This window comes from Lactobacillus selangorensis, from assembly GCF_001437205.1.
GTDB lineage: Bacteria > Bacillota > Bacilli > Lactobacillales > Lactobacillaceae > Paralactobacillus > Paralactobacillus selangorensis.
The window spans coordinates 114,002-168,235 of sequence record NZ_JQAZ01000004.1 but is presented as its reverse complement, the minus strand read 5'-3'; the positions used below and the strand labels follow the sequence as shown (position 1 = coordinate 168,235).

Here is a 54,234-nt window from a genome sequence, read left to right as displayed (position 1 = left end):
TGAAAGCCATGCTGAAGGAACTGTTCCTTTGCATACTTTACGTGCCGATGTTGACTATTCTTGGGAAGAAGCCAAGACTACTTATGGTCAATTAGGCGTCAAGACTTGGATCTATCGTGGTGAAGTTTTGCCAGGTGCAAAGCGTCGTCCTGATGACGAAGGTTCAAGCGGCAACCGTAACAATGGCCGTAACCGTCGTTACAACAACCGGAACAATCGTTCCAATAATAACCGTTCCAACAACAATCGGAAGGGAGGAAACTAATCAATGTTAGTACCTAAACGTGTAAAGCATCGCCGCGAATTCCGTGGTAAAATGCGTGGTGCAGCTAAAGGCGGCAAAACTGTTGCTTTTGGTGAATACGGTCTTGAAGCATTGGAATCACATTGGATTTCCAACCGTCAGATCGAAGCTGCTCGTGTCGCAATGACACGTTATATGAAGCGTGGTGGGAAAGTATGGATTCGTATTTTCCCGCAAAAGTCCTACACTGCTAAAGGTGTTGGGGTACGTATGGGTTCTGGGAAAGGTGCACCAGCTGGCTGGGTAGCCGTTGTCAAGCGTGAAAAGATCATGTTTGAAATTGCTGGTGTTTCTGAAGAAACTGCTCGTGAAGCTTTACGGCTTGCATCGAACAAGCTCCCGATCCGTACCAAGTTTGTTAAACGCAGCGATCAGGAAGTAGGTGGCGATACTCATGAAGGCTAAAGAAATTAGTAACTTAACCACTGATGAAATGGTTGAAAAAGAAAAGCAATATAAAGACGAATTGTTTAACCTGCGCTTCCAACAAGCCACTGGTCAGCTTGAAAATACTGCCCGTTTAAAGCAAGTTCGGAAGAATATCGCACGGATCAAGACTGTCTTACGTCAGCAAGAATTAGATAAATAATTAACGGAAAGGAGTTCTTATCTTGAGTGAAACAAGCGTAAATCGTAACCATCGTAAAATCTACCAAGGTCGTGTCACATCAGACAAGATGGACAAGACGATTACCGTAGAAGTTTCGACCACGAAACAACATCCCGTTTATGGGAAGCGGATCAAGTATTCGAAGAAATACTACGCACATGATGAAAACAACGAAGCTAAGACTGGCGACGTTGTCCGCATCATGGAAACTCGTCCTCTTTCAGCTAAAAAGCGGTTCCGTTTATTAGATATCGTTGAAAAGGCAGTTCGCGTCTAAACGATAATTTTCCAATTTGAAGGGAGGACCTCGAAGTGATTCAACAAGAAAGTCGGTTAAAAGTCGCTGACAACTCCGGTGCCCGTGAACTTTTAGTCATCAAGGTTTTAGGTGGCTCTAAGCGTAAGTACGGTAACGTCGGTGATGTGGTAGTTGCTACTGTTAAACAGGCAACACCAGGTGGCGTTGTCAAAAAGAGTGACGTTGTCAAAGCTGTTATTGTACGGACCAAGCAGGGCGCTCGTCGTGCGGACGGTTCTTACATCAAGTTTGATGAAAATGCTGCTGTTATTATCAACGCAGATAAAAGCCCGCGTGGAACACGTATCTTTGGACCCGTTGCCCGTGAATTACGTGGCGGCGATTTCATGAAGATCGTTTCCTTAGCGCCAGAAGTTCTTTAATTTAAGTCCTACAATAAGGAGGTGCGTCATTCGATGTTTGTCAAAACAGGCGATAAAGTCAAAGTCATTAGCGGCAAAGATAAGGGCAAAGAAGGCACAGTTTTAAAAGTGCTGCCTAAAGCAAACCGCGTTGTCGTTGAAGGTGTTCATAAAATCAAGAAGCACCAAAAGCCAAGTACAACGAATCCTCAAGGTGGGATCGTCGATACTGAAGGACCAATTGACGTTTCAAACGTTATGTTGATCGACCCATCTAACAACGAAGCCACACGTGTTGGCTACGAAGTTAAAGATGGTAAAAAAGTTCGTATTTCAAAGAAAACAGGTAAAGCAATCGATTAAGCAATCGTTTGGAAAGGAGGAAATCTGAAGTAATGGTCGTAAACAGTTTAAAAGAACAATATACGAAGGACATTACCCCTGCCATGATGAAGAAGTTCGATTATTCATCTGTCATGCAAGTGCCCAAGGTCGATAAGATCGTTTTAAACATGGGTGTCGGCGATGCTGTCACCAATTCTAAGAACTTAGACGAAGCTGTTGATGAATTAACTTTGATCTCTGGCCAAAAGCCATTGGTTACGAAAGCTAAGAAGTCAATCGCTGGTTTCCGCTTACGTGAAGGAATGCCAATCGGGGCAAAAGTTACTTTACGCGGTGAAAGAATGTATGATTTCTTAGATAAGTTAATCAATATCGCGTTACCACGTGTTCGTGATTTCCGTGGGGTCAGCACAAAGTCATTTGATGGCCGTGGAAACTACACATTGGGTATCCGTGAACAGTTGATTTTCCCTGAAATCGATTATGATCAGGTTAACCGTGTCCGTGGCTTGGATGTTGTCATTGTTACAACTGCCAACACAGATGAGGAATCACGTGAATTATTATCAGAATTTGGGATGCCATTCGCTAAATAAGCGAATCTCCCCAGTTCAGAATTGAGAAAGCTAGCTGCGTAATGCGTAGCTAAAGGAGGTTAAATCAACAATGGCCATGACTGATCCAATTGCAGATTATCTGACACGTATTCGTAACGCGAACATGGTGCGCCATGATTCTGTCGAAATTCCTGCTTCAAAAATCAAGAAAGAAATGTCTAAGATTTTAAAGCGTGAAGGTTTCGTACGCGACGTTGAATACATTGATGATAACAAACAAGGCATGATCCGTTTATTCTTAAAGTATGGTAAGGATAAGGAACGTGTCATCACCGGCTTGAAGCGTATTTCAAAGCCAGGTTTACGTGTGTATGTTAAATCAGACGATGTTCCTAAGGTATTAAACGGCTTAGGAATCGCTATCATTTCGACTAGCGAAGGCGTTATGACAGACAAAGAAGCACGCGCTAAAGATATCGGCGGCGAAGTGCTCGCTTACGTTTGGTAATTATTTCAATCAATAAGGAGGTGTCGTTAAAGTGAGTCGTATCGGTAATAAAGTTATTACACTTCCAGCTGGTGTCACAGTGTCCCAAAAGGGCAATGATGTCACTGTCAAGGGCCCGAAAGGCGAATTGACACGCGCAATCGATCCAATTATCGAAATGCACGTTGATGGAAACGAAGTTAGTTTTACGCGTCCTAGCGACGACTACAAAGCTATTCACGGGACAACACGTGCCAATGTGAACAACATGGTGATCGGTGTTACCGAAGGATACAAGAAAGATTTGAAGTTAGTCGGTGTTGGTTACCGTGCCCAAATGAAGGGTAAGAACCTTGTCTTGAGTGTTGGTTATTCTCATCCAGTTGAAATGACTGCACCAGAAGGCATCGAAGTAGCCGTACCATCTAACACCGAAATCACGGTTAGCGGAATTAGCAAACAACGTGTTGGCCAATTCGCAGCTGAAATCCGTGCCGTTCGGTCGCCAGAACCTTACAAAGGCAAGGGTATCCGTTATGTCAACGAATACGTTCGTCGTAAGGAAGGTAAGACTGGTAAGTAGTAACGCAGCTTAAAGCTGATGATTAAAATTTAGAGGTGAACATTGTGATTTCAAAACCAGACAAGAATAAAACACGTCAGAAGCGTCATGCACGTGTTCGTGGAAAAATCTCTGGGACTGCTGAGCGCCCACGCTTGAACGTATTTCGTTCTAATAAAAACATCTACGCGCAATTAATTGATGACGTAGCGGGTGTCACGCTCGCAAGTGCCTCATCCATTGATAAAGACTTAAACGCTAGTGGTACAAAGACAGAAGAAGCAGCCGAAGTTGGCAAGTTGTTAGCGCAACGTGCAACAGAAAAGGGCTACAAGGACGTTGTCTTTGACCGTGGCGGCTATCTCTATCATGGTCGCGTTCAAGCTTTAGCTGAAGCTGCTCGTGAAAACGGACTGGAATTCTAGAGAAAAGGAGGAACACCCATTTATGGCTTATGTTGATCCAAGTCATTTAGACTTAGAAGATCGTGTTGTTACGATTAACCGTGTTACTAAAGTTGTTAAAGGTGGCCGTCGTCTTCGTTTCGCTGCAATCGTTATTGTTGGCGATAAGAATGGTCATGTTGGCTTTGGTACAGGTAAAGCACAAGAAGTACCAGAAGCAATTCGCAAGGCTGTTGAAGCTGCCAAGAAGGAATTGATCACTGTACCGATGGTTGGGACAACCTTGCCTCATGAAGTGATTGGCCATTACGGCGCTGGTAAAGTAATGTTAAAGCCAGCCGTTGAAGGTTCTGGTATTTCTGCTGGTGGCGCCGTTCGTGCCGTCATGGAATTAGCCGGTGTCGGTGATGTGACAAGTAAGTCACTCGGCCGTAACACACCTATTAACGTGATTCGTGCGACGATGGATGGTCTGAAACAATTGAAGACCGCCGATCAGATTGCACAGTTACGTGGTGTTTCTGTACAAAGCTTAACAGACTAGGAGGATTGCAAAGATGGCTAAGCAATTAAAAATTACTTTAAAGCGTAGTGTTGCACATCGCATTCCCGAACAACGTAAAGTTGTTAAAGCTCTTGGTCTTGGCCGGATTAACAGTTCGGTTGTTAAGCCCAATAATGCGGCAACACGTGGTGCAGTTGTAAAGATTGCCCACTTAGTTAGTGTCGAAGAAGTTAACGATTAATCCGAATCTATCAATAAGGAGGTGCCTACTTAATGAAATTGCATGAATTACAACCAAGTGCCGGTTCCCGTCATGCGCGCAAGCGTTTAGGTCGTGGGACTTCATCTGGCCAAGGTAAGACTGCAGGCCGTGGGACAAAAGGTCAATTATCACGTCAGGGTGGTAAGACTCGTTTAGGTTTCGAAGGTGGCCAAATGCCATTATTCCGTCGGATGCCAAAACGTGGTTTTAAAAACATCAACCGCAAAGAATATGCTGTTGTCAATTTAGGTGACTTGAACCGTTTCGATGACGGTACATCAGTTACACCAGCCTTGCTTGTTGAATCAGGTTTGGTCAAAAAAGAATTGAACGGTATCAAACTCTTGGCTAACGGCAAACTTGAAAAGAAGTTAACAATCCAAGTTAACAAATATTCAAATGCTGCTAAAGAAGCTGTCGAAGCTGCTGGCGGTTCAATTGAGGTGATCTAATGCTGCGGACCCTCAAAAACGCATTTAAAGTCAAAGACATTCGCAATAAAATTCTCTTTACTTTATTCGTTTTGATCATCTATCGTCTAGGCGCGCAAATTACTGTTCCTGGTGTCAATGCTGCGTCATTGACGAAACTGGGTTCGACTGGGTTGATTTCATTACTGGATACTGTCAGTGGTGGGGGATTGGCAAACTATTCCATCTTCTCGATGGGAGTTTCGCCATTCATTACCGCACAGATCGTGATTCAGTTGTTACAAATGGATATCGTCCCTAAATTTGTCGAATGGAGTAAGCAAGGTGAAGTGGGTCGGCGCAAGTTGAATCAAGTCACGCGATACTTGACGATTGTTCTGGCTTTCGTCCAGTCAATTGGGATTACCGCTGGCTTTAATGCTTTAAGCGGAATGGGATTGGTTAAAACCCCTAACGTTTGGACCTTCGTCAGCATCGGTATCCTCTTAACGGGTGGTACGATGTTGCTGACATGGCTCGGCGAACAGATCACTGATAAAGGGATCGGTAACGGGGTTTCCATGATCATCTTCGCTGGTATTATCGCCAAGCTCCCATCTGGGCTCTATTCGCTTTATCAGGAACAGGTTCAGGATGCAAATCCTGGCGATCAATGGCAGGGATGGTTATTTCTGATCGGCCTGGTCATTATTATTTTGATCGTCGTTCAGTTTGTAACCTATGTACAACAAGCCCAGCGGAAGATCCCGATTCAATATACACGTCGAGAAACCGATGCTGGGGATAGCAGTTATTTACCGTTGCGTGTCAACGTGGCCGGTGTGATTCCTGTTATCTTCGCAAGTTCATTTATCGTGACGCCACAGACGATTCTGATGGCCTTTCAAAATTCACATGCTGATGATACGTGGTTCAAAGTATTGAGCAACATCTTCAGTATGCAGACCTTGACTGGGGATATCGTTTATACCGCCTTGATCATTTTGTTCACGTTCTTCTATGCCTTTGTTCAGGTCAACCCTGAAAAAGTCGCAGATAACTTAACAAAACAGGGCAGTTATATTCCTGGTGTTTGGCCTGGGAAGGAAACTGAAAAGTATCTTTCTGGTGTCTTGATGCGGTTATCAGTTGTTGGGTCGCTCTTCTTAGGTTTCATTGCCTTAGTACCATTACTGGCATCGAACTTAGGCGGATTGCCTCAATCAATCGGTCTTGGTGGGACGAGTCTTCTGATCGTCGTCGGGGTTGCGCTTGAAACCGACCGTCAATTAGAGGGATTGTTGATGAAGCGTCATTATGTCGGCTTCATTCGTTCCGAGCGGCCGAAGGATTTAGATGAAAACTAGCGAACTCGGAAAAGTGTGACTCGTTTCATAAAGAATCACATCAAAGTTATTCGCTAAAATGAGGAGGATGAAAACGTGAATCTCATTTTAATGGGACTTCCGGGAGCTGGTAAGGGGACACAAGCTGAAAAGATTGTCGATGCTTATCAGATTCCTCACATTTCCACTGGAGATATGTTTCGTGCCGCGATGGCTGACAAAACTGAATTAGGTTTAAAAGCCAAGTCTTTCATTGATAATGGAAACTTGGTGCCTGATGATGTGACGGATGGCATTGTGAAAGAACGGCTCGCACAGCCGGATACCAAGGTTGGCTATCTGTTGGATGGCTTCCCACGGACGATCGAGCAGGCCAAGGCGCTCGAGGTCATGACCACTGAATTGGATAAACCAGTTGATGCTGTGATCAATATCGATGTCGACCCTGATTCATTGGTCGAACGCTTGTCCGGACGGTATATCTGCAAAAACTGTGGTGCCACTTATCATAAGATTTATAACCCGACAACGGTTGAAGGAACATGCGATCGTTGTGGTGGTCATGAATTCTTCCAACGGGAAGATGATAAGCCTGAAACGGTCAAAAATCGGTTGAAGGTCAACATCGAAATGAACACGCCATTGCTTGACTTTTATACCAAGCGTGGTCTGTTGCATACGGTGAATGGCAATCAAGAGATTGATGACGTATTCAAGGACATTCAAAACATTTTAGCAACAATTCAACAATAGAGCCTGATCTCCTACAAGCGACTTGTAGTCAGATATGTTGTGGGAGAGGATCTTAGGCACCTTGGCAAAGTCGAGTACTTGTGATATAATGTCGCAGTATGACGAAAGGTGAGGTGCGTACAGCTCTCACCATTTTTATATGGAACTTATTCAAACCCACAACATAAGGAGGTTCTTTTGCGTGGCAAAAGAAGATGTAATTGAGGTTGAAGGCACTGTCGTGGATACATTACCCAACGCAATGTTTAAAGTAAAATTACAAAACGATGCAACGATTCTGGCACATGTTTCAGGGAAGATCCGGATGCATTACATCCGTATTCTCCCTGGTGACCGTGTCACTGTCGAATTGTCACCCTATGATCTGACCAAAGGCCGCATTACTTATCGGTTTAAGTAATCTGGCTTTGGCGATCTCGTTTCAAGGAGGCTTATCAATATGAAAGTACGTCCATCTGTTAAAAAGATGTGTGAACACTGCAAAGTCGTAAAGCGCAAAGGTCGCGTTATGATTATTTGCTCAGCAAACCCGAAGCATAAACAACGCCAAGGTTAAGATAAAATCATTTAATATGGAGGTGTAACTCAATGGCTCGTATCGCAGGTGTCGATTTACCCCGTGATAAGCGAATCGTAATCGGTTTGACTTATATCTACGGAATTGGTGATACACGTGCTAAGGAAATCTGCAAGAATGCAGGTGTTTCCGAAGATATTCGTGTAAAAGATTTAACACCAGAACAAGAAGAAGCATTACGTATGCAAGTTGACAATTACAAAGTCGAAGGTGACCTTCGTCGTGACGTCAACATGGACATCAAACGTCTGCAAGAAATCGGTTCATACCGTGGCATGCGTCATCGTCGTGGTCTGCCCGTTCGTGGACAAAACACAAAGAACAATGCCCGTACTCGTAAGGGCAAGAAGACCTCAATCGCAGGCAAGAAAAAATAGTTAAGGGAGGTTAGCAATTTATGGCAACTCGTAAGAAAACAACGCGTAAACGCCGTACCAAAAAGAATATTGAATCTGGCGTTGCACATATTCATTCTACCTTTAACAACACCTTGATCATGATCACAGACCCACAAGGGAATGCGATTGCTTGGTCCTCAGCTGGTGCTTTAGGTTTCAAAGGTAGTCGGAAGTCAACACCATTTGCTGCACAAATGGCTGCTGAAGCTGCTGCAAAGGAATCAATGGAACATGGCATGAAGACTGTCGAGGTTGCAGTTAAAGGACCAGGTTCTGGCCGTGAAGCCGCAATCCGTTCATTACAAGCAACAGGTCTTGAAGTCACAGCTATTCGTGATGTGACACCAGTTCCTCATAATGGGTCTCGTCCCCCGAAGCGCCGTCGTGTTTAATTTGGGTTCCGCTTCATTTTGAGTCAAACTGAAACGTGTTCACGTATTGACACTTCTCGTTTTGAAAGGGGTAAAGGATAAGAATGATTGAATTTGAAAAACCAAACATTACGAAAGTTGACGAAAATACCAACTATGGTAAATTTGTTGTCGAACCGCTTGAGCGTGGCTATGGGACTACTTTAGGGAACTCACTTCGTCGAATTCTCTTATCTTCCTTACCAGGGGCTGCTGTGACGGATGTTCAGATTGATGGCGTTTTGCATGAGTTCTCCACTATTGATGGAGTCGTGGAAGATGTTACGCAAATCATCCTCAACATTAAGAAGCTTGCGATCAAGATGGAAGGCGAAGAAGATCGGACGATCGAACTCGATGTGACAGGTCCAGCCAAAGTAACGGCTGCTGACATTCATACCGATGCCGATGTCGAAATTCTGAATCCAGATCTTTATCTGTGCACTGTTTCTGATGGCGGCAGTATTCATGCACGCATGACCGTTAAAAAGGGTCGCGGGTATGATTCCTGGAAAGAAAACAAGTCCGAAGATATGCCAATTGGCGTCTTACCGATCGACTCGATCTATACCCCGATCAGTCGTGTCAACTATCAAGTTGAGAGTACTCGTGTGGGACGTCGTAGCGATTACGATAAATTAACATTGGATGTTTGGACAAATGGTTCGATTTCTCCTCGTGAAGCCATCAGTTTGGCTGCGAAGATCTTAACGGAACATTTGGCGATCTTTGTCAACCTGACCGATGAAGCTAAGAATGCTGAGATTATGGTTGAAAAAGAGGAAACGCATAAAGAAAAGATGCTTGAGATGACGATCGAAGAACTCGATCTCTCGGTTCGTTCTTATAACTGCTTGAAGCGTGCGGGTATCAATACGGTTCAGGAATTAACAGATAAGACGGAAGCCGATATGATGAAGGTTCGGAACCTCGGGCGTAAGTCACTTGAAGAAGTTAAGCAGAAGCTGGCTGATTTAGGTTTATCTTTACGCAAAGAAGATTAAATAGAAGACACAAAGGAGGGATTTCCTGATGAGTTACCGGAAATTAGGCCGTGACAGTGCCCACCGTAAGGCTATGTTACGCAACTTAACAACTGATCTGATCATCAACGAACGCATCGTGACAACTGAAACACGTGCTAAAGAAGTACGCAAAGCAGTTGAAAAGATGATCACTTTAGGTAAACGCGGCGATTTACATGCTCGTCGTCAAGCTGCATCTTTTGTAATTGATGAAATTGCCGATGTCAAAGAAGACGGCGACAACGTTGTGGTTCAATCCGCATTACAGAAGTTGTTCAGTGACATTGCACCTCGTTACGCAGATCGCAAAGGTGGCTACACACGCATCTTAAAGACAGCTCCTCGTCGTGGCGATGCTGCACCAATGTCAATTATTGAATTTGTTTAAGATCACTTTGAAACTCTGAAAGGCGCGTAATGGCGCTTTTCTTTCAATCATTTGATGATTCAATCGGGCGTTACGATGATGGAAGGACCTTGTTTGTCTTTCTCAGTCTAGCTCGGGGATCCATCTTCGGATGGGTGCCATCATCATTTGTTATACATATCACGCTAGGTCGCAAAAAAGAGTCAGGACAAATTGTTCTGACTCTTTTTTGATTCCATTTTTAATGACATTCGTGTCATTAAAACGTGCAAGTGATGATTGTTCTGTGGTAAAATGTAACAGAATTCTGTTTTCAGGAAATGGGGGTGTATCGGCATGACAAAAGCGATTGAAGTACAGAATCTATCGTTTCGTTATTCAGAAGAGGCCAAACGGAACGCCATTCAAGATATGAGCTTCACAATTGAAAATGATGAATGGGTAGCCATTATCGGTCACAATGGGAGTGGTAAGAGTACACTGGCAAAGTCAATCGACGGGCTGCTGCCGCTTGAAAAAGGGACCATTATTGTTAATGGAATCGAATTAAGCGAAGCAAATTTGTGGCAGGTGCGGGATCAGATTGGAATGGTCTTTCAGAATCCGGATAACCAGTTTGTCGGGGCCACTGTTGAAGATGATGTTGCCTTTGGGCTTGAAAATCGCGGTGTGCCCCGTGCTGAAATGGTACAGCGGGTGCAGGATGCCTTGCAGCGCGTCAATATGACTGCATTTGCCACACGCGAGCCGGCCCATCTTTCTGGGGGGCAGAAACAGCGTGTCGCCTTGGCGGGCATCATCGCTGTTCGTCCGCAGATTCTGATTCTGGATGAAGCAACGAGTATGCTGGATCCGAAGGGACGGCAGGATGTTTTAGCGACCATTCGACAATTAAAGGCAGAGACACATATGACCGTGCTGTCCATTACCCATGACATTGATGAGGCGGCTAGTGCTGACCGGATCCTCGTCATCGATGACGGTCAATTGAAACAGCAGGGCACGCCGGCTGAAATTTTTCGCTATGGCAGTCGTTTGATTAAAATGGGGCTGGACGTCCCGTATACGGCTAAAGTGGCGGAAGACTTAAGCACAGCGGGTGTGGCACTCCCCAGCCAGTTTTTAGATGAAAGTGAGTTGGCGCAGACATTATGGACATTACATTCACAAATGTAGATTACACTTATCAGGCCAACACACCGTTTCAAGGCGTCGGCCTGAGGGATATCAATCTGACGATTCATGGCGGCTCGTATACGGCGATTATCGGGCATACTGGCAGCGGCAAATCAACGTTACTGCAGCATTTGAATGCTTTGCTGAAACCGACGGCCGGAACCGTCCAGATTGGGGATCGGACGATTACACCTGCCACGAATAATAAAAATTTAAAACCAATTCGACAGAAAGTCGGGATGGTGTTCCAATTTCCAGAAAGCCAATTGTTTGAAGAAACGGTGCTGAAGGATATTGCCTTTGGACCGCAAAATTTCGGGATGAGTGCCGACAAAGCCCATCAGCGAGCTGAAGAAATGGCAGAGTTGGTCGGGTTGCCTAAAGAAACGTGGGAACAGTCGCCGTTTGACCTCTCTGGGGGCCAGATGCGGCGGGTTGCCATTGCTGGTGTGCTGGCGATGCAGCCAGAATATCTGGTCCTGGATGAACCGTCGGCAGGACTTGATCCATTGGGGCGGCAGGAAATGATGGACTTATTTAATAAATTGCACCGTGAAAATGGATTGACCATTGTGCTCGTGACGCATCAAATGGATGATGTCGCTAATTATGCCGATCAGGTTGTCGTTATGGAACATGGTCAGGTGATTCGAACCGGCACACCACGCGAAATCTTTGCAAATGAGCAGTGGCTGGTCGACAAGCAGCTGGGGGTACCGAAAACAACGCATTTTGCCGAAGTGCTCAAACAGCAGGGCTTCCAGTTCGAGCCGTTGCCATTGACAGAGGATGAATTGGTGACGGCTTTGCTGCCACAGCTGCTTCGTCAGGGAGGTGCGGCCAATGAATAAGCTTCTGATTGGGCGTTATATTCCTGGCAATTCATTTGTGCACCGGCTCGATCCTCGTACGAAACTGCTGGCCAGCTTTTATTACATCGGAATTATCTTCTTAGCGGATAATTGGCAGACGTATCTGGTCCTGTTGCTGTTCACCTTGGCGGCGATTGCCATGTCCAAAATCAAGCTCGGGTTCTTCTGGAAAGGGGTGCGGCCGTTAATCTGGCTGATTCTCTTTACAGTCCTCCTGCAGGTCTTCTTTACACAAGGCGGCCATGTTTATTGGCACTGGGGGATTTTTACGCTAAGCCAGTACGGTTTGATTAACGGGACGTATATCTTCGTTCGGTTTGTGCTGATTATTTTCATGTCGACGCTGCTAACGTTAACGACCCCGCCATTGGCTTTGGCGGATGCGGTCGAATATATTTTGTATCCATTGAAATATGTGCATTTTCCCGTTTATGAAGTTGCCTTGATGCTATCGATTGCCTTGCGGTTTGTACCGACATTGATGGATGAAACGGAGAAAATCATGAACGCTCAACGAGCACGTGGGGTCGATTTCGGCGAAGGAAGTCTGATGCAGCGGATTAAGTCGTTAGTGCCATTGCTGATTCCGTTGTTTGTCAGCAGTTTCAACCGAGCCGATGATCTGGCAACGGCGATGGAGGCACGTGGCTATCGAGGCGGCGAAGGCCGCAGCAAATTCCGAATCTTGAAATGGCATGCCGCTGACCGCTGGGTCGGACTGAGTTTTATTGTTTTGACGATTATTTTGATTGTTTTAAGATAAAACGCTGCGGAGCGCCGCAACGTTTTCTTTTTTGAAAATGAGGAGGTTCTTTTTTGACACGTTACAAAGTAACTATGGCCTATGACGGGACCTTATTCCATGGCTTTCAATCGCAGCCTAAGCAGCGCACCGTTCAGGGTGTCATTGAAAAGGCACTCTACAAGATGAGCAAAGGACAGCACATCACTGTGTATGGGTCTGGTCGGACGGATGCCGGGGTGCATGCGTACGGACAGGTGATTCATTTTGACTATCCGCAGGAGTTGCCGGCGCGCAATATGCTTTTGGCGTTAACTTCATTGTTGCCGTTAGACACTGAATTACTAGATTGCCAGATTGTTGATGAAAATTTTCATGCCCGTTATAGTGTGCGGGGCAAACGCTACATGTACCGTGTCGATCGAGGACGGTTCACCGATCCTTTTACACGTCATTACACTGGTCATTTTCCCTATCCAGTCGATATTGAAAAAATGAAAATTGCTTTAAAGGATGTTGAAGGTACCCATGACTTTACCAGTTTTGCGGCTTCAGGCGGCGTGATTAAGAATAAGGTGCGGACAATCTATCAGGCCACAGTACGAGAAGAACCCGCCACGAATGAATTGATTTTTGAATTCTATGGCAATGGGTTCCTGTATAATATGGTCCGGATTCTGGTGGCAACACTGCTTGAAATTGGACGGGGCAAACGGCCGGTGCATGACTTCTTGCGATTGTACGAAGTTAAGGACCGCCAGCAGGCTCGGATGACGGCTCCGGCTAGCGGCCTGTACTTGAAAGAAGTTTACTACGATGACGAACTGCATTTAAAAAACGATTGACTTATGTAGCGATTCTCGTTAAACTAGTAGTTGGTATTGTTTACCCCACGATAGGCCCCGGAAAATCTATTGAGTGTGTAAACAAACACAGAAATTGGAGGAAATCACCTTGCGTACAACTTATATGGTAAAACCAGCTGACATCGAACGCAAATGGTACATCTTGGATGCAACGGACGTCTCTTTAGGCCGTTTGTCTTCTGCAGCTGCAACCATCTTGCGCGGTAAAAATAAACCTACCTTTACACCTAATGTGGATACCGGTGATAATGTCATCATTATCAACGCTTCCAAAGTTAAACTGACAGGGCACAAAGCAACTCGTAAGCTCTATCGTCACCATTCCGGTCATCCGGGTGGTTTAAAGACGATCACGGCCGGCGAATTATTAGCCGAAAACCCAGTTCGTTTGATTGAAAATTCCGTTAAGGGTATGCTTCCAACCAAGAATACATTGGGTCACCAACAATTCTTGAAGTTGCATGTTTATGCAGGCGCAGAACATGATAACGCTGCTCAAAAGCCGGAATTACTCGACATTAACAGCTTAATCTAAGGAGGATTCTACATTGGCACAAGTAACTTATAGCGCTACAGGCCGTCGTAAGAACTCCACTGCCCGCGTACGTTTGGTACCAGGCACTGGTAAAATCACCATGAACGGCAAGGATGTTTCAGATTACATCCCATTCGATAACTTGATTCTTGATATGCGGCAGCCATTTGCCGTTACAGAAACTGAAGGCAGCTACGACGTTTTGGTTAACGTTCGTGGCGGCGGTTTCTCCGGCCAAGCCGGTGCAACCCGTCATGGCATTGCACGTGCATTGCTGACAGTTGACCCTGATTTCCGTGGTCCTTTGAAGCGTGCTGGTCTCTTAACACGTGACCCACGTATGAAGGAACGTAAGAAATATGGTCTCAAGAAGGCTCGTAAAGCAAGCCAGTTCTCAAAGCGTTAATATTTATATCAACGTTACAACACCACTCTCGGAACGGAGTGGTGTTTTTTTGTGCCCAAATCGGTCTTAGGTGCCTGTACACATTTTCAGCGAAGGGCGTAAAATAAAGAAGAACAAATTGAAGTTTGAAAAGTGGGGGCTTTTCAAGTTTAAAGGGGTATTGAAGATGAAGAGTTGGTGGGTTACAAATTTAATCTGGGTCGGTGCGTTGATTGCCGGTGTAATTTACGTTGAAGTTCGTAAAGTCGATGGTGCTGGGATTGTTCAGACAGCGGCGACTCGACAGAGTGCATTGATTGGGTTAGTGATCACCTTTGCAATGGTTGTGATCATGCAGCTGATCTGGTGGCTGTTTGCACGTAAATAGCTTTAAAAAAAGTTTAAATCGAGACGCCACAATCATTGCATTTTCATGGGCGTGCTATGATAAAAAGGCAGGATAATGAGATATGGAAGGGATGTTACATGTGCTCGCAGCTGAAGTGAGTTCCAACGCCAAAATTGCGATTGCGATCGGACTGATCGTGTTTATCGTCTTATTTTTTAAATTGATTGTCGGTTTCATTAAATTTTGTTTCCGCCATCCGTTCATCTTTATCATCTTATTGATCTGCGGTGGCTTAGGTTTTGGGTTTAATTTTCTGCTGGGCGGGATTATTGTAATTGCCGCACTAGTGGGTGGAGTTGTCTTTTGGCTCCTGAATGAGTTTAATCAATAACGTCTATTAAAAAAACGAGGAATGCTCCTAACAAGCGTTCCTCGTTTTATTTTGGAAAAATTAGTTGATCTTTCGTTTCGGATTGAGCAGGTTCATCGGGTCAAATAAATCTTTGATTTGATGCTGAATCATATCGACGTCGCCGCCGAGTTCGGCATTGTTCCATTGATTTTTCAACATGCCGACTGCATGTTCACCCGAAATGGTGCCGCCCATTTCAAGGGTCTTATGGAACATCAGCTGTAAGGCTTCAACGATTTTATCGGGGACCTTCTTCTGATCGGATGGCCAGATCAGAGTCGGATGTACGTTCCCGTCACCAGCATGGCCGGCGGTGTAGATCGTCAAGTCCATTTTTTCGCCTAAATCATGGATATAATCCATCATGGGAGCTAATTTCGACAATGGCACAGCCATGTCTTCCATGATGTGGTTATGCCCAGCAAAGACGGCTGGCAGCATGTCCTGACGCATTTTGGTCAGTTGTGCCTGCTTGTCTGCGTCGGTGGCAATGTTGACGTCAGCAGCGTTGTACTTCTTGAGGATGTCCTGCAGTTTAGCGACGGCTTCCGGCGTTTGATTTTCGACTTTGAAGATCAGCATTGAACCGCTATTATCAGCATAATGGGTCCCTTCATAGTCATCGAGTGCTTTGATAGTCGTCGCATCCATGGCTTCAAGCATGCTGACATCGATTCCGGAAGTGCGAATTTCGGTGACGGCCTGAGCCAAACGTGTCATTGTGTCGAAGAAAGCAGACCCCATTAACGGTTTGCCCAATGGAATTGGTAGTAATTTGACGACGATTTCGGTGATGATGCCCAAGGTTCCTTCAGAACCGACGAATAACTGGGTTAAATCATAACCGTAAGCTTGTTTCAGAGTCCGGCCGCCGACTTTAATTTCACGGCCGTCCGTCAGAACAACTTTTAAGCCAAGTACGTTGTCTTTGGTGGCACCGTATTTAACGGTGCTCATTCCGCCGGCATTCGTCGCGACGTTACCGCCGATTCCGGAGATTTTCTTAGAGCCTGGGTCCGGTGCATAAAACATCCCTTGCTTGCGGGCCTCCGTATCGAGGTCGCCGTTGATGACGCCGGGTTGAACGACAGCTAACGAATCGGCTTTATCGATTTCGATGATTTTATTCGTCTTCTTGGTCGAAAGAATGAAGGCGCCAGTGATTCCGTCGGCGCCGATGACAGTGCTGGTGAATTGATCCTGCGGAATGACCGGAATGTGGAATTTGCGCGCAGTGGCCATGACGCCTTTAACGTCTTCGGAGGTCTGTGCTTCGATGTAGGCTAAGGCCAAACCGCTATCATCATCGCTGAGATTCGGACTGAAGGATTGTTTCTTTAAAATATCGTAATTGGTAAATACTTCACCATCCGGCACGTGGGCTTCGAGAAAATCGAAGACATCTTGGTCGGAGAAAGCTTTAAAAGTTGTCATGCATGGACACTTCTTTCTTGATAATAAAATTCAATCAGTAACAGGAGTAGCGCTAAAATAAAGGTAACGCCGATCGCCAGATGAAAGCCGGTCACAAACGAAGCCGGCAGGCTGGCAACCATGATCATGATAGTGTTGAAAAAGGAACCAGAGATCTGGCGCAACGAGTTGTTCAAAGCTGTCGCATGGTTCAGATTCTGGGGTGAAACAGATTTGAAAGCTTCGGTTGTGGCTGGGGTGACCAGCAGGCTAATCCCAAACATTCGAACAGCATAGCACAGAGTGATCCATAAGCTTCCTGTGCGATCGCTAAAGAAGAAAAAGGGAAAGCAGGACAGTAAGACAATCCCAATGCCGCTGATTACTAGCCAGCGAATCCCGTAACGATCATAGAGACGGCCCACAAAGGGCGCACAAATCGCCGTTAACGCCGCACCGGGCAACATCATCAACCCCGCATTGAGGGCTGAGATATGCAGCACATTTTCCGTAAATAACGGCAATAGTGTTTCGGTCCCCATCATAATTCCAAAGACAAGCATGATGAAGAGGGTCATCGCTCTGAAACTGTGATTCCCCAGCAACCGCAAGTTGAGGAACGGCATCTGCAAGTGGAATTGGCGCTTGACAAACAACCACGTGATCAAGGCTCCTGTTACGAATAGAATAACACCAATCAGCGGCGATGTGCTAATAAATGAAAAACTGGCTAACAGGAGGCCCAAGCCGACGAGCGATTCGAACAATGAAATGAGGTCGATGTGAACCGATTGCGGCGTCGAGTAGTTGGGCATAATGAACCAGGCCGCAATTAAAATGAGGATGGTAATCGGCAGCGTTAAGCTGAATAAAGCATGCCAGTCTAAATAATTGATAATGATACCAGACAAGGTGGGTCCGATCGCCGGTGCCGCAGAAATAGTCAGGCCGACGTAACCCATGATGGAACCACGCTGTTCTAATGGATAGATCGACATTAGCAGGATCTGGGTCAAAGTGACGATGATGCCGCCAGCGGCCGCCTGAATCAGCCGGGCAGCTAAAATGACCCAAAAGGATGTTGAAAGGGCGCCCAGCAAGGAGCCGCAAGTAAAGATAAAGGTTAGTCCCATAAATAACGGCCGGTTATTGAATTTCTCGTATAACAAGGCTGAAACAGGCGTCATAATTCCTAAAACAAGAACGTAGCCAGTGGTCAGCCATTGGGCCAAGTTGAGACCGACATGCATTGCGGACACCATTTGCGGCAAGGCCGTCACCATTAAGGTCTGATTGAGGGTGGCGGTAAACGACATACTTAATAAAATAAGCAATAGAAAGGTTCGTTTTTGTTTTGTGATGATAATTCCTCCCTAAAAAGTGGTAAAATAAAAATGATTAAAATAGTTAACTAGGAAACTATAATTCAATATAGTTTCCATGTCAACCATATTTTTGAAAGGAATTTTTTAATGGATAAATACCAATACTTCAAGTCAGACCTCGAACCGCATCTATTTGATTTGATGCAGCATAATGATGAGCCGGATACAGCCGAACGAGATTGGATTATGGCCCGGCTGCAGGACCCCCGTCTGATTGCATTGATGCCGCATTTATCATTGCTCAATATTCATATTCTCGAACTGATTGTTAAAAAAGAGCCGCTGAACGGGGTCGAACTAGCACATTTGTTGCACGTTACCAAAAGTGCAATCTCGAAATCGACGAAACGGCTTTTAAAGGATGGCCTGATCGAAAAGGAACATTTGGATGGCAATCAAAAGGCGCTTTTTTACACAGCTACTGCAGATGGACAAGCCATCATCAAAGTGCATATCGAAATGGAACGTGCCCTTGATCGGCAGGTACAGACGTTTTTGCAGGACTATACGCCAGAACAATTAACGGAGGTAACCCGTTTTTTAAATGGCTTGAATCAGCTTCATTTGCACCTCTGATTTGTTATTTTACAGAAAAAAGTGTCTTTTTTAATTTTAAAAAGATAGTGTGAACCATTAAGATTGGTCTGCCGTATAAAATGTGGCTGATAAAGCAAAATAAGGACAATTATAAAATTGGTCTATTTGAAACCATAAACATGACGCTTATCCTTTAAATAAGCGGTTTTTAATGGCTTTAAAAATCCTTAAGAAAGTCGTTGTCTTTCCGCCATAAAGGGTGTATAACTGTTTTTGAGCGATTGAAAATATCGCTGTTTTCTTTTTATAGCTTTTTTAAAGCTACATTTCTATAAGGAGGAAATTGGGATGTTATTTGTAAATCGTACCCAGGACTTTCATGTCATGGGGATTTGCTATGACCATGCTGGCCATCAAATCGCTGAGAAGCGTGTGTGTCATAACATGTCGAAGCGTGAAGCCAAGAAAGACATGCAGCAGCACCTTTTAAAGACTTACTCGAATTCAATCAATCTAGATAGCCCAATCAAGGTGAAAGTTAAACCGGTCGATTCGGCCAACGTTTAACGATAGTAATCTCAGTGATGCAGCTGAGATTTTTTTATTTCGCTTTTTTCTTTACAAAGACGCAGTGAGCGGACTATGATGAAATTGCGAGAGGGGTGACCAATTTGGCAACGAAATCAAAGAAAGAACCAATCGAACCGCCTGTTGATGTCGGCGATCATGTGACCGTCCGGAAGAGCGGCAATGTTCCATTGGGATTCAAGGGGACCATTCAGAAAATCTATACGCATTCGGCCCTTGTTTCAATCGATGAATATGCCCCTGAAAATAAAGAGGTTGCAGAAGACTTAAAGGGGAAGACAATCGTCAACTTCCGTCATTTAAGAAAACGGGGTGCCAAGAAGGCCAAAGCGAAAAAAGCGGCGGCCCCAAAATCTGATGCACCGCAAACCGCTGAAAAAGCAGCACCTGAATCAGAAACAGAAACAAACAAAAAGGAAACGAAATAAAAATTTCGTTTCCTTTTTTACTTATAAGCCGATATTGGATAATGTGTAAACGGCATCTTGGAACTGGTCCTCACGCTTCAGACGCTTTTCATCAGGAGCATCGATTTTCTTCATATCGATTCGGATGATGGCAATCCGCCGCAAGCTGACCAGTGTTTTGTCATTCATACTAATCTGGACAAATTCAGGGTCGACTTTTTCACAGGCATCCTGCCAAGCCGTTCCATCGGTGCGTTCCGACACAACGTTGCGTTTGATCAATGATTTGCCGTCGCTGGTATTAAAACAAACATCATAATATTGAACCATCTGATCACCTCATTTAGTTTTCACCTGTATGATACACCTATTTCCCTGGATGGAGGATAAATTGCCACAGGTACAAGAGATTGGCCAATAAGTACAGCATCAAACCACTCAGAAAGACGGTCGGCCATTGGGCGCTGAGCCAGCTGAACAGCGCCCAGAGCATCAAACTGAAGAACAGGTAGAAGAGCCGTTTGCCGGAGAGGTCGATTCCGGATGCTCGGTAGGCCCGCATGTTCCAATATAGATTGAAATAGAAGAGCGCCAAGGTAAGGGTGACCATGAAACTGGTGAAAAACGGCGCGAGTTGCTGCTGATCGAATTCAAGCAGCAGCACCGGCAGGAGAGCAATCGCAACGGCAATGAAATAATGACTGTGAATCCAGACAAGGGCGCCCGTTTTGCGCTGGTGGTCGATGCCGAGCTTTTGCATACACAGATACGTGGCAAACAGGAGAACGATGATTAGATAATAGAGGATGTTGAAGGGGGTAATGTGCAATTCTTGAATCGATGTCGAAACGGTGATGATTGCTTCCCCAAACAACAGCAGTATAAATTCGCTGTAGCGTTCGGTGAAAAGGTCAAAATGCGGCGGCACGGTTTTGATGCGGTTGCTGAACAGTAAAGGGCCGAATGCGGCGCTTAGAATCGAAACAGCATAGATACCAAAGCGAAGCCGATACGGCCACGTTGACGGCAAAAACAGGGTGGCATAGCCAATGACAGCCGCAATCCCTAAAACGCCGGCTAAAGCGCTGCACAGCCGTTTTACGGCGGACTGGTTTTGCTCGTGCCGCTGCAGAAGGTATTGGACGGCGGTACTGCAGAACAAAGTTGATGTTGAAAGGGAAAAAGCCGTTTGGGTGGCAGAAAAATCCGGCGTGATTGCCTGTGCTAAATAAATGACGATAAACAGATTGAACAGCAAAAACAGCGTATCGACCAGACCGTGATGGTAAAAACGGTTGGCATAGACTGTTTGATAAGTCCAAATCGTCCAGAAGACCAGCATCATCATTAAAAATTCGGCTAAATGCAGGCCGGAAATGATGCCATTGTCGACCAAATGGAGGGTCGCCGTGATGCGGCTGATGGCATAGGCATAAATCAGGTCATAGAATAGTTCAAAGGGCGCCACAGATTTCGTGGACATAAAATCAGCTCGTTTCTTATTGTTTTAAAATATTTTGCTTATGAAAACGGTATTTTCTGAAAATGCTTTTCAAAAGTGCTACACTTTTAAGTATACATAGAAATTCAATCTTGGAGGAAGTACTTTGCGAAAAACAATCGTTTATATTTTGTTGTCGACCTTCTTATTCAGCTCGATGGAAATCGCCCTTAAAATGGCGGGTGCATCGTTCAATGCCATCCAGCTGAATTTTTTACGCTTTGGTTTAGGGGCACTCATTTTATGGCCGTTAGCCCACATGAGCCTGAAGAAAAATCATTTGAAAGTTTCTAAAAAGGCATGGGGACTGTTCGGGTTAACTGGATTTGTCTGTGTCATCGTCAGTATGACGTTGTTCCAATTAGCCGTTGAAACAGCCAAAGCATCGACTGTCGCAGTTGTTTTCAGCTGCAACCCTGTTTTCGCATTGATCTTTTCCTACTTATTATTGCATGAAAAGCTTTCCCGAAGCAATTTGATTGCGGTGCTCATTTCCGTTATCGGGTTGTTAGTCATTATCGATCCGCTGCATTTGAGCAACCCAATCGGATTATCGTTAGCCGTCGGTTCTGCCATTACTTTTGGGTTGTACAGTATCATTACACGTTACGGCTCCTTGAAATACGGCTTCAGCGGGGTCACGATGACCTTCTTTACTTTCTTAACAGGCACTGCCGAATTAGCCGTTTTGATGGCTATGACGCACTTACCGATGATTGCCAGTGCACTCGGTAACGTGGCCGCATTGCATGACTTTGTTCAGATTCCGTTCTTTGCAGGAATTGCACCCAGCAATTTGGCTTTGCTGGCTTATATCGGAATCGGAGTCACCGGCGGCGGCTTTGCCTTCTACTTCTTGGCAATGGAAAATTCCGATGTTTCGACAGCTTCACTGGTTTTCTTTATCAAACCAGCATTAGCACCTGTTTTAGCAATGCTGATTTTGAGCGAACAGATCACATTGCCAGTTATTATCGGAATCGTCATTATTCTGTTAGGTTCCTTAGCAACCTTGCTGGGCGATCGGGTTGCCAGTGTGGCCTCCGACTTGTTCAAGCGGAATAAGCAGGAAGAAGCGGCTAAAGAGGCTCGCATTCAGGAAGTGACTGAAAAACCAGTTTCTGGTCTGCAAAAACATTTCAATGATGATGAAGAAGAACTCTAATCAAAAGAGCGTGAGGAACGCTCTTTTTTTATGGGGTCAATCTGGAAAAAAACACCTAAATTAGGTATGATAGAAATGAAAACGAGGGGAACGTAGAATGGCCTATTTAGTCATTGTCCGTCATGGACAGAGTCAAGCAAATAAAGAGAATACTTACACCGGCTGGTCGGATGTGCCGCTCACACAGCAGGGCGTTCAGGAAGCCCAAGCGGCAGGACAGAAAATTGCACAGCTGGGATTGACCTTTGATGCCGTTTATACGTCGGTCTTACAACGTGCCATCCGGACGGCCAATCTGATTATGGCTGAAATGGATCAGCTCGATGTGCCCTTATATAAGAGCTGGCGTTTGAATGAACGCCATTACGGGGCCTTGCGGGGGCTCAATAAAGATCAGACACGCCAAGTCTTCGGGGCTGGGCAAGTCGCTTTATGGCGGCGCAGCTATACGACTGAACCGCCGCTGCTGATGGAACGGTATATGGAACGGCGCTATGCGGCTTATGGGTCAGAGATCATCCCACGTGGCGAGAGTCTTAAAATGGCTTCACAGCGATTAGTGCCTTACTGGCAGGATGAAATGGTGCCCCGTCTGCGGGACGGCAAGAATCTGCTGGTCGTTGCACATGGGAGTACTTTGCGGGCCTTAGTGAAATATCTCGAAAATATTTCTGACCAGGATATTGATGGCGTCGAAATCGAAAATGGGCAGCCGATCGTCTATAAAATGGATCAGCAGCTCAATATCGTTACTAAACAGCTTTTGTAGGAGGAGTTCGCAATGTTAAAAATTGTACTGCATTTGGATAAATCTGAAAAATGGCTCACATTGAGCACCAATGTGAAGAATGTCGAATCCTCTCCAGTTGAGACGGATGTTTATGTCGTAGTGAACGGACTGGCAGTCCGAACCTTCTTGCAAGCCGATGTACGGCGTTTCATCCAGCAGCATCCGCAAGTACATTTCGAAGCCTGCAAAAATGCTTTGGATGCCCATCATGTTTCTGTTGCGGATTTGATTCCGGAAATTAAAGTGGTGCCGAATGGCGTCATCGAAATCGCTCAGCTTGAAGCAAAAGGCTTCGGCTATATCAAACCGTAAAAATAAGAATACAAAAAAGCCCGGCCATTTCTGGTCGGGCTTTTTGACGGCCGTTAATCATCGGTATCGTCAATATCATCGTTTTCAACATGATGATGTTTCAGCGGTGATTCACGGAGCAGGCGCAGACGCCGAATCGGCACTTTGCCTAAAATCAATGGAACGTGTTCTTCGATAACATCACTGTATTCCAAGCCGAACCAAGTGGCCGGTGTGACAGTAATCTTCTGTAAGAAGAGCCGTGCTTGGATAATCATCTTTTCCAAACCGTTAATCTGCGTTTCAGGCGATAATTCTTCCTGAATGATGACGAATGAAAAGTCGCCGACTTCACGGTCTGGCAAAGTCGTGTATTGCTGCGGCTGGGTCGGCAGTTTGCCGGTCTTCATCATATCGTTGATGATCTGGCGCAGGAAGATATTGACTTTCTGTTCCATCCGGAAGCCAAGATACAATTGCACGTTGACGATATAATCTGTGCCATACGTTTCAGTCGTGTAACCCGCCGTATATGGTTCATCGGTCACATTAACAGTGACGAACCAGTACACACGTGCTCGTTTCGGACGCTTATCCAAGATCGAATACATAATATCCTTATTGACTTTGCTGCCGTCCTGCACATGGGTCATGTAGACTAAGTTGGTTGTGAATAATGGGTAGTCATCGTCGTCCCGCAAATCGCTGAGCTGATTCTTATAGGCAAGAATCGAGACGTTATCGGCCCGGTAGGAATTGTTATTTTTGATATATTCCCCATACTGCCAAATAACCATAATGGCTAAGATGATCAGGGCAATCATGACGGTGACATAGCCGCCGTGCAGGAACTTCGCCAAACTGGAAATAAAGAAGATTGTTTCGATACTGCCGAAGAAGATGAGCATCAGTCCTGCCCAGAAACGCGACACCTTTTGGCTGATTAGGTACTGCGACAGTAAAATCGTGGTCATTAACATTGTGACCGTAATCGCCAATCCGTAGGCCCCTTCCATGTGGGCCGATGTCCGGAATCCGAAGACAATGGCGATACAAACCGCCCAGAGAATCCAGTTGACAGTTGGGATGTACAGCTGGCCTTTGAAGTTGGTCGGGTAGATGATGCGCAGACGTGGTAAGATTTTCAGCTTGATGGCTTCGGAAACCAAAGTGTAAGAACCGGTAATTAAAGCCTGCGAAGCAATAATCGCTGCCAGAGTGGCCAACAGAATTCCACCTAAACGAAGCCATTGCGGCATCATTTCGAAGAAGGGGTTGAAATCAGCCACATGCTGATAAGCTGGATTGCCTTGGTTCTGGTCAATCCAAACAGCTTGGCCGAAGTAATTGAGGACCAAGCAGATGTTGACGAACGGCCAGCTGCCATAAATGTTGCCCCGGCCAACGTGACCTTCATCAGAATAAAGGGCTTCGGCACCAGTTGTCGCCAGGAAGATGCTGCCTAGGATTAAAATCCCAACTTTATTCGAGGGGCTGAAGAGCACTTCGATCGCATAATAGGGATTGAGGGCCCGCAGAACGGACCAATCGCCTGACATCCGCCAGATTCCTAAAACACCTAAGAAGGCAAACCAGAGCAGCATGATTGGACCAAACGCACGGCCGATCAGCTGGGTGCCAAATCTTTGAATCATAAACAGCACCGTTAAGATGATGACGGTGGTTAAAATAACTTGACCCTGCGATGAAATCAGCACGTGATGCATGATTGGAATATCCTTTAATCCTTCAATCGCAGTTGTTACCGTCACGGCTGGGGTCAGCATCCCATCGGCCAGCAGTGTGGCACCGCCGACCATCGCTGGGATGATCAGCCACCGTGCTTGATGTCGGACCAGCGTGTAAAGGGCGAAAATGCCGCCTTCACCGTTGTTATCGGCCCGCATGGCGATCAAAACATATTTGACCGTCGTAATGATGAACAATGTCCAAAAGACCAGAGACACACTCCCAATGATAAAGTCATTGGAAAGGTGGCCCATGCCGCCGTTTCCTGCGATGATGGATTTCATTACGTACAGGGGCGAAGTACCAATATCGCCATAGACGACTCCCAATGTCACTAACATCCCGCCGAGTGACATGCGGCTTTTGGCTTTGCGGCGCTTTTCGAACGCCTTTTGCCTATCATCCAAAGTATTTTCACCTCATTTTTTTAAATATCGTGATTCAAAAAAGACTCCCCAAAAATGGAGTGCATTCACCACCTAATCATGCTACAAGTGGCTCAAAAACACAAGCCTGACCCCTGAAACTTAACGGGATTCTAACCATTTTGGAGAGGCTACATAAAAACGACACAAAGTTTGGCTTTGTGTCGCTTTTATGTTTGAAGCTGATTATAATGATTGAAACCGAATTGTCAAACCGGTTCGGAACGGCTTGGGAGGCTCATGCTGAGCACCATTCCGATGTGCGGGACAATTAAGCTAAAGCACCCATCGGATCCCAAGGTGCCAATAAGGTCGGATGATCGTATTCGTCTTTTTCAACTTGTTTAAGATTATCTGGCAAGTAATCCATGTTGATGACCATTTGATAGACGAATTGGTCGAGCCAAGCGTCGCTCATGACGAAGTAGCCTTTTTCACCGACTTTGTCGCCCCATGAATTTTCAACCTTCCATTTGGTTGGTTTGCCTTCCACGAGATCGACACCAGTGATGACCATGGCATGAGTCATCATGCTTTCGCCATAGTCAAGCCGGTCGCCTTTGTCCATATTAAGGTCGGTGCCAAAGAGGGCACTCTTATCATAAACGTCAGTGGCCATGATTCCGGCTTTGCGGTCGGAAGACTGACCGACATCGCTGCCGAACCAAACGGTTTCGCCGGCTTGCAGCTGCTTGATGGCTAATTGCTTCAGGGTGTCAATGTCAACGTTCAGGTGACGGACTTCACGGCCGCCGACCACGTTGCCTAACATCTTGACGGTGTAAAGGTGATTGTACGGCTTGTCTTTGGTTGGGGAGTTGATCAAGGAAACATATTTCTTGAGATCCCAGTTGACATATTTATGGTAGAAACTCATCGGTGTCATATTCTGATCGATGTGATACTTCTTATCGGTGTCACGGTATTCGAAGTCGAACTTAACGGGCGGTTCGCCTAAGGAATAAACCAGTACACGGTAGATGTCGTTCAGCATGCCGTCACGTGTGCTTTGGATGTCAGCGTCGCTCTTCTGATCAGCAACCATTTGCCGTAAGGTGAGGGCGTCTTTACGCAATAACAAATTCAAAGTACTATTCAGGTCGGCAGAGTTTTCACTGCTCTTGGTTTCCGGCATGACACTCTTCGGCACGATTCCGTATTTTTCAATCAGCGCACACAGCATATCCCATTGGCCGCCATCTTGCTGCGGGGTAGCCATTAAAAAGGCTACTTCGCGTGAATCGATGGCTTGGTCAGCGGTGGCAAGGACATTTTCGAAGAAGTAGTTCGACTTTTCGAATTTATCCCAGAAGTTGGTGTAGTTTTGCGAAAGTTCAAAGTCTTTGATTTTGAAGTTGGCTTGGATATCGTGGCGCATGGTGTTCAATGCGGCGAACATCCAGCAGCGACCGGATTGCTTCTGGTTGGCAACGGCGCCGGTGTCTAATTCTAATGAGAAGACCGGGTCGTTTTCAATTTTAGCATCCATGTTTTCGGCAGTGGCATTGATTCCGTTGTTCATGACAGAACGACGGATGACATCTGCTTGTGGCACAGCTTCGTAATCTTTTTGGAACTGTGCAATATTATCGGCGGAAATAGCACGACTCATATTTCAACACTCCTTTATCATTTCAGTTCGATTCTAAAACAGCTTATTTTGTTGGAATAACGGTTTGAAAAAGGCTTAGTGCAACGGGTCCCAAGGAACGAGTTCCTTCGGCTTTTCGTTTAAGACAGCCTTATCCTTGTCGTCCAGGATGGACTTGCGCACAACGACTTCATAAACGTAATCATTGAACCAGGAATCGCTCATGGTGAAGTAGCCTTTTTCACCGTTTGTATCGCCCCAAGAGTTTTCAACCTTCCAGCGGCGTGGCTTGCCGTTCACTCGGTCGACACCCGTTAAGGTCATTGCATGCGACATTTCGGCTTGCAAAGTATCAAAACGGTCTTTCTTGTTCATGGAAAGGTCGGTACTGAAGAGCTCGCTTTCGGCGTACAAGTCGCTTTCCAGCCAGCCTTTCTTACGATCTTCGCCTTCAAGGACATCATTCCCGAACCAAACGGTTTCGCCGTTTTGAAGGGTCGTTAAGGCAAGCTGCTTCAGCTTGTCGAATTCGACGTTCAAAATGGTCATCGGATGGCCGCCTTGAACGGTGTTTTCGGATGGAATGGTGTACATATGGTCGTATGGCTTGTCGGTTTGCGGTGTCGAAGCAACGACGATGTAATCATCCAAGTTCCAGCCGATGTATTTATCGTAGAAACTCTGCGGCGTCAAATTCTGATCGAGATGATACTTCTTGTCGTCATCACGGTATTCGAAGTCGAACGTCTTCGGCGGTTCGCCAAAGGTTGTCACACAAATCCGATAAACTTCGCTCAGCATTTGGGTACGTGTCTTGTCAATATCGGCATCGCTGGCTTTATCAGCAACCATTTGCCGTAATTGTTTTGCATCCTTGCGTAATAACAAGTTAATGACGCTGGAGAATTCGGCAGTGTGATCGCTGGCTTGGGTTTCAGGCATGACGCTTTGCGGCACGACACCGTACTTTTCAATCAAAGCAGCTGCTTGGTCCCATTGGCCGCCATCATCGTCGGGTTGGGCCAGATAAAAGGCTACTTCGCGGTCGGTAATCGGTTTATCAGCACTTTGCAGAATGTTGGCAAAGAAGAGGTTGGCCTTTTCGAGACGGTCCCAGAAGGATAAGTAGTTTTGTGAAAGTTGAAAATCTTTAATATGGTAAGCTTTGGCCATGTCATGACGCATGGTGTTCAAAGTAGAGAATAACCAGCAGCGGCCGCTCTTTAACTGATTGGAAACAGTTCCTGTTTCGACTTCGTCAGAGAAGACCGGATCCAAAGTCGTTGCAGCGGACGGACGTTCACTGGCAGCTTTGATGCCGTTGTCCATAACGGCTCGTTTGATCGTTTGCGCTTGCGGCATTTGGTTCAGATTAGTTTGGTAACGCTTGATATCATCTGAAGAAATTGGTTGACTCATATGATCACTCCTTTGGAAGGGCGTTTTAATGGTAAGTTGCTTGCTCCCTTTATGAGATAATTTTAACGCTAATCTCATAAAAGGACAATCAATTAAATACGAATCAGGCTTATTTGGGCGCACTTTTCTAAAAATAGACGATTTTGCTTGCTTATTTTGAACCGTTTACATACACTGAAGATGAAATAGAATGGACAAGGAGTGATTTATGATGCTAAAGGGCTTTACATTTGATTTGGACGGTGTCATCACAGACACTGCTAATTATCATTTCGCAGCATGGAAAAAAATGGCACATGATGAATTGGGGATTGATTTGCCGGACAGCATGAACGACAAGCTGAAGGGAATCAGTCGGATGGATTCACTTGATATCATCTTGAAGTTTGGTCATAAAGAAAATGACTATACACAGGCGCAAAAAGAACAATTTGCGACCGATAAAAACAATCTGTATCTGGATTCTTTGAAGAACATGTCCGCTAAAGATATTCTGCCAGGGGTCAAGCCATTCTTAGATTCGATTAAGCAGGCCGGTTATCCGATGTCATTGGCTTCTGCATCCAAGAATGCCCCTACAATCTTGAATAAATTAGGACTGACTGATTACTTCGATGCGATCGTTGATCCAGCCACATTGAAGCACGGCAAGCCGAATCCTGAAATTTATCAAAAGGCGGCTGAAGCTATTCATGAACCTGATTACGATTGTGTCGGGCTGGAAGATGCCGCCGCTGGGATTCAAGCCATCAATGCTGCTGATCAATTCTCAGTCGGGATTGGCGACAAAGATGTTTTGAGCAAAGCCGATTTGATTTTCCCAAGCACCGCTGACCTTTCGTTGACAAAGATTGAAGAGGCCTACAAACAAGCACGTCCTTAATCATTAAATCAGAAAATAAAAAATCCGCCGGCCATAATGGGCGACGGATTTTTTAGATTTGTTTTAACGATGGGCATCCAAGACTTTGGGGCCGTCTTGGGTACCGACAACGACTTTATTGACGAGATCGAGGAACAAACCTTGTTCGACGATGCCGACCTGCCGAATCAACCAATCCTGCAGGAGATGCGGATGCTGGATTTGTTTCATATGCAGGTCGATGACGTAATTTTTCGAATGGGTCGTGACACGAGTGCCGTCTTCGTTCAAACGGAAACGCGGATGCAGTCCCTCATCGGCAAGCCGTTGGAACACTTTGGTGCTGCCGTAAGGAATGACTTCGGTCGGCAGCGGAAAACGGCCTAATTGATCGACGATTTTGCTTTCGTCAACGATCCAGATGTTCTGATTGGAGGCAGTTGCCACGATTTTTTCCATTGTGTGGGCTGCACCACCGCCCTTGATGCCCTGAAAGTTCTTATCGATTTCATCGGCGCCATCAATGGTTACATCGATATAAGGGACTTCATCGACTGACTTCATGTGGATGCCCAATTTTTCTGCTTGGTCACGAGTCCGGCGTGAAGTGGCTACTCCGGTAATGTGCAGGCTTTCATTTTTCACACGTTCTGCGACTGCTTCGACCATATAACGAACAGTTGAGCCGGTCCCTAATCCGAGAATCATGTCATCATGGACAAATTCAGCAGCTTTACGGCCCGCCATTTTTTTCAATTCATTCTGATCCATCTGGTTCGTCTCCTTTGAAAACAGGTTTTGTTTTTATTATACCGTGTTTTGCACTGAAAACGATGTCTATTTTGAATTTTCCTGAACAGCAGTGATCGTATTTTGAGGTGCCAGAATGTCGTCCTGGTCGGTGTGCTGTTTAAAATAAGCTTGCGCATAGGTGCATAACGGAATGATGGTCTGTTTTTGCTGACGGGCATAAGCGATGACTTGTTCGATCAGCTGGGCAGCAATTCCCTGACCCCGATGATCGGGCCGGACAAACGTGTGGTCGATAATCAGGCTTTGGTGATCATTGGTTTCCTGAAAGGTAACTTCGTCGATTAGCTGTCCATCAGCATCATTCTGATAAAAACGACCGGGTTCGAATTCAAATGTCATAATCGGTTCCTCCATTCCAAAATAGATGGGAAAAGGCTTACAAAAACCATGGTAACTCCCCGTCTTTCATGATATGATTATTACTAATGGTAGCATATGTATCATAATCAGAACAAGAAAGAGGTCGGGTTCATGCATCAACGTGGATTTGAAATTGTGACGAAGGATCAGAATGCTCAGTTAGCCTTGCCGCAACGCCAAACAGCCCATGCTGCTGGCTATGATTTTGAGGCTGCTGAGGATTTTTTATTGCCTTCGATTTGGAAATTAGATTTTGTCCGCATTTTCCACTTATTGCGGAAGGAGCAGACCTTAACCGATGAAGATTATATGGCGGCGACGAAAACACTGAAGCCGTTGCTAGTGCCGACTGGCATCAAAGCCTATATGCCAGATAATGAGTTTTTGATGTTAGCCAATCGGTCCAGCAATCCGTTGAAAAAAGGGCTTGTTTTACCGAACGGGGTCGGCATTGTCGATGCGGATTACTATAATAACCCAGCGAACGAAGGCGAGATTTTCTTTCAGCTCGTCAATATGGGTGTCCGTGATGTTACGATTAAAAAAGGCGAACGAATCGGACAAGGTATTTTCATGCCGTATCTGACGGTTGACGATGAGACAACTGTGACGACGGAACGGACCGGCGGTTTTGGTTCATCAGGCCGTTAAAAGGGCGAACGTACTTTCGGAGAAAAGTGTTCTTTTCCTTTCTAATACGCTATAATAGATAGGCACTTTTTGAAAAGGAGGCCCACACATGGCCAAAGTAAAAACACAGTATGTTTGTCAGAATTGCGGCTACATCTCGCCTAAATATTTGGGCCGCTGCCCGAACTGCGGCGCTTGGAATCAAATGATTGAAGAACGAGTGCAGGACCGCACTGAAGCCAATAATTCATTCAGTCTTAAAACAAAACCGGTCAAACCGGAACAATTAACCGAAGTCGATATTACCAAAGAACCACGTGTCAAAACGAAGCTCAACGAATTGAACCGTGTTTTGGGCGGCGGCGTTGTTCCAGGCTCGCTGATTTTAATCGGTGGGGATCCAGGAATCGGAAAATCAACCTTACTGCTGCAAGTATCAGGCCAGCTCGAAAATGAGCACGACAAGGTACTGTATGTATCTGGGGAAGAGAGTGCTTCACAGATTAAAATGCGGGCCGAACGACTCCATGTGACTGGCAAAAATCTATATTTATATCCAGAGACGGATATGGCCAATATCCGCCATGCCATTGATCAATTGAAGCCGGCGTATGTCATTATCGATTCAATTCAGACGATGGATGAACCAGATATTCATTCCGCCGTCGGGAGTGTTGCTCAAGTCCGTGAAGTGACGGCCGAACTGATGCGGATTGCCAAGACCCAGCAGGTCACGATTTTTGTCGTCGGACATGTGACCAAAGATGGTGCGATTGCCGGGCCGAAAGTGCTGGAACATATGGTCGATACCGTTTTGTACTTTGAAGGCGATATGCATCATACGTACCGGATGCTGCGGTCGGCCAAAAACCGGTTTGGATCGACCAATGAAATCGGCATTTTTGAAATGCGGGAAAGCGGTTTGGAAGAAGTTGCCAATCCATCTGAAATCTTTTTGGAAGAACGGCTAAGGGGGGCCACTGGTTCGGCTGTCGTGGTGTCAATGGAAGGAACCCGGCCGATTCTGGTCGAAATCCAATCCTTGATTACACCGACGTTGTTCGGAAACGCCAAACGGACATCGACCGGACTCGATCACAATCGTGTGTCGGTCATCATGGCAGTGTTGGAAAAACGCGCCAATTTGATGTTGCAGAATCAGGATGCCTATTTGAAGGCCACTGGCGGGGTCCGGCTTGATGAACCAGCGATTGATTTAGCGATGGCTGTTTCGATTGCATCCAGTTATCAGGACCAGGAAATTCTGCCGACTGATTGTTTTGTTGGTGAAATCGGCCTGACCGGTGAAGTGCGACGAGTTAATCGCATCGAACAACGAGTCAATGAAGCTGCTAAATTAGGATTCAAGCGCATTTTTGTGCCGAAGAACAATTTACAGGGCTGGAATCCGCCGACCGAGATTCAAGTTATCGGGGTTACAACCTTGTCTGAAACACTGCATAAATTATTTAAAGGTTAAACGTGTTTCTACTATAGAAGAAAGGAGGTGACAATATGAAACTACGGAAACGAATTATTAGTCTGCTGTTTGTCCTGTTTGGTCTGGGCTTGGCTTTAGCTGTCTTACCTTCGCTATGGCATCTGCTGGGATGGACGGAGCTCCGCTATCTCAATAATGACATCACCGATGGACTGTTAGGTGCAATTATTTTTTACTTCTTATCATTAGTCGCAGCCCAGCCGATCAGCAACAGCATGACCCGTGTCGAAAAATTTCTCAGCCGTCAAACGCCGAGCTATCTGCTGTTTGGAACGATTTTCACCATTTTGGGGCTGGTCCTAGCCAACGTCATTTCGATTCCGCTGTACCGACTAGGGATTCCTGTCTTGAATACTTTTTTGCCGATCATTTTAATGATTGCATTTGGGTACTTGGGCTTTCGAATCGGGACGATGCGGCCAGAAGAATGGCGCAAGACGCTGCAGTTGCGAAAACGCAATAATGACAATGCCGATGAAGTGCTGACTCGCAAAGCCGGCGATAATTTCCGCAAGTACAAGATTTTGGATACGAGTGTCATCATCGACGGTCGGATTTACGATATTGCCAAAACGGGTTTTATCGAAGGTATTCTGCTGGTCCCCAACTTTGTTTTGCACGAATTGCAGCTGATTTCTGATTCAGCTGATAGTTTGAAACGGACTCGTGGCCGGCGCGGCTTGGACATCCTGAATAAGATGCAGAAGGATGACGATATTCATGTCGAAATGTATGAAGGCGACTTCGAAGATTTGACCGAGGTTGACAGCAAATTGATCAAGTTAGCGAAATTGATCGACGGAATTGTGATGACCAATGATTTCAACTTGAGCAAGGTCTGCGAATTTCAAAATGTGCAGACTTACAATATCAATTCATTAGCAAATGCGATGAAACCGGCCGTTCTGCCGGGTGAAACGATGAAGGTCACGGTTGTGAAATCGGGGACCGAACGTCAGCAGGGGGTGGCTTATCTCGATGATGGGACAATGGTCGTCGTTGAAGATGGTCAGTTCTATCTCAATCAGCTACTCGATGTCACCGTTACAAGTGCGTTGCAGACAGCCGCTGGACGGATGATTTTTGCACGTCCGACTCATCAGCAGCGGAAATTAAAAGAAAAAAACAATAATAAGGATCATAAAGAGGATTCACCAAAAGATAAGAAAGCTAAATAAAACGAATCGGGACCGGTTGTTTCTAAATGACAGGTCCTTTTTTTGCGCGTCAGAATAGGCTTTTGACGTTTCTCCGAACGTGTGTCCGCAGTTAGGATTGACTTTTACCCTGCTTTTTCGCTACAATAATAACTGTTTGTTTCAGAGATATACATAAGAGAAGATAGGGAGCTACGGTATGCGGGTAAAATCATATGCAAAACAGTTTAGTAAGTTAACAACGATGGACAATGTCATGAAGACACAGGACGACCTGGGCCGTCAGTTAGGCAAAGTCTTCGTCAATGGTTTGAAAATGCACACGATCGCCGAAGTTTGCAAGAATAGCGATCTGAGCCGGTCTTTGACGGACAAGTCAGGTGTCTACTTGATTTATGACGCTGAAGGCAAATTGATGACCATCGGTGAATCTGGCGCTGAACCAAGCAAGACTTGGGATCTTAAGAAGCGTCTGCGTCAGTACACTCATTCTTCAGATAAGGGGCGCAAAGATCTTGGCGTCACACCTGAAGAAGTTAAGGAAAACTTCCAGTTCCGTGTCCGTCTCTTCGATGATCCCGAAATGATTGCACAGTGGGCAAATCGGTTGAAGTTAGCGATGGATCCGCAATTTATTTAAAATAATGCACTGTTAAAAGAGGTAAAAGTGACGCTTTTACCTCTTTTTTGTGCTCAAAATGAGGGTGTCAAATTAAAATGACGACTAAAAAGAACATTTTGTGGCCCTTTTGTGACGAATTAAAATACACTCAAAACCCCATTAAATCGCACAGTACGTGGCTTTTTTACGGAAAAGATTACATGGGCTTCCTAAAATGTATTGGTTCGATAACCATTCTGTGACATAACTGCAACATTGTGGGGTTATAGTACTTACATACTCATTTGAAGGAACAACAAACAAACACAACAGACAAAAAGAATTGGAGTGTATCTTACTTGAAAAAATCTATTAAATCGACATTATTATTCGCAACAACTGCATTCGCTGGTCTCTTGACATTTAACGCAACGACAAGTGCAACTCACGCTGCTACAAACAATGGCAATGGCACAGTTACAGTTCAATCCGGTGACACATACATGTCCATCGCTAAGGAATATAACATGACCACTGCTGCACTTGAAACCTTAAACGGACGCACAGTCGGCGGATATGATCTGATTTATCCAGGCGAAACCGTTAAGATTAGCGGTGCCACCACAAGCACAAGCTCAAACTCTAGTGCTGCAACCACAAATGTTCAAGCTGCTACAACAACCAACACATCGAGTGCTGCTTCAAGCGCTGCTAGTCAATCTTCAACCAGTGCTGCAGCAACTTCGACTGCAACTTCAGCATCCACAACCAGCACCACTTCGTCATCCAGCTTATCCAGCTCTGATGAAGCTGCTAAGGCATGGATTGCTAACAAAGAATCTGGCGGCTCATACACAGCTACAAACGGTCAGTACATCGGTAAGTACCAATTAAGTGCTTCACTCTTAAATGGTGATTACTCTGCATCTAACCAGGAAAGTGTCGCTAATTCATACGTCACATCCCGTTATGGTTCATGGACAGCTGCCCAAGCATTCTGGGAAGCAAATGGCTGGTACTAAGATTTGCACAACTTTGAATAAGCTGAAAGGAACGTTCGCAAGAACGTTCCTTTTTTTGTGCTGTTCTAAGCCGAATTTTAGTGGTATGAAGCAATCGTTACTTATAGACTGATGGCAAATTCAATTTTGCAAGACCTTTATGTTGGGCGTTTTGCTTGACATTTTAGATTTGTTCTAATGTAGGAATAAGTCTAATAAAGTGTTATGATAAAAATAATGATAACCGGAGTAGAGGAGGAACACCAACATGAGTCATAAATTCAAATTTACATCTGTATTAGTAATCGGCGCGTTGGCGTTGGTGCTACAGTTTGTGTTTCATTTAAACTGGCTGGCCCAACTGCTGATCACGATTATGGGCGGTTTATTGGCCCTGACGATGCTGATTGAAATGATCAAGACCCTGCGTTCGGGTAAATATGGGGTTGATTTGTTAGCCATTATTGCGATCGTTTCAACACTGGCAATCGGCCAATATTGGGCTGCTTTGATGATCCTGGTCATGTTGACCGGCGGCGATTCGCTGGAAGATTACGCTGCCGGAGTCGCCGATCGGGATTTACGGTCGTTGCTGAATAATTCACCGCAGGACGCCCATTTATTGCAAAAAGATGGGGCCATTCGGGATATTGAAGTCGATGATGTTCAAGTCGGGGATCAATTGATTGTCAAGCCAGGTGAATTAGCACCAGTCGATGGCAAACTGCTTCAAGGAACAACAGCCATGAATGAATCTTCGCTGACTGGAGAATCGCTGCCAGTCGACAAACAGCCTGGCGATGAAATTATGTCCGGTTCGGTGAACGGGGATAATTCAATCACGATGGAAGCCGAAAAAACGGCGGCCAATAGTCAGTATCAGGCCATTGTTAAATTAGTGAAGGAATCGGAAACACAACCGGCTAAGTTTGTGCGGATGGCCGATCGGTATGCGGTGCCGTTTACTGCGATTTCCATTTTAATCGGTGCAGTGGCTTGGATTATTTCAGGGACACCAGTTCGGTTTGCCGAAGTCATGGTAGTCGCATCTCCGTGCCCACTGATTTTAGCGGCGCCCGTTGCATTGGTCGCTGGCATGAGCCGGACCAGTCGCAATGGGGTCATCGTTAAAAACGGCGATGCCATTGAAAAAATGGCATCTGTTAAAACAGTTGGTTTCGATAAAACCGGGACCTTGACGCAAGGCAATTTGGCCGTTGTCGGGCTGCATCCGGAAAAGGGGTATACCGAACAACAGCTCTTGACGTTTGCAGCAAGTGTCGAACAGCAATCGAGCCATATTCTGGCTCGTTCGCTGGTCACGGCGGCCGGCGATGACCACTTACAGCCGGTTTCAGAAGTCGTTGAAACGACTGGGAATGGGGTGGCTGGACAGATTAACGGTCAGCTCGTCAAAGCTGGGAAAGCTGCTTATGTGGCGCCAGGAACACCGTCATTGGCGAAACAAACGGCGGTCTATGTCAGTGTTGATGGTCAATTTATCGGTTACATCACATTTGCCGATCAGCTGCGGCCGGAAGCCAAGAAGACGATTCAGGCCTTGCGTCAGATGGGCATTACGCACACCATGATGGTGACTGGGGACCACAAGACAATTACTGACAAAATCGGCCAGCAAGTCGGCATCGATGATGTGCATGCCGATATGCTGCCAGAAGACAAGATTAAAATTGTTCAATCCACGCCGAAGGAGCAGCGGCCTGTCATGTTTGTCGGCGATGGAATCAATGATGCGCCGACTTTGCGAGCTGCCGATGTCGGGGTGGCGATGGGGGCTCATGGTGATTCAGCCGCTACCGAGTCAGCCGATGTCGTCATTTTGAAGGATGATTTATTCCGAGTTGTTCGGGCAATCGATATTTCGAAAAACACGATGAAAATTGCGCGTAACGATGTGCTGACTGGGATTGCCGTCCTGATCGTTTTAATGCTGATTGCGGCCTGCGGAGTTATTCCAGCCTTAGTCGGCGCCGTTTTCCAGGAAGTCGTCGATACGATGACAATCTTGCTGGCCTTGCGGGCGAAGAATGAACCCAAGAAAGATCCCTACAAAGAGTTGTTAGAAAAATAATGAGCAATAGATAGCTGGTTGAAAGACCGGCTTTTTGAGTCGTCATTAGGTTTGTTAAATGATGTTTCATGCGGTGTTTTCTTCATGCTCACTGGCAACCCGTACTTTCTAACACTCTGCCCCTTTCTTTTTTTGTGCTTGCATTGTACACTAGAACCATGTATAGCTTTACTTTAAAAGAGGAATAGAAAGAGGCGTTTTTTGTGGCAGAAGAAAAAGTGCGTGTTCGTTATGCACCGAGTCCAACCGGCCATTTGCACATTGGAAATGCGCGAACAGCTTTATTTAACTATTTGTTCGCACGGCACAATCATGGGACGTTTGTGATTCGGATTGAAGATACAGATACCAAACGGAACATTGCCGATGGTGAACGGAGCCAGTTGGAAAACTTAAAATGGTTAGGAATCGATTGGGATGAAGGTCCTGATAAGCCCGGCGATGTTGGTCCATACCGTCAGTCAGAACGGAAAGACATTTATACACCGCTGATCCAGCAGCTGGTTGATCGTGGTTTAGCTTATGAATCCTACAAAACAGAGGATGAATTGAAGGCTGAACGTGAGCAGCAGGTCGCCAATCATGAAATGCCACATTATGTCTATGAATATGCCGGCATGTCGGACGACGAAAAGAAGGCTGCGATTCAAGCTGCTAAGGATAGAGGCTTGGAACCGGTTATTCGTTTCCATGTGCCTGAAAACCGGACCTACGAATTTGACGACATCGTCAAGGGACCGATCAGCTTCGATTCTAAGAGTGTCGGCGGCGACTTTGTGATTATGAAGCGTGATGGAATGCCGACTTACAACTTTGCGGTTGTTGTCGACGACCACATGATGAAGATTACCCATGTGCTACGTGGGGACGATCATATCGCCAATACACCAAAGCAGCTGATGATCTACGAAGCCTTCGGATGGCAGCCACCTCGTTTCGGTCATATGACGTTGATTATCAATGCCGAAACCGGTAAAAAGCTCAGCAAACGTGATGAATCTGTTTTACAGTTCATCGAACAATATCGCGATCGTGGCTACTTGCCAGAAGCAATGTTCAATTTCATCGCGCTCTTGGGCTGGTCGCCAGTCGGTGATCAGGAAATCTATTCTAAGAAAGATTTCATCAAGATGTTCGATCCCAACCGTTTGAGCCGTTCGCCTGCTCGTTTTGACCAGAAGAAGCTCGAATGGGTCAATAACCAGTACGTCAAGAAAGCCAATCCAAACGAGATTATGGATTTGTCTTTGGAAAACTTGATTGAAGCTGGCCGGATTCCTAAGGATCCTGACACTAAGACGACTGAATGGGCTCGTGAATTGATTAGTTTGTATCAAGATCAAATGAGCTACACAGCCCAAATCGTTGATTTATCCAAGGGCTTTTTCGAAGAACCTGATGAATTGACGGATGATATGCGTAAAGAACTCGATAATGACACTGCACCCGTTGTTTTAAAGGAATTCAGTGAACGCATTCAGAAATTAGATCGTTTTACGGCTTATTCGATTCAGCAGGTGATCCAAGCTATCCGCAATGAAACGGGTATCAAGGGCCGCAAGCTGTATATGCCGATCCGAATCGCTGCCAGCCATGAAATGCATGGCCCGGCTATCGGCGAAACAATCGAACTGATGGGCCGTGACCAAGTTTTGCGCAACTTCAAGCAAACAATGGAAACCATGCATTTTAATTAAACGCCGTTTCATGAATTAAAAGGAAAGCGGGTTTGGGTTTGTTCCCAGACCCGTTTTTCTTCATAATAGATAAAAAAGGAGTGATCAATCATGCTGCAGCTTTTTAATACGTTGACACGCCAAAAAGAAGCTTTTAAACCAATTCATCCCGGCGAGATTGGGATGTATGTTTGTGGGCCGACTGTGTATAATTACATTCACATCGGCAATGCCCGTTCTGTCGTAGCGTTCGATACAATTCGACGCTATTTCGAATATTCCGGCTATAAGGTAAAGTATGTTTCCAATTTCACCGATGTCGATGACAAAATGATCAATACCGCCCGTGACGAAGGCATCACCGTTCCAGAATTAGCCGACCGTTATATTCAAGCCTTTATGGAAGATACCAAAGCGCTGAATGTTGAACCGGCGACGCTGAACCCACGTGCAACTGAAAATATTCCGGATATTATCCAGTTTATTCAGGGGCTGATTGACAAAGGGTATGCTTATGCGGTCGATGGCGATGTTTATTACCACACTCGCAAGTTCGCAGATTATGGCAAACTGTCCGACCAGAATATCGATGAACTCGAACAAGGAGCCAGCATGCATACCAATAATGAAGAAACGGAACGCAAACAGGATCCAATCGATTTTGCCTTATGGAAAGCGCAAAAGCAGCCGGATGAAATTGCCTGGCAATCGCCTTGGGGAATGGGCCGACCTGGCTGGCACATCGAGTGTTCCGTCATGTCGACCAAGTATCTGGGCGCGACGTTCGATATTCATGGCGGCGGTGAAGACCTTGAGTTTCCGCATCATGAAAATGAAATTGCCCAGAGTGAAGCTGAAACAGGGCAGACATTTGTTCATTACTGGATGCACAATGGTTTTGTGACCATCGGCGATGACGATCAGAAGATGAGCAAGTCGCTGGGCAACTTTGTGACAGTCCATGACCTTGTCAAAAAAGTCGACCCGCAGGTTTTGCGCTTTTTCATTGCAACGACACAATACCGCAAACCGATTCGCTACAGCGAACAGACGCTAAATGAAGCCGCCATTAACTTGAATCGGCTCAAGACAGCGTACAATAATTTAATGTATCGCTATCGGGATGCACAGGATGCGGACAATACAACGATCGACCAGCAAGTGCAGGATTTAGAAGCGCAGTTCAAGACGGCTATGGATGACGATATCAATGTTCAAAACGGGATGACGGTCATTTATGAGCTGGCCAAATTGATTAACAATTATGTCGCCCAAGATAAGGTGGCCAAGCAGACACTGGATACGCTGAAAGACACGTACACTCGCCTGCTGAGCATTTTCGGGGTCACATTTGCGCAGAAACAATTATTAGATCGGGATATCGAAAAAATGATTCATGAACGCAATGAAGCCCGGGCCAATCATGATTATGCCCGCAGCGATGAATTACGTGATCTCTTAAAGGATGAAGGAATTATTTTGGAAGATACGCCGCAGGGAACGAGGTGGCATCGTGATGAATGATCCATTATTGATGAATGGAATCGCACTCGCCTATTTAGGCGATGCTGTTTATGAAGTGTATATTCGGCAGCATCTGCTTGAAAAAGGAATCAGCAAGCCAGCCCATCTACAGCGGACGGCGACCCATTATGTGTCGGCCAAAGCACAGGCGGCACTGATTGAAATGATGAAAGAACAAGATTTGCTAACCGAAACGGAAATTGGTATTTTCAAACGGGGCCGCAATGCAAAAAGCTACACCAAGGCAAAAAATACGAGTGCTGTGACTTATCGGACCTCAACTGGCTTTGAAGCCGTTTTTGGCTATTTGAAATTAGCTGGTCAGCAGGAACGAATCGATCAGCTTGCCCAATGGTGTATCGAACAAGTGGAAGCAGGTGGATTAGATGAAGAACAATAATCGTCGGGAACGCCGTGACACCAAGCCACGTGCACCTGAAAACGAGGAAGAACAGCAGGACTTTGTGATTGGACGTCATTCGGCGCTGGAAACGCTGCGCCAAGAAGACAATACGAAGATTAATAAGGTGTTTGTCCAGGAAGGGATCAAGGCCGATGCCATCGCCGCAGTGAAGAAACTTGCTAAGGAAAAGAAGATCATCGTCCAAGAAGTTCCTAAACGCAAATTAGATAAATTGAGCGATAACGGCAACCATCAGGGCATTGTGGTCGCGATTGCACCCTATAGCTATGTCAGTGTGGCCGACATTTTGCAGCGGGCAAAGGATCAGAATGAGGATCCGTTTGTGCTGATTTTGGATAATGTCGAAGACCCGCATAATTTAGGCTCAATCATGCGGACGGCCGATGCAGTTGGTGTCCATGGAATCATTATTCCAAAACATCGCTCAGCGTCGCTAACCTCGACAGTTGCGAAAACATCTACCGGTGCAATTGAACATGTGCCCGTTGCACGTGTTACTAATTTGGCCCAAACGATTAAGAAACTCAAAAAAGAGGGCTTCTGGATTTTCGGAACAATGATGAACGGAACCGATTATCGGAAGTGGAATGCGACTGGTTCAATCGGGCTTGTCATTGGAAATGAAGGAAAGGGAATCTCGACCGGGCTGCAAAAAGAAATGGATGAAAATCTGACCATTCCGATGGTTGGACATGTCCAGAGTTTAAATGCCAGTGTTGCGGCCAGCATTTTAATGTATCAGGCGTTTGCAGTCCGTCATCCCTTATCATGAAAAAACAATATTTGATTGTGGATGGCTATAATGTGATCGGCAATTGGCCGCAATTAAAGAAGTTGAAGGAATCCGATCATTTAGCCGCCGCTCGGGATGATCTGCTGCATATTCTGTCGGAATACCGCAAGTATGAGGAAACGGACATTATCGTGGTTTTCGATGCGATGTATGTGCCTGGAATCACCCAGCGGTACGATCAGTATAATCTCCAAGTCGTATTCACCAGCGAAGATGAAACGGCTGACAGCTACATTGAAAAATTGGCCGAACAGCTCAGCAGCCGGATTACGCAGGTCACTGTCGTAACGAGTGATCAGGCTGAACAGTGGACGGTTTTTTCTCGTGGTGCGCTGCGAATCTCGTCGCATGACTTCTATCGGGAGGTCCAACGAGTCAAAAAAGACATTCAGGATGATACGAAACGCTACTACGATCACCGTTTAAACCGCAACCAGCCTTGGAATAATCAGCAGCTGCTGTTGTTGGAAAAAATTCGGGATCAATTAAGTAATAAAAAAGATTGATAAGCGGTCTCATATCTGGCATAATAGGCTTACCATCCGGTTCCCAATCAGGGAGGAATTGCAATGACTTCTGATCATTGGGAACAACAATTGATTGAACGGACGGCACAACGGGACAGCGAAGCTTTGCAAAGCTTGTTTGAACGTTATCTGCCAATGGTCCGTAAAATGTTTTGGCCGTATTCGCTGCGACTGTTTGATGAAGATGATTGGCTGCAGCGGGCTCGGTTTGTTTGTTATCGGTCGTGCTGTATTTTCACACCACACCGCGGGTCGCGTTTTGCGAGTTTTTATCAGTTCAACTTGCACAACGAACTCAATAGTTTGGTCCGTTATGAGCTGGCGCAAAAGCGACTGGCTCAGAAACAAGCTTTATCCTACGAGGTGCTCTGCGAGCAGTCTGCGGACGGAATCGAGCGGCAGATCGAATTTAATGCCATGATTAGTCAATGTGATGAGATTCGGCATTATTACGTCGAAATGTTGTCACCGTCGGAACAAGCGGCTTTGCGGGTCTTGCTGGGCGAATACAGCGAGGCTGAAGTATGTGCCCGATTTGACTGGACACCAAGGCAGCTGCAAGGCGCGATGCAACGGTGCCGGCGCAAGTACCGCCAGTATTTTAACGTTTAAAAAAGATCGGAGTTCCGATCTTTTTTTGTAATCGGTCTGTAATTGACAGTCTTTCAACAAGATGATAGAGTGAAGAAAGTTAATCATTAAACAAACTAGAGGAGGCAGCGCAATGGCTGAAAAGAAAGTTGCATTAGCTTGTACTGTTTGCGGTTCACGAAACTACACAGTCTCAACGAATGCCAATCGGACGGAACGCTTAGCACTCAAAAAATTCTGCAAGCATTGTGGAAAACATACGCTGCATCGGGAAACTCGTTAAGGAGTAACTGAATATGAAGTTTTTAAAGAGTGTTGTGGAAGAAATGAAATTAGTCACCTGGCCGACCTTTAAGGAAAACCGGCGTGATACATGGACGGTCATTGTGACGTCAGTCCTGTTTGCTGCGTTCTTCGCAGTCATCGACTGGGTAATCGAACAGCTCTTGAAACTATTTATTTTAAAGTAGGTTCAAAAAGCAATTATCTGGTATAATAGTGGTGAGGAAAACTTCGTGTGACGAGGTTTTTTTATTTTGCCTTCAAATAAAAACAATAAAGGAGTGCTGTAAACATGGCGCAGAGCGGTGTCGATTCAACAAAGAAAGAATGGTATGTCCTGCATACTTATTCAGGTTACGAAAATAAAGTGAAAACCAACTTGGAATCTCGGGCTAAGACAATGGGAATGGAAAATAACGTCTTCCGTGTTGTTGTTCCTGAAGAAGAGGAACATGAAATCAAAGACGGCAAGGAAAAGACTGAAATGAAGAAGACCTTCCCTGGTTATGTTTTGGTTGAAATGATTATGACCGATCAGGCTTGGTTCGTCGTTCGGAACACACCAGGTGTCACTGGCTTCGTCGGGTCCCATGGTGGTGGGAGCAAACCGACACCACTGCTGGACAGCGAAGTTAAACAAATCTTGCATTCATTGGGCATGAGTACTCGCCATAGCGATGTTGACTTCAAAGTCGGCGATTCCGTTACCATCGTGGATGGTGCGTTTGCCAAACTTGAGGGCAAAGTCACTGAAGTCGATAATGAAAAGATGAAGCTGAAGGTTAACATCAACATGTTCGGCCGTGAGACAAGTACTGAACTCGACTTTGATCAGGTCGATAAAAACTAGGTTTTTAAAAGAGGCGTGAAAAATGCAGTTTCTTCTTTTGGGGGCAGCTGTGTTGCTGGCTGGCATCATTGCTTTAGGTTGGTGGTTTTTACGAATCGGCCGCATTTCGAAGCAGCCGCTGGTGACGGATCAAGCCGATGTTGCTTATCAAACGGTTCCGACGGTTTTTGTGCACGGATACAGCGGCAACCGGCTGTCATTTGGCCGAATGCTGGCTCGGTTTGAACATTTGCACATTGCCAAAAAGGAAATTGTGTTTCGGGTCCGCAAAGATGGGACGCTGCTGCAGACTGGTCATTTGTCGCATCGGCGTGATAATCCAACCGTGCAGGTCTTGTTTGAAGATAATCGAGCCGATGAACAAAAACAAAGTCTGTGGATTGCCCGCATCATGAACCGACTTAAAAACAATGAAGGGGCCGATGCAGTCAATTTGGTCGGTCATTCGATGGGCGGCGTCAGCATTTTACGCTACTTGATCGTTTATGGCCGTAATCCGCATTTGCCGCAGACACCGAAAATGGTTGCCATTGGGGCGCCCTTTAATGATTTGGAATTAGGCAAAGACGGCAAAGAAGTGTTTGTCTACCAATTAACTGATCAGGGACCCAGTCATAAAGCACCAATCTATCAGTTTTTTGAACAGCGGCTTGATGCGCTGCCACGTGATCTGTCGTTTCTGAACATTGCTGGCAACCAATTGCGGGGCGGCCTGAACGATGGTTCGGTGGCAGTCGAAAGCAGTTTTGCGATTCGTTTCTTATTACAAAAACGCATCAAAAGTTATCAGCAGGTGGTGATTCGCGGCGCACGGGCCGCCCACAGCCTGCTCCATGAAAATACGGTCGTCGATCATGACCTGACCGAATTTTTGTGGGAACCGACCGATGCAGGAGGAAATTAAAATGAAAAAGGTTGTACTGTACATTGCGCAAAGCCTTGATGGCTATATTGCCGACAAAGAAGGCAGCATCAATTGGTTTGGTGGTCAAGGGACCGCAATGATCGATGACCGCACTTATTTTAAATTTATTAAAAAAATCGATACGGTCATTATGGGCCGCCACACTTATAATCAGATTGTCAATGAATCGTCGCCCGATAGCTGGGCTTATCAGGGGATGACGTCCTATGTATTGACCCGTAAGCCACGTCCGGATACGGATGAAATCAAGTTCATTCAGACAGATGCAGCCCATTTGGTCAACGATCTGGTTGAAAAAGGCGGCAAGGATATTTGGGTCGTCGGCGGCGCTACAATCGTCGATGAGCTGATTAAGGCCGACCTGATCGATATTTATTGTATTGCGACGATGCCGATCATTTTAGGCGCCGGCAAGCGTTTATTTGAATCGGAAACGTCCGAAATTCCGCTGCGGTTAGTGAAATCAAAGACGCATGACGGAATCATCACGTCCGTTTATAAGCGGCGCGAAGAGGATGATGCGGACTAATTTTCAGCAAGTCGCCCTTGTGTAATCGTCGGAATCATGTTAAATTAGTATTTGTATGTTTTACGTACAAGTGGGAGGCCAAATTTAGAAGGCCATCTAACCACATCACGGACTCAAGGAGGTATGTCTCGTGGCTAAAAAAGTTGCACATATCGTTAAATTACAGATTCCTGCTGGGAAAGCAACACCTGCTCCCCCAGTTGGTCCAGCATTAGGCCAGGCAGGGATCAACATCATGGGCTTTACCAAGGATTTCAATGCCCGTACTGCTGATCAAGCCGGAATGATCATTCCAGTTGTCATCACAGTTTATGAAGATCGTTCATTCGACTTCATCACAAAGACACCGCCAGCAGCTACTCTTTTAAAGAAGGCAGCCGGTGTTGAACATGGTTCAGGTGAACCGAACACGAACAAAGTCGCTGAAGTCACCAAAGACCAAGTGAAACAAATTGCTGAAACAAAGATGCAAGACCTAAACGCCGCAGATGTTGAAGCTGCTATGCGCATGGTTGAAGGTACTGCACGGAGCATGGGCTTTACTGTTAAAGACTAATTTCTGTACAGACGGATTTTCAATGAAAGTTGAATAATCAGGTGGAAGGAGAAAATGCTTTCTCCATTGACCACATTTGCAAGGAGGAAAAACCGGAATGGCTAAAAAAGGTAAAAAATACATTGCCGCTGCTAAATTAGTCGATAAAGACAAATTATACGCAGCCAACGATGCAATTTCTTTAGTAAAGAAAGCAAGCTATGCATCATTTGATGCAACAGTTTCTGCTGCATATCGTTTAAACATCGATACCAAGAAGGCGGATCAACAGATTCGTGGTGCCGTTGTACTTCCTAATGGGACAGGTAAGACACAAACAGTTGTTGTCTTTGCTGAAGGCCCACAAGCACAACAAGCACAAGACGCTGGTGCTGACTTTGTCGGCAGCGACGACTTGGTACAAAAGATCCAAGACGGCTGGTTGGACTTTGATGTTGCTGTTGCAACACCACCAATGATGGCCAAAGTGGGTCGTTTAGGCCGAATCTTAGGACCGAAAGGCTTAATGCCAAACCCTAAGACTGGGACTGTTACAATGGACGTTACAAAAGCTGTCAATGATATCAAAGCTGGTCAGGTCACATATCGTGCCGACAAAGCTGGTATCGTTCATGCACCAATCGGCAAGGTATCCTTCGATGACGACAAGTTATATGAAAACTTGAAGACATTGAACGATGTCATCTTAAAGGCTAAGCCAGCTTCAGCTAAGGGGACTTACATCCAAAGCTTAAGCATCGACCCAACCTTTGGCCCTGGTGTTCATATCGACACAAACTCGTTCAAGTAATCAGCGCGTGAAAAGGAGTTTCTCCATTTGGAGAAACTTCTTTTTTTGTGGTTCAAGTCGATTTAGGGGGGCACTATTTCAGTAAATTTAGGAATTTAGCTTGACACCTTCCGGATTTCATGGTAAGTTTATTTATGGTTATTTTCTACCTAAGACTCAGGTGACGGAAACGTCTTAATATCCTGCCGAGGAATGAACGAACGTATTCAACCTCTATGTCTTGGTGGCATGGAGCTTTTTTTTACGAAAAAGTGACAACCAAAAAACAAATGGAGGTGAATCATAGATGAGTGAAAAGATTATTGCTGAAAAAGCAAAAGTCGTTGACGGTATCACAGAACAATTCAAGAACGCTGCTTCTGTTGTTGTTGTGGACTACAAAGGCATGAATGTTGAACAAGCAACTGCATTACGTAAAGAATTACGTGACTCAGGCGTCAAGCTTGAAGTTATCAAGAACACATACCTGCGTCGTGCCGTTAAAGCTGCTGGCTTCGAAGAATTAAACGATTCTTTCGTCGGCCCAACAGCTGTTGCATTCTCTAACGATGATGTTAGTGCGCCTGCTCGTATCTTAGCTAAGTTTGCTAAGGATACCGGCACAATCAAACTGAAGAGTGGTTTGATCGAAGGCAAGTTTGCAACACTCGACGAAATCCAAGAACTTGCCAGCTTACCAGATCGCGATGGGATGCTCTCAATGCTGCTTAGCGTATTGCAAGCACCTGTTCGTAACGTGGCTTATGCTGTTAAGGCTGTTGCTGATAAGAAAGGCGAAGAACCAGCTGCTTAATCAGCTCGTTTGAAACCGCACTTAATTTAAGAATCATCCAAAAAATGGAGGAAAACAAATATGGCTTTAGATGTAAATAGCATTGTTGATCAATTAAAAGATGCAACAATCTTAGAATTAAACGATTTAGTTAAAGCAATCGAAGACGAATTCGGTGTTTCTGCAGCTGCTCCAGTTGCAGCTGCAGGTGCTGCTGGCGGCGACGATGCTGCAACAAAGGACAGCTACGATGTTGAATTAACAGAAGCTGGCCAAGAAAAAGTTAAGGTTATCAAGGCTGTTCGTGAAATCACAGGCCAAGGCCTTAAGGATGCTAAGGGCATGGTTGATAATGCTCCTACAGTTATCAAGGAAGGCGCAACTGAAGACGAAGCTAACAAGATCAAGGATCAACTTGAAGAAGTTGGCGCTACAGTTACATTGAAGTAATTATTGTCCTCGTATAACTAATTCAGCCACTCTATATACGCTCAACGGCGGTATAGGGTGGCTGTTTTTTTGTCTCCAAAATGGATAGAAGGAGATAGAGCGGGACAATTTGGCGGTACCGATACGGTACAAACTAGTTTGTACCGTCAAGATCGTTATTCGTGGTCGGAACGCCGTCCAGTATAGTACCCTGGATCCCGTCGATCACTTTCAACGCGCCGCGCTTGCTTGGACGTGTATACGAGTTTGTCATCGAGATGTTTTGGTGTCCCAGCCAGTGCATAACGGCCATTGACGGGAGCTTGTCATCGCGTGCCGTCGTCGCAAAGTAATGCCGCAGCATGTGCGGATGTACCTTTATCCCACACGCCTTTGAGACACGCCTCATCATGACGTTAGCATAAGCAGGATAAATCGGGATGCCCGTTTTCTCTGCGACGAAGAGAAAGCTATCGTCCTTGACCTCACGGTGGTACTTGCGACAGATATTCTTCGATGTGAGGATCGCGTAGCGAATCAGGTCAATTATATCCCCCTTGACATAGATCGTTCTATAACTGGCCCTTGTTTTTAATGGGCCGCCTTCTGGCTGTGCGACAGTGCGTGCTTCATCAAAGGTGATCGCGCAGACTTCCTCGCCTGTGGATTCATCTGTGGAAAACTCGAAGGAGTTATACTTCAACCCGCAGAGTTCCTCACGTCGCTCACCGAGCGTCAGCATGTATAAGATTGCGATCTGATAGCGGTCCAACATCTTTTCGGCAGTCTCCATGTAAGTGCGATATTCCTCGACTTCAAGCGACTGATCCGCGGGATCCTTTCCACCATCGATCGCAATTTTACGCAGTTTATTTTTGGCGATGATGTCCTCGTTTTCAGCTCGGTTCAGAAGCATCTGTGTCACCGAATCAATCGTCACGATCGTTCGATAAGCGAAGCCTTGCTTGATAAGCCCATCAATGAAACGTTGGTATTCGTTGCGGTTTAGATCGTTTAAGGCCGTTCTGCCAAAGCGCGGGCTTATGTGCTTGCTGTAATTGTAGTCCTTCGAGTCGACCGTGGACTTACGCCAGACTCCCAGTTCGATATTGCGCTTCTTGACTCGCCCGTACCACTCATCGAGCGAGATCTTACCAGTTACGACGGTTCCAACCTCACCTCTGGCAATTTTGGCCTCAAAGGACTTGAGCACCATATCGGCCTCACGCCAAGACGACAGACCACTTCTTGTGAACTCGTCGCGCTTTCCTTCACTATTTTTGAATCCTCGCCTTACGCCGTATCTCGTCCCCTTGACCGTGGTGTAGCTGTAAACACCGGGATGCTTCTTCATTGGCGTCCATTTTCTTATATTTTATCCTCCTTAATTTGTGAACTTTCGGCCTACAAATTCAAACATATGTTCGATTTACGACTAAAAATAAAAGCCCAAAGTGGGCAGTCCCTCCGCGGGAATCGAACCCGTTTAAACACCAGTGGGGGTGCTGATTTAATCTTTTAAATTCATTTTAGTGTGCATGAAGTTCGTTTTAGCGATTGTATCGCCACTTTCATCTTTTATATAAACGATCGGCATGTCATATCCATATTTATTGGATAATCGTTTCACGGCACTGTAAGAACTGCGTGCAACCATGTCCTGATCGCTCTTTGATGCTGTGTATATCGAATCATCAAGAATGAAGGTCACGGAGTTCGGCACGTTATCTTTGATTGCAGCCACTTTTATGTCCTTTAAGGTTCCGTCAGAACCGCTTATTGTGTCCGTTAGTTCGGTTTGGAAAGCAGTGTAATTATCCGCCAATGCAGATTCATCGTGCTTAGAAACGGCCTTTTCTGATTCAGAAGCCGCCCGTGAGCTTTCTGCCTGTTGCTTCGTTTTTGCGTTGGGTTCCACATAAATCGTTTTCGATTTTTTAGTCGATTTGCTTGTTACACTTTTAATCGCCGACAGGGTGAGCTTCTTTTTTGAAGAACCAACAAGTATATATTGAAACGTAAACTTTCCCTTTGAATCCGCCGTCGTTTTTTGGGTTCCGTCAGCTTGAATAATGTAGTTAGGATTCGTTTTTCCAGTGATTGTTGCCATTCCATATTGATTAGCTGTAAAAGCGTCTTTCGATGACAAGGCTGTCTTTGCTGTTTTCTGTGATGCACACCCAGTCAATCCAAATGCAAGCAAAACCCCCAGAACAAAAACCCAATATTTTTTCATTTTCATTTCTCCTTTTTTGGTGGTTATTTCCCGGCGTAGACCGATGCTCTTACAATGCGTCCGTCAGATTGTTGTTCTGCGTCAACGTGATAGTATTTTTGGACTTTCTTCGAGTAGTATACCGACCCAGATACGTGTTTTAGATCTGGTTGAGTTACCTTGCGATAGTAGTCGAGTGCGCTATCTTCTGCTATTGCGGACGAGTCCTTTTTAAACGGAAAGGTGGCTGAAACGACCTTCTTTTTGTCATTGACCGAAAGCAAAGCTTGCCCACTTCGATAGAATCCGTTTTTGTCCTCTTTTAGGCTTGATGACACCTTATAGCCAATTCGGTTTTCGTTTGCATTTTGGCTACTTGATCCACAAGCTGCAAGGCCAACTCCCATAAACAGAACCGCAAAAAATAAGTAGATCTTTTTCATTTATAATTCCTCCAAAATTATCAGCTTTTAACGTCATCAGGATCTGGACGGTATTTTATTCGTCTAAATGCTTATATTTGAGGCCGTAAGCAGATCCGACTTCGTGCAAATAGTCAACCTGAACTCCCAATTCTTCGGCCACTTCATAATCATCGTCGACATCTTCTTTAGATGCTTTTTTTATTTTATAGAAGGGAACGTGATGTTTCATTCCCCAAACTCGTGCTTCTTTTTCTTGAACGAGATTGCTCAATGAATCATATTCGCTGATGTCTCCAGTGGTAGTCATGATGTGTCCTAATTCCTCATATAGCCACTGAAGCTGCAATCTAGGGGATAAATTCGAGTTTATTGTGATCTCGTTTCCAAGTGTTATTCCGCCCATACGATCAGGCATAGGCTCAAAAGAAAAAGAAATCTGCGGATACTGAGAAATCAATTCTTCAATATCGTTCATTCAACATCAATCCTTTTGGCTATGTTTTTTTGCGTATTGGGCTTTTTTAAATTCGATATATTCGTGAATTTCTTGCTGAGTCTCTGCGTCCATATCTTTTAATTCGCCATCGAGATGGGCGGCAACCGTTACATTTTCATCTAGCTTAACGTTATGGCCCAAAATATAATCTGTTGTTACATGAAAAAGGTCTGCTAGTTTAACCAAATCTTCATTTCCAACATTGCGTCTATCGGTTTCCCAACTTGTAACAGTGCTTTGGCTTACATTCATTTTTTCCGCAAGCATTGGTTGGGTCATTGAGTTTCTTTTTCTAAGATAAGCAATTCTTTGACCGGTAGTCATCTGAAAACACCTCCATGATTAGCATTATAGCTTGTACTATGAGTAAACGCAAAAATAGTTCAATTATTTGTACTATTAGTATTGACTTGTACCATTAGTAGTATTGCTATATGTACATAGGGTTGAGAAAGGGGGGCTGATAAATGGAATTAAAAAGAATCCGTGAAAAGCGCGGAATGACCCAAGAACAGCTTGCTGATAAGTCTGGTATTTCAATAACGATGATTCAATCGTTGGAAACTGGCAGACGTGTAGGATCTGTGAAAACAATCATCAAGCTTTCTCAAATCCTTGGTGTAACAACCGATGACCTTTTGCGTCCCCTTGAAAATACTAATAGTAGTATTTGACAGGTCGAACATGTACTAATCATAAAACTACAAATCGTGAAAGGGTGTTTTTCCCCTTCACAAAAAGAAAGACCGTGATCGAATTGGTAGATTTACAAGCTGTCAAAGTCGAGCTTCAAAAAGCGATCGACCGGCAGCAACTAACTAAGGATCAACTAGCGCATTTCATTCATACGACGCCTTCTAATATTTCTAACTTCTTGAACCCGAACCGTGGGATTCCAGATGAAAGACTAAGGGAGTTGTCGGAAGCACTGGACGATGTGAGATTCAGGTTCGTTGTTGCTTCGTATTTCTCGCAGATTGATCTGTTGGACAACAGCAACGAATACAACGATGATCCACAGTCACGATTGGCTGCGATTGATAGTAATGAACTTTCAGTGAGCGAGGCCCGTAAGAGGGCACGCGAGTTGCTATCAAAAAGTAAAAAGACCTCGGACGAGTTTAGTGAGCTTCAAAAGTGCATTTTGAGAATCTATTCGGAATCCAAGTTCGACAGTTTGTTCGTAGTCAGCGCAATGGCAAGCATTGGCGCCGACAGCATGAACGAAGCCTTATAGGAGGTAAGCACAATGTCATCAGTATTACAGCTTAAACCAGACGAAGAGACCCAAAACGGTCTGATGAATCTTATCGCTAAACAGGTATCAAACATGTTGGCCGATACGATCAAGAAGATCGTCAAGCAGGTCTTTTCCGAGGAGTACCAGCACGATGAGCTGCTTGACAAGAAGACGCTTGCCAAAGAGGTGCTCCATTGCGACCCGGGCAGTGTCGATGAGCTTTTCGCCACGCAGCATGGTTTCCCATACATGCTTAAGGGCAGTCGAATCGTGTACTCACGCAAGGCGGTCGAGAAGTGGATCGCCGACAATCAACGATATTTTTAGGAGGAAAAATCATGAAAATGAGCATTCTTGAAGCTTCATTTATCGAAGCAGCAAAAGAGCATAACCGCGCCGACCGGGCACTCATCAACGAGCGCAACCGAGCACGAGCAACAGGCCGTGACTTAGACATCGCCTACGTCAACGAACAGATCCGCAAGCGCAACCGTGCCGACGAGCAGATGAACGCGATCAGAAAAACCCTCAACACAAAAGCGGCGTTGACGGTATGATCCAAGTCAGCATTGTAGCCGGCATGAGCCTTGTCGGAGTGGTCATGATGATCGCCGACACGGTATCAATCGAGAAGCACGGCGAGACAGTCGAGAAAAGAGTGTACAAAAAAATCGCTCATGGCGGGAACCACGAGCGATAGACAGTAGAATATTTTCAAAAATATTTGTACCTCTATCTTATCACAAGCAAGGAGGAAAACAAGATGGGTTTAGTTGAGTACAGCTACGACCAAATGCTTGAACACGAAGCGACACGCGACCTTTCAAGCGTGGAAGAACCAGAAGAACAAGAGCGGAACCAATCCGAGAACATCGGGGACTGGAAGGGTTATGAGATCAACTTCGACAATGTCTACTATCAGACGAGTGACAATGGCGATCTTATCGCTTCTAACTACGAACAAGACGGGTTCTGGATAAATCCCCTTGAGTATCTGATCGAGAAGCGAGGAGCGTGTGAGGCCTATACGCCGGACGGCAAGAAGGTTTATGCGTGCCTGTCTAAGAGCGGCAAACTGATCGTATTTACCAATCGCGAGTCAGAAGAGGCCTTGCGAGAGATCTGCGGTTATGAGCAGCTCGGACGTGAAGAGCTCGAAGAATTGGACGACGAAGCAAACGGAGGCGAAGAGTAATGGCAAGTAAACAACAGATTGCGAACACTCCAGTTAAACGGCTGGTGGAATCTCCAACGATTCAAAACAAATTCAATGAGGTTTTAGGGAAGCGTGCGCCACAGTTTATTCAGTCTTTGCTGAACGTTGTGAACGGAAATCAACAACTTCAAAAGGTGGATCAGGGAACGGTAATTGCTTCTGCAATGGTGGCCGCGTCTTTAAACCTACCGGTCGATCAGAACCTAGGCTACATCTACATTGTTCCGTATGGTGGCCGTGCTCAACCGCAAAGGTTATAAGGGCTATATCCAGTTAGCCCAGCGATCGGGCCAATACAAGCATTTAAACGCTATTGCGGTATATGAAGATGAGTTCAAAGGATTCAACCCCCTTACGGAGGAAATCAAGTATGAACC

Annotated in this window: 75 protein-coding genes, 2 pseudogenes and 1 other annotated feature (2 of these 78 only partly in view); of the genes and pseudogenes, 63 read left to right on the top strand and 14 right to left on the bottom strand. The window is 45.5% G+C overall.

The window, feature by feature from the left end; translation table 11 throughout:
- The 29 genes from rpsC to IV40_RS06845 all read left to right on the top strand — a co-directional run.
- Nucleotides 1-265, top strand: partial view of a 30S ribosomal protein S3 gene (rpsC, locus tag IV40_RS06985; protein ID WP_057769886.1) — the final stretch only. It extends 491 nt beyond the left edge of the window; only the last 265 of its 756 coding nucleotides appear in the window; the start codon falls outside the window, past its left edge; it ends in the stop codon at nt 263-265.
- A gap of 3 nt (nt 266-268) precedes the next feature.
- Nucleotides 269-709 (top strand): 50S ribosomal protein L16, encoded by a 441-nt coding sequence (gene rplP / locus IV40_RS06980; RefSeq protein ID WP_057769882.1) that lies wholly within the window; start codon nt 269-271, stop codon nt 707-709.
- On the top strand, nt 699-893 hold the full coding sequence (gene rpmC / locus IV40_RS06975; RefSeq protein WP_057769880.1) for a 50S ribosomal protein L29: 195 nt from the start codon (nt 699-701) through the stop codon (nt 891-893). The genes rplP and rpmC overlap by 11 nt, the downstream gene beginning before the upstream one ends.
- A gap of 22 nt (nt 894-915) precedes the next feature.
- Entirely contained in the window at nt 916-1,191 is a 276-nt protein-coding gene (gene rpsQ / locus IV40_RS06970; protein ID WP_082617810.1) for a 30S ribosomal protein S17, read from the top strand.
- Nucleotides 1,192-1,226: 35 nt separating this feature from the next.
- Nucleotides 1,227-1,595, top strand: a complete 369-nt coding sequence (gene rplN / locus IV40_RS06965; protein WP_057769875.1) for a 50S ribosomal protein L14 — start codon at nt 1,227-1,229, stop codon at nt 1,593-1,595.
- A gap of 33 nt (nt 1,596-1,628) precedes the next feature.
- Nucleotides 1,629-1,937 (top strand): 50S ribosomal protein L24, encoded by a 309-nt coding sequence (rplX, locus tag IV40_RS06960; RefSeq protein WP_057769869.1) that lies wholly within the window; start codon nt 1,629-1,631, stop codon nt 1,935-1,937.
- A 32-nt stretch (nt 1,938-1,969) separates the two neighbouring features.
- Entirely contained in the window at nt 1,970-2,515 is a 546-nt protein-coding gene (gene rplE, locus IV40_RS06955) for a 50S ribosomal protein L5 (RefSeq protein ID WP_057769865.1), read from the top strand.
- 70 nt (nt 2,516-2,585) lie between these two features.
- Nucleotides 2,586-2,984: a 30S ribosomal protein S8 gene (gene rpsH / locus IV40_RS06950; RefSeq protein ID WP_057769860.1), complete on the top strand. Its 399-nt coding sequence runs from the start codon at nt 2,586-2,588 to the stop codon at nt 2,982-2,984.
- Between the two features lie 31 nt (nt 2,985-3,015).
- On the top strand, nt 3,016-3,546 hold the full coding sequence (rplF, locus tag IV40_RS06945) for a 50S ribosomal protein L6 (protein WP_057769853.1): 531 nt from the start codon (nt 3,016-3,018) through the stop codon (nt 3,544-3,546).
- A 35-nt stretch (nt 3,547-3,581) separates the two neighbouring features.
- Entirely contained in the window at nt 3,582-3,950 is a 369-nt protein-coding gene (gene rplR, locus IV40_RS06940) for a 50S ribosomal protein L18 (protein WP_057769850.1), read from the top strand.
- 22 nt (nt 3,951-3,972) lie between these two features.
- Nucleotides 3,973-4,473: a 30S ribosomal protein S5 gene (gene rpsE / locus IV40_RS06935; RefSeq protein ID WP_057769846.1), complete on the top strand. Its 501-nt coding sequence runs from the start codon at nt 3,973-3,975 to the stop codon at nt 4,471-4,473.
- A gap of 13 nt (nt 4,474-4,486) precedes the next feature.
- Nucleotides 4,487-4,675, top strand: coding sequence for a 50S ribosomal protein L30 (rpmD, locus tag IV40_RS06930; protein ID WP_057769844.1), 189 nt, complete (start codon nt 4,487-4,489; stop codon nt 4,673-4,675).
- Between the two features lie 32 nt (nt 4,676-4,707).
- Complete coding sequence (gene rplO / locus IV40_RS06925) at nt 4,708-5,148, top strand: 50S ribosomal protein L15 (protein WP_057769842.1); 441 nt, start codon at nt 4,708-4,710, stop codon at nt 5,146-5,148.
- Nucleotides 5,148-6,473 carry a preprotein translocase subunit SecY gene (gene secY / locus IV40_RS06920; protein ID WP_057769840.1) on the top strand — a complete coding sequence of 442 codons (1,326 nt, stop codon included), beginning with the start codon at nt 5,148-5,150 and terminating at the stop codon, nt 6,471-6,473. Before rplO ends, secY begins: the two co-directional genes overlap by 1 nt.
- Before the next feature lie 75 nt (nt 6,474-6,548).
- A complete protein-coding gene (locus IV40_RS06915) occupies nt 6,549-7,205 on the top strand; it encodes an adenylate kinase (protein ID WP_057769838.1) in 657 nt (218 codons plus the stop codon).
- Between the two features lie 181 nt (nt 7,206-7,386).
- A complete protein-coding gene (infA, locus tag IV40_RS06910; protein ID WP_057769836.1) occupies nt 7,387-7,605 on the top strand; it encodes a translation initiation factor IF-1 in 219 nt (72 codons plus the stop codon).
- Nucleotides 7,606-7,644: 39 nt separating this feature from the next.
- On the top strand, nt 7,645-7,761 hold the full coding sequence (gene rpmJ, locus IV40_RS06905) for a 50S ribosomal protein L36 (protein WP_057769834.1): 117 nt from the start codon (nt 7,645-7,647) through the stop codon (nt 7,759-7,761).
- Between the two features lie 32 nt (nt 7,762-7,793).
- Nucleotides 7,794-8,159, top strand: a complete 366-nt coding sequence (rpsM, locus tag IV40_RS06900) for a 30S ribosomal protein S13 (protein ID WP_057769832.1) — start codon at nt 7,794-7,796, stop codon at nt 8,157-8,159.
- A gap of 20 nt (nt 8,160-8,179) precedes the next feature.
- On the top strand, nt 8,180-8,572 hold the full coding sequence (gene rpsK, locus IV40_RS06895; RefSeq protein WP_057769830.1) for a 30S ribosomal protein S11: 393 nt from the start codon (nt 8,180-8,182) through the stop codon (nt 8,570-8,572).
- A gap of 83 nt (nt 8,573-8,655) precedes the next feature.
- Nucleotides 8,656-9,594 (top strand): DNA-directed RNA polymerase subunit alpha, encoded by a 939-nt coding sequence (locus tag IV40_RS06890; RefSeq protein ID WP_057769829.1) that lies wholly within the window; start codon nt 8,656-8,658, stop codon nt 9,592-9,594.
- Between the two features lie 28 nt (nt 9,595-9,622).
- Nucleotides 9,623-10,003: a 50S ribosomal protein L17 gene (gene rplQ, locus IV40_RS06885; protein ID WP_057769827.1), complete on the top strand. Its 381-nt coding sequence runs from the start codon at nt 9,623-9,625 to the stop codon at nt 10,001-10,003.
- A gap of 315 nt (nt 10,004-10,318) precedes the next feature.
- A complete protein-coding gene (locus IV40_RS06880; protein WP_057769825.1) occupies nt 10,319-11,158 on the top strand; it encodes an energy-coupling factor ABC transporter ATP-binding protein in 840 nt (279 codons plus the stop codon).
- Nucleotides 11,134-12,009 carry an energy-coupling factor ABC transporter ATP-binding protein gene (locus tag IV40_RS06875; protein ID WP_057769824.1) on the top strand — a complete coding sequence of 292 codons (876 nt, stop codon included), beginning with the start codon at nt 11,134-11,136 and terminating at the stop codon, nt 12,007-12,009. Before IV40_RS06880 ends, IV40_RS06875 begins: the two co-directional genes overlap by 25 nt.
- Nucleotides 12,002-12,793, top strand: coding sequence for an energy-coupling factor transporter transmembrane component T family protein (locus tag IV40_RS06870; RefSeq protein ID WP_057769822.1), 792 nt, complete (start codon nt 12,002-12,004; stop codon nt 12,791-12,793). The genes IV40_RS06875 and IV40_RS06870 overlap by 8 nt, the downstream gene beginning before the upstream one ends.
- Before the next feature lie 53 nt (nt 12,794-12,846).
- Nucleotides 12,847-13,617, top strand: coding sequence for a tRNA pseudouridine(38-40) synthase TruA (gene truA, locus IV40_RS06865; RefSeq protein ID WP_082617811.1), 771 nt, complete (start codon nt 12,847-12,849; stop codon nt 13,615-13,617).
- Between the two features lie 109 nt (nt 13,618-13,726).
- Entirely contained in the window at nt 13,727-14,173 is a 447-nt protein-coding gene (rplM, locus tag IV40_RS06860; RefSeq protein ID WP_057769820.1) for a 50S ribosomal protein L13, read from the top strand.
- 13 nt (nt 14,174-14,186) lie between these two features.
- Entirely contained in the window at nt 14,187-14,579 is a 393-nt protein-coding gene (rpsI, locus tag IV40_RS06855) for a 30S ribosomal protein S9 (RefSeq protein ID WP_057769818.1), read from the top strand.
- Nucleotides 14,580-14,745: 166 nt separating this feature from the next.
- Entirely contained in the window at nt 14,746-14,946 is a 201-nt protein-coding gene (locus IV40_RS06850; RefSeq protein ID WP_082617812.1) for a DUF3923 family protein, read from the top strand.
- A gap of 82 nt (nt 14,947-15,028) precedes the next feature.
- Nucleotides 15,029-15,298, top strand: a complete 270-nt coding sequence (locus tag IV40_RS06845) for a hypothetical protein (RefSeq protein WP_236698000.1) — start codon at nt 15,029-15,031, stop codon at nt 15,296-15,298.
- 60 nt (nt 15,299-15,358) lie between these two features.
- On the opposite strand, the gene IV40_RS06840 is transcribed toward IV40_RS06845, so the two are convergent.
- The gene (locus tag IV40_RS06840) at nt 15,359-16,753 is read right to left on the bottom strand and encodes an FAD-binding oxidoreductase (protein ID WP_057769816.1); all 1,395 of its coding nucleotides are present in this window, start codon (nt 16,751-16,753) and stop codon (nt 15,359-15,361) included.
- Entirely contained in the window at nt 16,750-18,066 is a 1,317-nt protein-coding gene (locus IV40_RS06835) for a DHA2 family efflux MFS transporter permease subunit (protein ID WP_057769813.1), read from the bottom strand. Before IV40_RS06835 ends, IV40_RS06840 begins: the two co-directional genes overlap by 4 nt.
- Before the next feature lie 138 nt (nt 18,067-18,204).
- Here IV40_RS06835 and IV40_RS06830 point away from each other — a divergent pair, with 138 nt between their 5' ends.
- The 3 genes from IV40_RS06830 to IV40_RS06820 all read left to right on the top strand — a co-directional run bounded on the left by IV40_RS06830 (nt 18,205) and on the right by IV40_RS06820 (nt 19,670).
- On the top strand, nt 18,205-18,693 hold the full coding sequence (locus IV40_RS06830; protein WP_057769812.1) for a MarR family transcriptional regulator: 489 nt from the start codon (nt 18,205-18,207) through the stop codon (nt 18,691-18,693).
- Nucleotides 18,694-19,002: 309 nt separating this feature from the next.
- Nucleotides 19,003-19,221, top strand: coding sequence for a hypothetical protein (locus tag IV40_RS06825; protein ID WP_057769810.1), 219 nt, complete (start codon nt 19,003-19,005; stop codon nt 19,219-19,221).
- Nucleotides 19,222-19,325: 104 nt separating this feature from the next.
- A complete protein-coding gene (locus IV40_RS06820; protein ID WP_057769808.1) occupies nt 19,326-19,670 on the top strand; it encodes a hypothetical protein in 345 nt (114 codons plus the stop codon).
- 21 nt (nt 19,671-19,691) lie between these two features.
- Here IV40_RS06820 and IV40_RS06815 read toward each other — a convergent pair whose 3' ends face one another.
- Together IV40_RS06815 and IV40_RS06810 are read right to left on the bottom strand one after the other, a co-directional pair.
- Nucleotides 19,692-19,979 carry a hypothetical protein gene (locus tag IV40_RS06815; RefSeq protein ID WP_057769806.1) on the bottom strand — a complete coding sequence of 96 codons (288 nt, stop codon included), beginning with the start codon at nt 19,977-19,979 and terminating at the stop codon, nt 19,692-19,694.
- Between the two features lie 37 nt (nt 19,980-20,016).
- Nucleotides 20,017-21,132, bottom strand: a complete 1,116-nt coding sequence (locus tag IV40_RS06810) for a low temperature requirement protein A (protein WP_057769804.1) — start codon at nt 21,130-21,132, stop codon at nt 20,017-20,019.
- A 124-nt stretch (nt 21,133-21,256) separates the two neighbouring features.
- On the opposite strand from IV40_RS06810, the gene IV40_RS06805 reads away from it, so the two are divergent.
- The 3 genes from IV40_RS06805 (at nt 21,257) to IV40_RS06795 (ending at nt 23,417) form a co-directional block, all read left to right on the top strand.
- Complete coding sequence (locus IV40_RS06805; RefSeq protein WP_057769802.1) at nt 21,257-22,315, top strand: DMT family transporter; 1,059 nt, start codon at nt 21,257-21,259, stop codon at nt 22,313-22,315.
- Nucleotides 22,316-22,412: 97 nt separating this feature from the next.
- Nucleotides 22,413-23,084 (top strand): 2,3-bisphosphoglycerate-dependent phosphoglycerate mutase, encoded by a 672-nt coding sequence (locus IV40_RS06800; protein ID WP_057769800.1) that lies wholly within the window; start codon nt 22,413-22,415, stop codon nt 23,082-23,084.
- Nucleotides 23,085-23,096: 12 nt separating this feature from the next.
- On the top strand, nt 23,097-23,417 hold the full coding sequence (locus IV40_RS06795) for a DsrE family protein (RefSeq protein ID WP_057769798.1): 321 nt from the start codon (nt 23,097-23,099) through the stop codon (nt 23,415-23,417).
- 53 nt (nt 23,418-23,470) lie between these two features.
- Here the strand turns inward: IV40_RS06795 and IV40_RS06790 are convergent, their stop codons facing one another.
- The 3 genes from IV40_RS06790 to IV40_RS06780 all read right to left on the bottom strand — a co-directional run bounded on the left by IV40_RS06790 (nt 23,471) and on the right by IV40_RS06780 (nt 28,580).
- Entirely contained in the window at nt 23,471-25,501 is a 2,031-nt protein-coding gene (locus IV40_RS06790) for a KUP/HAK/KT family potassium transporter (RefSeq protein ID WP_057769962.1), read from the bottom strand.
- 340 nt (nt 25,502-25,841) lie between these two features.
- Nucleotides 25,842-27,182, bottom strand: coding sequence for a C1 family peptidase (locus IV40_RS06785; protein ID WP_057769796.1), 1,341 nt, complete (start codon nt 27,180-27,182; stop codon nt 25,842-25,844).
- 75 nt (nt 27,183-27,257) lie between these two features.
- Nucleotides 27,258-28,580 (bottom strand): C1 family peptidase, encoded by a 1,323-nt coding sequence (locus IV40_RS06780; RefSeq protein WP_057769793.1) that lies wholly within the window; start codon nt 28,578-28,580, stop codon nt 27,258-27,260.
- Between the two features lie 211 nt (nt 28,581-28,791).
- Here IV40_RS06780 and pgmB point away from each other — a divergent pair, with 211 nt between their 5' ends.
- Nucleotides 28,792-29,463 carry a beta-phosphoglucomutase gene (gene pgmB, locus IV40_RS06775; protein WP_057769791.1) on the top strand — a complete coding sequence of 224 codons (672 nt, stop codon included), beginning with the start codon at nt 28,792-28,794 and terminating at the stop codon, nt 29,461-29,463.
- A 63-nt stretch (nt 29,464-29,526) separates the two neighbouring features.
- On the opposite strand, the gene rpiA is transcribed toward pgmB, so the two are convergent.
- Together rpiA and IV40_RS06765 are read right to left on the bottom strand one after the other, a co-directional pair.
- The gene (rpiA, locus tag IV40_RS06770) at nt 29,527-30,213 is read right to left on the bottom strand and encodes a ribose-5-phosphate isomerase RpiA (RefSeq protein ID WP_057769789.1); all 687 of its coding nucleotides are present in this window, start codon (nt 30,211-30,213) and stop codon (nt 29,527-29,529) included.
- A 66-nt stretch (nt 30,214-30,279) separates the two neighbouring features.
- Nucleotides 30,280-30,627, bottom strand: a pseudogene (locus IV40_RS06765) (GNAT family N-acetyltransferase); the annotation flags it as partial.
- 99 nt (nt 30,628-30,726) lie between these two features.
- On the opposite strand from IV40_RS06765, the gene IV40_RS06760 reads away from it, so the two are divergent.
- The 21 genes from IV40_RS06760 to rplL all read left to right on the top strand — a co-directional run bounded on the left by IV40_RS06760 (nt 30,727) and on the right by rplL (nt 48,286).
- A complete protein-coding gene (locus IV40_RS06760) occupies nt 30,727-31,266 on the top strand; it encodes a dCTP deaminase/dUTPase family protein (protein ID WP_057769785.1) in 540 nt (179 codons plus the stop codon).
- Nucleotides 31,267-31,354: 88 nt separating this feature from the next.
- Nucleotides 31,355-32,725 carry a DNA repair protein RadA gene (gene radA, locus IV40_RS06755; RefSeq protein ID WP_057769784.1) on the top strand — a complete coding sequence of 457 codons (1,371 nt, stop codon included), beginning with the start codon at nt 31,355-31,357 and terminating at the stop codon, nt 32,723-32,725.
- Between the two features lie 35 nt (nt 32,726-32,760).
- The gene (locus IV40_RS06750) at nt 32,761-33,924 is read left to right on the top strand and encodes a PIN/TRAM domain-containing protein (protein WP_057769782.1); all 1,164 of its coding nucleotides are present in this window, start codon (nt 32,761-32,763) and stop codon (nt 33,922-33,924) included.
- Nucleotides 33,925-34,102: 178 nt separating this feature from the next.
- Nucleotides 34,103-34,543, top strand: coding sequence for a hypothetical protein (locus IV40_RS06745; RefSeq protein ID WP_057769780.1), 441 nt, complete (start codon nt 34,103-34,105; stop codon nt 34,541-34,543).
- A 320-nt stretch (nt 34,544-34,863) separates the two neighbouring features.
- Nucleotides 34,864-35,526: an aggregation-promoting factor gene (gene apf, locus IV40_RS06740; RefSeq protein WP_057769778.1), complete on the top strand. Its 663-nt coding sequence runs from the start codon at nt 34,864-34,866 to the stop codon at nt 35,524-35,526.
- A gap of 247 nt (nt 35,527-35,773) precedes the next feature.
- Nucleotides 35,774-37,597, top strand: a complete 1,824-nt coding sequence (locus IV40_RS06735; protein WP_057769776.1) for a heavy metal translocating P-type ATPase — start codon at nt 35,774-35,776, stop codon at nt 37,595-37,597.
- 203 nt (nt 37,598-37,800) lie between these two features.
- Nucleotides 37,801-39,294, top strand: a complete 1,494-nt coding sequence (gene gltX / locus IV40_RS06730; protein WP_057769774.1) for a glutamate--tRNA ligase — start codon at nt 37,801-37,803, stop codon at nt 39,292-39,294.
- A 90-nt stretch (nt 39,295-39,384) separates the two neighbouring features.
- Entirely contained in the window at nt 39,385-40,797 is a 1,413-nt protein-coding gene (cysS, locus tag IV40_RS06725) for a cysteine--tRNA ligase (protein ID WP_057769772.1), read from the top strand.
- Nucleotides 40,784-41,197 (top strand): Mini-ribonuclease 3, encoded by a 414-nt coding sequence (locus IV40_RS06720; protein WP_420843261.1) that lies wholly within the window; start codon nt 40,784-40,786, stop codon nt 41,195-41,197. The genes cysS and IV40_RS06720 overlap by 14 nt, the downstream gene beginning before the upstream one ends.
- Nucleotides 41,184-41,993: a 23S rRNA (guanosine(2251)-2'-O)-methyltransferase RlmB gene (gene rlmB / locus IV40_RS06715; protein WP_057769768.1), complete on the top strand. Its 810-nt coding sequence runs from the start codon at nt 41,184-41,186 to the stop codon at nt 41,991-41,993. The genes IV40_RS06720 and rlmB overlap by 14 nt, the downstream gene beginning before the upstream one ends.
- Entirely contained in the window at nt 41,990-42,520 is a 531-nt protein-coding gene (locus tag IV40_RS06710; RefSeq protein WP_057769766.1) for an NYN domain-containing protein, read from the top strand. The genes rlmB and IV40_RS06710 overlap by 4 nt, the downstream gene beginning before the upstream one ends.
- Nucleotides 42,521-42,583: 63 nt before the next feature.
- The gene (locus tag IV40_RS06705; protein WP_057769764.1) at nt 42,584-43,153 is read left to right on the top strand and encodes a hypothetical protein; all 570 of its coding nucleotides are present in this window, start codon (nt 42,584-42,586) and stop codon (nt 43,151-43,153) included.
- Nucleotides 43,154-43,265: 112 nt separating this feature from the next.
- Entirely contained in the window at nt 43,266-43,415 is a 150-nt protein-coding gene (rpmG, locus tag IV40_RS06700; protein WP_057769762.1) for a 50S ribosomal protein L33, read from the top strand.
- A gap of 13 nt (nt 43,416-43,428) precedes the next feature.
- Nucleotides 43,429-43,602 (top strand): preprotein translocase subunit SecE, encoded by a 174-nt coding sequence (gene secE / locus IV40_RS06695; protein WP_057769760.1) that lies wholly within the window; start codon nt 43,429-43,431, stop codon nt 43,600-43,602.
- A gap of 104 nt (nt 43,603-43,706) precedes the next feature.
- The gene (gene nusG / locus IV40_RS06690; protein WP_057769758.1) at nt 43,707-44,264 is read left to right on the top strand and encodes a transcription termination/antitermination protein NusG; all 558 of its coding nucleotides are present in this window, start codon (nt 43,707-43,709) and stop codon (nt 44,262-44,264) included.
- A 22-nt stretch (nt 44,265-44,286) separates the two neighbouring features.
- A complete protein-coding gene (locus IV40_RS06685; RefSeq protein ID WP_057769756.1) occupies nt 44,287-45,168 on the top strand; it encodes an alpha/beta hydrolase in 882 nt (293 codons plus the stop codon).
- A gap of 1 nt (nt 45,169) precedes the next feature.
- Complete coding sequence (locus IV40_RS06680; protein WP_057769754.1) at nt 45,170-45,718, top strand: dihydrofolate reductase family protein; 549 nt, start codon at nt 45,170-45,172, stop codon at nt 45,716-45,718.
- A 130-nt stretch (nt 45,719-45,848) separates the two neighbouring features.
- Nucleotides 45,849-46,274 carry a 50S ribosomal protein L11 gene (gene rplK / locus IV40_RS06675; RefSeq protein ID WP_057769752.1) on the top strand — a complete coding sequence of 142 codons (426 nt, stop codon included), beginning with the start codon at nt 45,849-45,851 and terminating at the stop codon, nt 46,272-46,274.
- A 97-nt stretch (nt 46,275-46,371) separates the two neighbouring features.
- On the top strand, nt 46,372-47,064 hold the full coding sequence (gene rplA, locus IV40_RS06670; protein ID WP_057769750.1) for a 50S ribosomal protein L1: 693 nt from the start codon (nt 46,372-46,374) through the stop codon (nt 47,062-47,064).
- 130 nt (nt 47,065-47,194) lie between these two features.
- Nucleotides 47,195-47,314 (top strand) — a sequence feature (ribosomal protein L10 leader region).
- A gap of 36 nt (nt 47,315-47,350) precedes the next feature.
- Nucleotides 47,351-47,857 carry a 50S ribosomal protein L10 gene (gene rplJ / locus IV40_RS06665; RefSeq protein WP_057769748.1) on the top strand — a complete coding sequence of 169 codons (507 nt, stop codon included), beginning with the start codon at nt 47,351-47,353 and terminating at the stop codon, nt 47,855-47,857.
- A 60-nt stretch (nt 47,858-47,917) separates the two neighbouring features.
- Nucleotides 47,918-48,286 carry a 50S ribosomal protein L7/L12 gene (gene rplL / locus IV40_RS06660; RefSeq protein WP_057769746.1) on the top strand — a complete coding sequence of 123 codons (369 nt, stop codon included), beginning with the start codon at nt 47,918-47,920 and terminating at the stop codon, nt 48,284-48,286.
- Between the two features lie 133 nt (nt 48,287-48,419).
- Here the strand turns inward: rplL and IV40_RS06655 are convergent, their stop codons facing one another.
- The 5 genes from IV40_RS06655 to IV40_RS10605 all read right to left on the bottom strand — a co-directional run bounded on the left by IV40_RS06655 (nt 48,420) and on the right by IV40_RS10605 (nt 51,725).
- Nucleotides 48,420-49,619: a tyrosine-type recombinase/integrase gene (locus tag IV40_RS06655; RefSeq protein ID WP_057769744.1), complete on the bottom strand. Its 1,200-nt coding sequence runs from the start codon at nt 49,617-49,619 to the stop codon at nt 48,420-48,422.
- 156 nt (nt 49,620-49,775) lie between these two features.
- The gene (locus IV40_RS06650) at nt 49,776-50,501 is read right to left on the bottom strand and encodes a putative periplasmic lipoprotein (RefSeq protein ID WP_057769742.1); all 726 of its coding nucleotides are present in this window, start codon (nt 50,499-50,501) and stop codon (nt 49,776-49,778) included.
- Nucleotides 50,502-50,524: 23 nt separating this feature from the next.
- A complete protein-coding gene (locus tag IV40_RS06645; protein ID WP_057769740.1) occupies nt 50,525-50,923 on the bottom strand; it encodes a hypothetical protein in 399 nt (132 codons plus the stop codon).
- Nucleotides 50,924-50,978: 55 nt separating this feature from the next.
- Complete coding sequence (locus IV40_RS06640; RefSeq protein ID WP_057769738.1) at nt 50,979-51,380, bottom strand: ImmA/IrrE family metallo-endopeptidase; 402 nt, start codon at nt 51,378-51,380, stop codon at nt 50,979-50,981.
- Nucleotides 51,381-51,386: 6 nt separating this feature from the next.
- Nucleotides 51,387-51,725 carry a helix-turn-helix domain-containing protein gene (locus IV40_RS10605; RefSeq protein ID WP_082617814.1) on the bottom strand — a complete coding sequence of 113 codons (339 nt, stop codon included), beginning with the start codon at nt 51,723-51,725 and terminating at the stop codon, nt 51,387-51,389.
- Nucleotides 51,726-51,868: 143 nt separating this feature from the next.
- On the opposite strand from IV40_RS10605, the gene IV40_RS06630 reads away from it, so the two are divergent.
- The 6 genes and pseudogenes from IV40_RS06630 to IV40_RS06605 form a co-directional block, all read left to right on the top strand.
- The gene (locus IV40_RS06630) at nt 51,869-52,075 is read left to right on the top strand and encodes a helix-turn-helix domain-containing protein (RefSeq protein WP_057769736.1); all 207 of its coding nucleotides are present in this window, start codon (nt 51,869-51,871) and stop codon (nt 52,073-52,075) included.
- Between the two features lie 74 nt (nt 52,076-52,149).
- A complete protein-coding gene (locus tag IV40_RS06625; protein WP_057769735.1) occupies nt 52,150-52,638 on the top strand; it encodes a helix-turn-helix domain-containing protein in 489 nt (162 codons plus the stop codon).
- Nucleotides 52,639-52,650: 12 nt separating this feature from the next.
- A complete protein-coding gene (locus IV40_RS06620; protein WP_057769733.1) occupies nt 52,651-52,968 on the top strand; it encodes a hypothetical protein in 318 nt (105 codons plus the stop codon).
- An 11-nt stretch (nt 52,969-52,979) separates the two neighbouring features.
- Nucleotides 52,980-53,198, top strand: a complete 219-nt coding sequence (locus IV40_RS06615; RefSeq protein ID WP_057769731.1) for a hypothetical protein — start codon at nt 52,980-52,982, stop codon at nt 53,196-53,198.
- Between the two features lie 206 nt (nt 53,199-53,404).
- Entirely contained in the window at nt 53,405-53,836 is a 432-nt protein-coding gene (locus IV40_RS06610) for a hypothetical protein (RefSeq protein WP_057769729.1), read from the top strand.
- A pseudogene (locus IV40_RS06605) lies at nt 53,836-54,234 on the top strand (recombinase RecT) (it continues 454 nt past the right edge of the window). Before IV40_RS06610 ends, IV40_RS06605 begins: the two are co-directional and overlap by 1 nt.

Excerpts from the sequence above, each read along its gene's own strand:
- rpsM (WP_057769832.1), top strand. The coding sequence starts at position 7,794 with ATGGCTCGTATCGCAGGTGTCGATTTACCCCGTGATAAGCGAATCGTA.
- IV40_RS10605 (WP_082617814.1), bottom strand. The coding sequence starts at position 51,725 with ATGACTACCGGTCAAAGAATTGCTTATCTTAGAAAAAGAAACTCAATG.
- rpmD (WP_057769844.1), top strand. The coding sequence starts at position 4,487 with ATGGCTAAGCAATTAAAAATTACTTTAAAGCGTAGTGTTGCACATCGC.
- IV40_RS06785 (WP_057769796.1), bottom strand. The coding sequence starts at position 27,182 with ATGAGTCGTGCTATTTCCGCCGATAATATTGCACAGTTCCAAAAAGAT.
- IV40_RS06875 (WP_057769824.1), top strand. The coding sequence starts at position 11,134 with ATGGACATTACATTCACAAATGTAGATTACACTTATCAGGCCAACACA.
- IV40_RS06790 (WP_057769962.1), bottom strand. The coding sequence starts at position 25,501 with ATGTCACTCGGCGGGATGTTAGTGACATTGGGAGTCGTCTATGGCGAT.
- IV40_RS06620 (WP_057769733.1), top strand. The coding sequence starts at position 52,651 with ATGTCATCAGTATTACAGCTTAAACCAGACGAAGAGACCCAAAACGGT.
- radA (WP_057769784.1), top strand. The coding sequence starts at position 31,355 with ATGGCCAAAGTAAAAACACAGTATGTTTGTCAGAATTGCGGCTACATC.
- rplX (WP_057769869.1), top strand. The coding sequence starts at position 1,629 with ATGTTTGTCAAAACAGGCGATAAAGTCAAAGTCATTAGCGGCAAAGAT.
- IV40_RS06760 (WP_057769785.1), top strand. The coding sequence starts at position 30,727 with ATGCATCAACGTGGATTTGAAATTGTGACGAAGGATCAGAATGCTCAG.
- IV40_RS06705 (WP_057769764.1), top strand. The coding sequence starts at position 42,584 with ATGACTTCTGATCATTGGGAACAACAATTGATTGAACGGACGGCACAA.
- rpmG (WP_057769762.1), top strand. The coding sequence starts at position 43,266 with ATGGCTGAAAAGAAAGTTGCATTAGCTTGTACTGTTTGCGGTTCACGA.
- IV40_RS06830 (WP_057769812.1), top strand. The coding sequence starts at position 18,205 with ATGGATAAATACCAATACTTCAAGTCAGACCTCGAACCGCATCTATTT.
- IV40_RS06645 (WP_057769740.1), bottom strand. The coding sequence starts at position 50,923 with ATGAAAAAGATCTACTTATTTTTTGCGGTTCTGTTTATGGGAGTTGGC.
- IV40_RS06870 (WP_057769822.1), top strand. The coding sequence starts at position 12,002 with ATGAATAAGCTTCTGATTGGGCGTTATATTCCTGGCAATTCATTTGTG.
- cysS (WP_057769772.1), top strand. The coding sequence starts at position 39,385 with ATGCTGCAGCTTTTTAATACGTTGACACGCCAAAAAGAAGCTTTTAAA.
- rpmC (WP_057769880.1), top strand. The coding sequence starts at position 699 with ATGAAGGCTAAAGAAATTAGTAACTTAACCACTGATGAAATGGTTGAA.
- IV40_RS06630 (WP_057769736.1), top strand. The coding sequence starts at position 51,869 with ATGGAATTAAAAAGAATCCGTGAAAAGCGCGGAATGACCCAAGAACAG.
- IV40_RS06780 (WP_057769793.1), bottom strand. The coding sequence starts at position 28,580 with ATGAGTCAACCAATTTCTTCAGATGATATCAAGCGTTACCAAACTAAT.
- rpsK (WP_057769830.1), top strand. The coding sequence starts at position 8,180 with ATGGCAACTCGTAAGAAAACAACGCGTAAACGCCGTACCAAAAAGAAT.
- secY (WP_057769840.1), top strand. The coding sequence starts at position 5,148 with ATGCTGCGGACCCTCAAAAACGCATTTAAAGTCAAAGACATTCGCAAT.
- IV40_RS06710 (WP_057769766.1), top strand. The coding sequence starts at position 41,990 with ATGAAAAAACAATATTTGATTGTGGATGGCTATAATGTGATCGGCAAT.
- rpsH (WP_057769860.1), top strand. The coding sequence starts at position 2,586 with ATGGCCATGACTGATCCAATTGCAGATTATCTGACACGTATTCGTAAC.
- IV40_RS06745 (WP_057769780.1), top strand. The coding sequence starts at position 34,103 with ATGCGGGTAAAATCATATGCAAAACAGTTTAGTAAGTTAACAACGATG.
- IV40_RS06685 (WP_057769756.1), top strand. The coding sequence starts at position 44,287 with ATGCAGTTTCTTCTTTTGGGGGCAGCTGTGTTGCTGGCTGGCATCATT.
- rplA (WP_057769750.1), top strand. The coding sequence starts at position 46,372 with ATGGCTAAAAAAGGTAAAAAATACATTGCCGCTGCTAAATTAGTCGAT.
- pgmB (WP_057769791.1), top strand. The coding sequence starts at position 28,792 with ATGCTAAAGGGCTTTACATTTGATTTGGACGGTGTCATCACAGACACT.
- IV40_RS06880 (WP_057769825.1), top strand. The coding sequence starts at position 10,319 with ATGACAAAAGCGATTGAAGTACAGAATCTATCGTTTCGTTATTCAGAA.
- rplQ (WP_057769827.1), top strand. The coding sequence starts at position 9,623 with ATGAGTTACCGGAAATTAGGCCGTGACAGTGCCCACCGTAAGGCTATG.
- rplE (WP_057769865.1), top strand. The coding sequence starts at position 1,970 with ATGGTCGTAAACAGTTTAAAAGAACAATATACGAAGGACATTACCCCT.
- IV40_RS06825 (WP_057769810.1), top strand. The coding sequence starts at position 19,003 with ATGTTATTTGTAAATCGTACCCAGGACTTTCATGTCATGGGGATTTGC.
- rpmJ (WP_057769834.1), top strand. The coding sequence starts at position 7,645 with ATGAAAGTACGTCCATCTGTTAAAAAGATGTGTGAACACTGCAAAGTC.
- rplJ (WP_057769748.1), top strand. The coding sequence starts at position 47,351 with ATGAGTGAAAAGATTATTGCTGAAAAAGCAAAAGTCGTTGACGGTATC.
- IV40_RS06735 (WP_057769776.1), top strand. The coding sequence starts at position 35,774 with ATGAGTCATAAATTCAAATTTACATCTGTATTAGTAATCGGCGCGTTG.
- IV40_RS06650 (WP_057769742.1), bottom strand. The coding sequence starts at position 50,501 with ATGAAAAAATATTGGGTTTTTGTTCTGGGGGTTTTGCTTGCATTTGGA.
- nusG (WP_057769758.1), top strand. The coding sequence starts at position 43,707 with ATGGCGCAGAGCGGTGTCGATTCAACAAAGAAAGAATGGTATGTCCTG.
- rpsE (WP_057769846.1), top strand. The coding sequence starts at position 3,973 with ATGGCTTATGTTGATCCAAGTCATTTAGACTTAGAAGATCGTGTTGTT.
- IV40_RS06890 (WP_057769829.1), top strand. The coding sequence starts at position 8,656 with ATGATTGAATTTGAAAAACCAAACATTACGAAAGTTGACGAAAATACC.
- IV40_RS06850 (WP_082617812.1), top strand. The coding sequence starts at position 14,746 with ATGAAGAGTTGGTGGGTTACAAATTTAATCTGGGTCGGTGCGTTGATT.
- IV40_RS06795 (WP_057769798.1), top strand. The coding sequence starts at position 23,097 with ATGTTAAAAATTGTACTGCATTTGGATAAATCTGAAAAATGGCTCACA.
- rplL (WP_057769746.1), top strand. The coding sequence starts at position 47,918 with ATGGCTTTAGATGTAAATAGCATTGTTGATCAATTAAAAGATGCAACA.
- IV40_RS06750 (WP_057769782.1), top strand. The coding sequence starts at position 32,761 with ATGAAACTACGGAAACGAATTATTAGTCTGCTGTTTGTCCTGTTTGGT.
- IV40_RS06615 (WP_057769731.1), top strand. The coding sequence starts at position 52,980 with ATGAAAATGAGCATTCTTGAAGCTTCATTTATCGAAGCAGCAAAAGAG.
- IV40_RS06800 (WP_057769800.1), top strand. The coding sequence starts at position 22,413 with ATGGCCTATTTAGTCATTGTCCGTCATGGACAGAGTCAAGCAAATAAA.
- IV40_RS06640 (WP_057769738.1), bottom strand. The coding sequence starts at position 51,380 with ATGAACGATATTGAAGAATTGATTTCTCAGTATCCGCAGATTTCTTTT.
- IV40_RS06845 (WP_236698000.1), top strand. The coding sequence starts at position 15,029 with ATGGAAGGGATGTTACATGTGCTCGCAGCTGAAGTGAGTTCCAACGCC.
- IV40_RS06655 (WP_057769744.1), bottom strand. The coding sequence starts at position 49,619 with ATGAAGAAGCATCCCGGTGTTTACAGCTACACCACGGTCAAGGGGACG.
- rplO (WP_057769842.1), top strand. The coding sequence starts at position 4,708 with ATGAAATTGCATGAATTACAACCAAGTGCCGGTTCCCGTCATGCGCGC.
- IV40_RS06680 (WP_057769754.1), top strand. The coding sequence starts at position 45,170 with ATGAAAAAGGTTGTACTGTACATTGCGCAAAGCCTTGATGGCTATATT.
- secE (WP_057769760.1), top strand. The coding sequence starts at position 43,429 with ATGAAGTTTTTAAAGAGTGTTGTGGAAGAAATGAAATTAGTCACCTGG.
- rplP (WP_057769882.1), top strand. The coding sequence starts at position 269 with ATGTTAGTACCTAAACGTGTAAAGCATCGCCGCGAATTCCGTGGTAAA.
- rpiA (WP_057769789.1), bottom strand. The coding sequence starts at position 30,213 with ATGGATCAGAATGAATTGAAAAAAATGGCGGGCCGTAAAGCTGCTGAA.
- IV40_RS06840 (WP_057769816.1), bottom strand. The coding sequence starts at position 16,753 with ATGACAACTTTTAAAGCTTTCTCCGACCAAGATGTCTTCGATTTTCTC.
- IV40_RS06610 (WP_057769729.1), top strand. The coding sequence starts at position 53,405 with ATGGGTTTAGTTGAGTACAGCTACGACCAAATGCTTGAACACGAAGCG.
- IV40_RS06810 (WP_057769804.1), bottom strand. The coding sequence starts at position 21,132 with ATGTCCACGAAATCTGTGGCGCCCTTTGAACTATTCTATGACCTGATT.
- IV40_RS06815 (WP_057769806.1), bottom strand. The coding sequence starts at position 19,979 with ATGGTTCAATATTATGATGTTTGTTTTAATACCAGCGACGGCAAATCA.
- rlmB (WP_057769768.1), top strand. The coding sequence starts at position 41,184 with ATGAAGAACAATAATCGTCGGGAACGCCGTGACACCAAGCCACGTGCA.